Genomic DNA, 56,568 nt, shown 5'->3' with positions numbered 1-56,568 from the left:
CGGTGGTGGCGGCGAAGGGGCGGGTCGGAAGGCGAAGACGCTTCTTGGGAGCTCATGCAACACTCTCCTTGTCTCGGTAGCTGAACGCTCCAGTGATGGAACGTACCCACTTCAGAGACTTGCGGGCCGCCGGGGGGTTCCCCAGGCCGGGACGAGTCGCGCCTCGCCCCGGCAGTGGTGCTCCTCAGCCCTCGGAGCCGAGCCGGTCCTGGGTACGGGTCTCGAAGTCGCCGGCGTCGTGCCGCTCGTGCAGCTGCATCTCGGGCTCGCCGAAGGTGCGGTTGACCATGCGCCCGCGCTGCACCGCCGGCCGGCTATCGATCTCCTGTGCCCAGCGCAGCACGTGCCGGTACTCCTCCACCTGCAGGAACTCCCCCGCGTCATAGAGCCGCCCCAGCGCCAGCTGCCCATACCAGGGCCAGGTGGCGATATCGGCGATGCTGTAGGCGCCGCCCCCCAGGTAGCGGTTCTCGGCCAGGCGACGGTCCAGCACATCGAGCTGGCGCTTGACCTCCATAGCAAAGCGGTTGATGGGGTACTCGAACTTCTCCGGGGAATAGGCGTAGAAGTGGCCGAAGCCGCCGCCCAGGTAGGGAGCGCTGCCCACCTGCCAGAACAGCCAGCTGAGGGTCTCGGTGCGCTCGTCAGGGGCGTCCGGCAGGAATTCGCCGAACTGCTCGGCCAGGTAGAGCAGGATGGCGCCGGACTCGAAGACCCGCCGGGGCGGGTCGACGGTGTGGTCCATCAGCGCCGGGATCTTGGAATTGGGGTTGACCGCCACGAAGCCGCTGCCGAACTGGTCGCCGTCGCCAATGCGGATCAGCCAGGCGTCGTACTCGGCGCCGGCATGACCCAGCGCCAGCAGCTCCTCCAGCATCACCGTGACCTTGACCCCGTTGGGCGTGCCCATGGAGTAGAGCTGCAGCGGGTGCTTGCCCACCGGCAGCGCCTTGTCGTGGGTGGGCCCGGCGATGGGGCGGTTGATGCTGGCGAACTTGCCGCCGCTGGGCTGCTCCCACTTCCAGACCCGGGGCGGAACGTAGGCGTCGTGATCGCTCATGCTGGCTCCTCGCTGAGTAAAGGCACAGCGAGCACCATACCCCGAGGCGCCGGTCGCTTCGAGCCCGAACGCCACCCCCAACGCGAACAGCCGCCCGAGGGCGGCCGTTCTGGAAGGAGGCTCTGAACACGCTGGTACCGGCGGCCGGACTCGAACCGGCAAGAGGTTGCCCCCGGGAGATTTTGAATCTCCTGCGTCTACCAATTTCGCCACGCCGGCAACGCGAGATGCATTATACGTGGGCCCGGCGGCGGGTCAATCAGGGTCCTGACTTCAAGAAGCCAAGCCGGTATCCTAGGCGGCTTGCCCAGAACCACCGGATTCCGATACCGCATGCAGCGCGCCGACTTCCATTTCGAGCTCCCCGACGAGCTGATTGCCCGCTACCCCTCCGAGCAGCGCAGCGACTGCCGCCTGCTGTGCGTCGACGGCCCCTCCGGCGAGCTGGCCCACCGCCGCTTCCCGGATCTGCTCGAGCTGCTCGAGCCCGGCGACCTGCTGGTCTTCAACGACACCCGGGTGATCCCGGCGCGGCTGCACGGCCACAAGGCCAGCGGCGGCAAGGTGGAGATGCTCCTCGAGCGCCCGCTGGACGCCCACCGCGGCCTGGCCCACCTGCGCTCGAGCAAGTCGCCCAAGCCCGGCACCGAGCTGATCTTCGAGGGCGGCATCCGCGCCGTGGTGGAGGGGCGCCGCGATGCCCTCTTCGAGCTGCGCTTCCTGGGCGAGACGCCGCTGATCCAGCTCCTCGAGGCGCACGGCCATATGCCGCTGCCGCCCTATATCGACCGCGCCGACGAGAGCGCCGACCGCGAGCGCTACCAGACCGTCTACGCCCGCCGCGCCGGTGCCGTCGCCGCTCCCACCGCGGGGCTGCACTTCGACGAGCCGCTGCTCGAGGCCCTGGCCGAGAAGGGCGTGGAGCGCGCCTTCGTCACCCTGCACGTGGGCGCCGGCACCTTCCAGCCGGTGCGCGTGGACGATATCCGCGAGCACGTGATGCACAGCGAGTGGCTGGAGGTGGACGAGGCGACCTGCGCCAAGGTGCGCGCCGCCCGCGCCGCCGGCCGCCGGGTGATCGCCGTGGGCACCACCAGCGTGCGCTGTCTGGAGAGCGCCACCGATGAAAGCGGCAACATCGCCCCCTACCGCGGCGAGACCGATATCTTCATCTACCCGGGCTACGAGTGGCGCTGCGTGGACGCCCTGATCACCAACTTCCACCTGCCGGAGTCCACCCTGCTGATGCTGGTTTCCTCGTTTGCCGGCTTCGACACCACCATGGCGGCCTACCGCGAGGCGGTGGCCGAACGCTACGCCTTCTTCAGCTATGGCGACGCGATGTTTCTAACCCGCAAGAGCGCCGAGACCCCTCATGCGTAACAAATGCTTCATGACCTTCGAGCGCCTGGCCAGCGACGGCCGGGCGCGCCGCGGCCGCCTCACCTTTCCCCGCGGCACGGTGGAGACCCCCGCCTTCATGCCGGTGGGCACCTATGGCACCGTCAAGGGCATGACCCCGGTGTCGGTGGAAGAGATCGGCGCCGAGATCATCCTCGGCAACACCTTCCACCTCTGGCTGCGCCCGGGAGTGGAGGTGATCGAGGCCCACGGCGACCTGCACGACTTCGCCCAGTGGCACAAGCCGATCCTCACCGACTCCGGCGGCTTCCAGGTCTTCTCGCTCGGCGCCATGCGCAAGATCACCGAGCAGGGGGTACACTTCCGCTCGCCGGTGGACGGTGCCAAGGTCTTCATGGGGCCCGAGGAGTCCATGGCGGTGCAGCGTTCGCTGGGCTCCGACGTGGTGATGATCTTCGACGAATGCACCCCCTACCCGGCCACCGAGAAGGAGGCGCGCCTCTCCATGGAGCGCTCGCTGCGCTGGGCGCAGCGCTCCCGGGACGCCCACGGCGACTCCCCCTCGGCGCTGTTCGGCATCATCCAGGGCGGCATGTACCCCGAGCTGCGCGAGCAGTCGCTCAAGGGGCTGCTCGACATCGGCTTCGACGGCCTGGCCATCGGTGGCCTCTCGGTGGGCGAACCCAAGGAGGAGATGATCAAGATCCTGGACACCCTGCCCACCTGGATGCCGGAGGATAAGCCCCGCTACCTGATGGGCGTCGGCAAGCCCGAGGATCTGGTGGAGGGCGTGCGCCGCGGGGTCGACATGTTCGACTGCGTGATGCCCACCCGCAACGCGCGAAACGGCCACCTGTTCACCGCTGAGGGCACGGTGAAGATCCGCAACGCCAAGCACCGCTTTGATACCCGGCCGCTGGAGGAGGAGTGCGACTGCTACACCTGCCAGCACTTCTCCCGGGCCTACCTGCACCATCTGGACCGCTGCGGCGAGATGCTCGGCTCCATGCTCAACACCATCCACAATCTGCGCCATTACCAGCGCCTGATGGCCGGTTTGCGCGGTGCCATCGAAGCAGGTACATTGGCGAACTTCGTGGAAGGCTTCTATGCACGGCGCGGCCTGCCGGTGCCTCCCGCTCCGAATTGATCGCCGCCGGCGCCCCTGAAGGGCAGCGCCGGCGTGAGCTGCCCCGTCCAGACGGGCAGCCACCCCTTACTCATCCCGGCTCTTCATACCCACTGCATACCCACTGCTCATACCAACCAGGAGACACCCACCCATGCTGGATTTCTTCATCGCGCCGGCCTACGCCCAGGACGCCGCTGCCGGCAGCGGCATGGCCCAGATCGTCATGCTGCTCGGCTTCGTGCTGATTTTCTACTTCCTGCTGTGGCGCCCCCAGGCCAAGCGCGCCAAGCAGCACAAGCAGCTGATCGGAAGCCTCTCCAAGGGTGACGAGATCGTCATCGGCGGTGGCGTGCTGGGCCGCATCACCAAGGTGAGCGACGACAGCGAATTCCTGACCATGGAGATCGCCGAAGGCGTCCAGATCAACGTGCAGAAGAACGCCGTGGCCGCGGTGCTGCCCAAGGGCACCATCAAGGCCATCTGAGCCGTGCCCTTCCGGCCCCGCCCCTCGCGGCGGGGCCGCTTCTGATCGCCGCGGCACCCCCGCGGCGATCATGACGTTCTAGACGTCATCCTCCTAACGTCCGCAACGCACGTTGTCAGAAAACGTTGTCAGCAACCTGAGGTCAGGGCTCCCATGCTCAACCGTTACCCACTATGGAAGTATCTGCTGATACTGGTCGTCCTCGCCGCCGGCCTCATCTACTCGCTGCCCAATCTCTACCCCGAAGACCCGGCGGTGCAGATCAGCAGCGCCAGCGGCGACACCACCATCGACGACGGCGAGCTGGAGCGCATCCAACGCGCCCTGAGTGACGCCGGCATCACCATCAAGGCCGTCGAGCGCGACGCCAGCAGCGTACTGATCCGCCTCGCCAACGCCGACGAGCAGCTCCAGGCCCGTGATCGCATCGCCGCCATGCTCGACGACGACGTCGTGGTGGCACTGAACCTTGCCGAATCCACCCCCGCCTGGCTGCGGGCGCTCTCCGCCTCGCCCATGACCCTGGGCCTCGACCTGCGTGGCGGCGTGCACTTCCTGCTGGAAGTGGACATGGACGCCGCTGTGGCCCAGCGCCTCGAGGTCAACGCCAGCGCCATGCGCGAGCTGCTGCGCAGCGAGCGCATCCGCTATCGCGGCAGCGAGATCGAGGGACGCACCATCACGCTGACCTTCACCACCGAGGAGGACCGCGACGCGGCCCGCCGCCTGATCAGTCGTGAGTTCCGCGACTTCGACTACCAGAGCGTGGGCGACGGCCGCGGTGCGGCGCTGGTCATGACCCTCACCGACCAGGCGGTCAACGAGATCCAGGACTACGCGATCAACCAGAACCTCACCACCCTGCGCAACCGGGTCGACGAGCTGGGCGTGGCCGAACCCATGGTGCAGCGCCAGGGCCCCGACCGCATCGTGGTGGAGCTGCCCGGCGTGCAGGACACCGTGGCCGCCAAGCGGGTGGTGGGCGCCACCGCCAACCTGGAGTTCCGCCTCGAGGCGCGCCCGGACACCCCGGACGCCGAGACCGAGACCTTCGCGTTCCGCAACGATGAGTCCCGCACCGCCGACCTGATGCGCGACGTCATCATCACCGGCGACAGCGTCTCCAGCGCCAGCCGCAGCTTCGACGAAAACGGTCGCCCCCAGGTCAACATCAACCTGGACGGCACCGGCGGCACCCTGATGAACCGCGCCACCCGCACCAATATCGGCCGCAACATGGCGGTACTCTTCATCGAGCACAAGACCCGCGACCGCGTGGAGGTGGTCGACGGCGAGGAGATGATCGTCCGCGAGCCCTACACCGAGCGCGGCATCATCAGCCTGGCCACCATCCAGAGCGCGCTGGGCAACAGCTTCCGCATCACCGGGCTCGATTCGCCCACCGAGGCCGCCGAGCTCGCCCTGCTGCTGCGCTCCGGTTCGCTCGCCGCGCCGATCTACTTCGTGCAGGAGCGCACCATTGGCCCGAGCCTGGGCGCCGAGAACATCAAGCGCGGCGTGATGTCGGTGCAGGTCGGCCTGCTGCTGGTGGTACTCTTCATGCTGATCCGCTACAAGGTGTTCGGCATCATCGCCAACGTGGCACTAGCGCTGAACCTGACCCTGCTGATAGCGGCCATGTCGCTGCTCGGCGCCACCCTCACCCTGCCCGGCATCGCCGGCATCGTGCTGACCCTGGGGATGGCGGTGGACGCCAACGTGCTGATCTTCGAACGCATACGCGAGGAGCTGCGCGGCGGGCTCTCGGTCCAGCAGGCGATCCATGCCGGCTACGAGCGCGCCTTCACCTCCATCGTCGATGCTAATATCACCACCCTGCTGGTAGCGGTGATCCTGTTCTCGATCGGCACCGGCCCGGTCAAGGGCTTCGCGGTGACCCTGTCGCTGGGGATCATCACCTCGCTGTTCACCGCCCTGGCGGTGACCCGCGCCATGGTGAACCTCATCTACGGCGGCAAGCCGGTCAAGAAGCTCTGGATCTAAGAGGTGCTCATGAAAACCCTGATCAATCGACAGTTCGACTTCATGGGCCAGCGCCGGATCGCCTTCGCGATCTCCGGCCTGCTGATCCTGGCGTCGATCGTCTCGCTGCTGTTCCAGCAGCTCAACCTGGGGCTGGACTTCACCGGCGGCACCCTGGTAGAGGTGCGCTACGCCGTGGCGCCTTCGCTTGAGGCCGTGCGCCAGACCCTGGAGGCCGCCGAGTTCCGCGACGTCTCGGTGCAGACCTTCGGCGCCTCCACCGAGGTGCTGATCCGCCTACAGCAGGCCTTCGATGCCGAGGTGGGCGAGCGAGTGGTGGAGCTGCTGCGCTCCGGCGGCGACAGCGTCGAGCTGGTGCGCGCCGAGTTCGTCGGCGCCCAGGTGGGCGAGCAGCTGCGCGACCAGGCCGGCCTTGGGCTGCTCGTGGCGATGGGGGTGGTGATGCTCTACGTGGCCATCCGCTTCCAGTACAAGTTCGCCATCGGCGCCCTGCTGGCGCTGATGCACGACGTGATCATCGTGGTCGGCATCTTCTCGCTGTTCCAGCTCGACTTTGATCTCACCGTGTTGGCGGCACTGCTGGCGGTGATCGGCTACTCGCTCAACGACACCATCGTGGTCTACGACCGCATCCGCGAGACGATCCGCAAGTCACGCATCGATGACATGCCGGCGATCTTCAACGAGGCGATCAACATGACCCTGTCGCGCACCCTGGCGACGTCCGGTACCACCCTGCTGGTGCTGATGGCGCTGCTGCTGCTGGGCGGCGACATGATCCACCACTTCTCGATCGCCCTGATCATCGGCGTGGTGGTGGGGACCTTCTCCTCCATCTACGTGGCCGCGGCCCTGCTGCTGGCGGTGCACCTCCAGCGCGAGGACCTGATTCCGCCCAAGAAGGAGGACCTCGAGGCCGAGGAGGAGCTGCCTTAACAGCAGCGGCAAGCTGCAAGCTGCAAGCTGCAAGCTGCAAGCAAGAACCGGATCAACAACGACCCAACAGAAAACCCCCGTCGGCATTGCCGGCGGGGGTTTTCCTTGTCGCGTGAAACTTGTGGCTTGCCGCTTAGAAGTGCGGCTTGAGCTGCTGCACCAGGGCCTTGTAGAGGCGCGGGCCCGCCGCCATCAGCTGGCCTTCCACCTCGACTCGGGGCTGGCCGTCCGGAGTCCCCATCAGGGCACCGGTCTCCTTGAGCAGCAAGCTGCCGACGTGCATGTCCTGCTCCTCCAGGCCCAGCACGAAGGCGGCGTCGGCGCGGCCCGCGGCCAGCTCGGCCAGGTCCAGCAGGCCACTGCCCGTGGCGCGCTGCACCTCGATGACCGGGCCCAGCTGCTGCACCAGGGTCAGGTAGGCGGGCAGGTTACGCGAACGCAGCCAGGTCTCCGGCAGCCCCATGGCGATGCGGGTACCGCCCACGGCGCGGGTCTTGGGCACGCGGATGCGCTTGCCGTTGTGCTGGGCACCGCGGCCACGACTGACCAGATACTCGTCATCGCTGAAAGGGCAGATCACCACCGCGTGCTCCGGGCGGCCCTTGATCAGGCAGACGACCGACAGGGCGAAGCCGGAGGCGGCCACGCCGAGGTTGGAGTAGCCGTGAAAGGGTTCGATCTTCCACAGGGTGTCGTGGCCTTCCCCCTCACCGGCGCGGTGGGGAGTGAAGCGACCCACGACACCATGCTGGGGGTAGCCGCGGGAGAGCTGACGAACGATCAGCGACTCGGCGTTGCGGGCGGCGTCCTCGAGCAGGCGGTCGAGGTTGCTCTCTTCGTGGGCATTCTCGATACGCTCGCGAATGCGCAGGAACTGTTCGCCGGCGCTGCGCGCGGCGCGCAGCGCATATTGGACCATCGGATGCATGATCGGGCCTTGGGGAGTCGGTGGTGTTAAAGAACGGGGAGGTTCGTGAAAGCGTTCGGCTGGAACGGTCGGCGCGAATCCTAGCAGACGCGGCCCGATTGCGCCACGCCGGCGCGCGCCCGACCCGGCGGCAGAGGCGTTGCAACATGCTAGACTCTGTCGCCCAGATTCATCGGCCCGATTCATTTCTCCCCAGGGAACTCCCATGCTCGACCGTATCCGTATCGTCCTGATCGGCACCAGCCACCCCGGCAATATCGGCGGCACCGCCCGCGCCATGCACAACATGGGGCTGGCCGACCTGGCCCTGGTGGCGCCGCGCTGCGAGCCGGTCACCGCCGACAGCGTATCGCGGGCCTCCGGCGCCGATCACCTGGTCAACGGCGCCCGGGTGGTCGAGACCCTGGAGCAGGCGGTCGCCGACTGCACCCTGGTGGTGGGGGCGAGCGCCCGTTCGCGCACCCTGCCCTGGCCGATGATCACCCCCCGCGAGCTGGGCGGCCGACTGCCGGCGGAGCTGGCCGGCGACGGCGCTCGGGTCGCCCTGGTCTTCGGCCGCGAGGACAGCGGCCTGACCAACGCCGAGCTGCAGCGCTGCCACGCCCACGTGCACATCCCCACCAACCCCGACTTCAGCTCGCTGAACCTGGCCGCCGCCGTGCAGGTGCTCGCCTACGAGTGTCGCCTGGCCTGGCTGGCAGGCGAAGAGGCTCCCAGCGAGGAGCCCGGCCAGGCGCTGGCCACCCACGAGGAGCTGGAGCACTACTTCGCCCACCTCGAGCGCACCCTGGTCGCTATCGGCTTTCACGACCCGGCGACCCCGCGCCAGCTGATGGCCCGACTGCGCCGCTTCACCCTGCGGGCACGCCCCGAGCGCATGGAGCTCAACATCCTGCGCGGCATCCTCTCCGATACCGAGAAGCTGGCACCGCCCCGGGACGATACCTGAGGCGATTCCGGGATGACACCCGGGGCCGTGCCTTGAAGGGGGCCCACCGCGCCCCCACACTGAGACCATTGCCCGCGGCGGATGCCGCCCTGCCCCCCACCCCAAGGACCGCTGCATGTTTCAACGTCTGAGAGAGGACATCAACAGCGTTTTCGACCGCGACCCAGCGGCGCGCAACTTCCTGGAAGTGCTGACCAACTACCCGGGCCTGCACGCCCTGCTGCTCCACCGCCTCAGCCACTGGCTGTGGCGGAAGAACCTCAAGTGGCTGGCGCGCTCGCTCTCCACCTTCTCGCGCTGGCTCACCGGCATCGAGATCCATCCGGGCGCCAGGATCGGCCGGCGCTTCTTCATCGATCACGGCATGGGCGTGGTGATCGGCGAGACCGCCGAGGTGGGTGACGACGTCACCCTCTATCAGGGGGTGACCCTGGGCGGCACCAGTTGGAACAAGGGCAAGCGCCACCCGACCCTCGCGGATGGCGTGATCGTCGGGGCCGGGGCCAAGATTCTCGGTCCCTTCACCGTGGGCGCCGGCGCTAAGATCGGCTCCAACGCCGTGGTCACCAAGGAGGTGCCGGCCGGCGCCACCGTGGTGGGCATCCCCGGCAAGATCGTCAAGCGCATCGAGCCCGACGCCGCCGAGGTGCTGGAGGTGGACCCCGAACGCCGCGAGGCGATGCGCCGCAAGTTCGGCTTCGACGCCTACGGCATCAGCGAGGACATGCCCGACCCGGTGGCGCGCTCGATCCAGGCGATGCTCGACCACATGCACGCAGTGGACGAGCGCATCGAGCGCATGTGCCAGACCCTTCGCAAGGTGGATGCCAGCTACCGAGACGGCCGCCTGCCAGAGCTGCGCGACGAGGATTTCGCCGACGTCCTCGACGATGCCGACGCCTGCGCCATGCCAGAGAAGGCACCGGTCGCCAGGGAAGCGCCAGCAGCCGCCAAGGGCGACGACGGCCGCGGCACCAATGGTTGACCATGGCACTCGGTCTTTACCATAATGCTTGCCTGACCGCGTTCCGCAACGGAACGCCCGTTCACCGACCGCCGACCCGTTCGGCGCCGAGGTCGCCATGCGCCTGACCACCAAGGGACGCTACGCCGTTACCGCCATGCTGGACCTGGCCATGCACGCTCAGGCGGGGCCGATCTGCCTGGCCGATATCTCGAAGCGCCAGGAGATCTCGCTCTCCTACCTGGAGCAGCTGTTCGCGCGGCTACGGCGAGCCGAGCTGGTAGCCAGCGTGCGCGGCCCTGGCGGCGGCTACCTGCTGGCCAGGCCACCGGAGACCATCTCGGTGGCCCGGGTGATCGACGCGGTGGACGAATCGGTGGATGCCACCCGCTGCGGCGGGCTCTCCGACTGCCAGCAGGGCGACACTTGCCTGACCCACCACCTGTGGTGCGAGCTCTCCGAGCAGATTCACGGCTTCCTGGACGGCATCACCCTGGGACAACTCGCGGCCCGCCAGGAGGTCCAGCAGATCGCCGACCGCCAGCGCGAGCGCTTGGACGGCGGCGCCGTTTTCGCCTCGGCGCCCTGAAGGCACCCTGAAGGCGCCCCACCAAGCGACACGATACCCGAGTCTATGACCACACCCGTCTATCTCGACTACGCCGCCACCACCCCCGTCGACCCCCGTGTCGCCGAGCTGATGAGCCGCCACCTGACCCTCGAGGGCATCTTCGCCAACCCCGCCTCGCGCAGCCATATGCTGGGCTGGCAGGCGGAGCAGGCGGTGGAGAACGCCCGCCGCCAGGTGGCCGACCTGATCGGTGCCGACCCCCGCGAGATCGTCTGGACCAGCGGCGCCACCGAGGCCGACAACCTGGCGCTGATTGGCTACCTGCGCGCCAACCGCCACCGCGGCCGCCACCTGGTGACCTCCGTCATCGAGCACAAGGCGGTGGTGGATACCGCCCACGCCCTCGAAAGCGAGGGCTTCGAGGTGACCTGGCTCACCCCGGGGCAAGACGGCCGCGTCACGCCCGAGCAGCTGCACGAGGCGATGCGCGAGGACACCGTGCTGGTGTCGCTGATGGCGGTGAACAACGAGCTGGGCGTGATCCACGACCTGGCGGCACTTGCTGAGGTGGCCCACGCCGGCGGCGCGCTCTTCCACGTGGATGCCGCCCAGGCGGTGGGACGTCTGGACCTCAACGTCGAGCGGCTCGGCATCGACCTGATGTCGCTCTCCGGCCACAAGGCCTATGGCCCCAAGGGTATCGGCGCCCTCTACGTCCGACGCGACCCGGATATCCGCCTGGAGGCGCTGATTCACGGCGGCGGCCACGAGCGCGGCATGCGCTCCGGCACCCTGGCCACCCACCAGATTGTCGGCATGGGCGAGGCCTTCGCCCTGGCCGGCGCCGAGGGCGAGGCCGACCAAGCGCGCATCACCGCCCTGCGCGACCGGCTGCTGGCGGGCCTGGCGGATCTCGACGGCATCCACCGCAATACCGCGGTGGAGGTGGCGGTGCCCAACATCCTCAACCTGGCCTTCGAAGGCGTCGATGGCGAATCGCTGCTGATGGCGCTGCGCGACCTGGCCCTCTCCACCGGCTCCGCCTGCAACTCAGCGAGCGTGGAGCCGTCCTATGTCCTGAAGGCCATCGGCCTGCCGCGGTCGCTGGCGCTGGCCTCGCTGCGCTTCAGCTTCGGGCGCTTCACCAGCGAAGCCGATATCGACACGACGCTTTCCGCGCTGCGCCACGCCCTGACCGGGCTGCGCCGCCAGGCGATCTGAGCCATCATCTGCCAAACGGCATTCACCGCTTTCAGGAGAGAGACCCATGGCGCATTTGACCATCACCCCCGCCGCCGCTGACCAGATCCGCCGGGTGCTCGCCGAGCGCGGCGAGGGCCTCGGGCTGCGCGTCTCAGTCAAGCCCAGCGGCTGCTCCGGCTACAGCTACGTGCTCGACTTCGCCGACCAGGCCGCCGCCGACGACGTCTGCTTCGAGGAGCACGGCGTCCGGGTCTTCGTCGCCCCGGAGGCGCTGGAGATGCTCGACGGCAGCGAGGTGGACTACGTCAACGAGGGGCTCAACCGCTTCTTCCGCTTCAACAACCCCAACGTCAAGGACCAGTGCGGCTGCGGCGAGAGCTTTACGGTCTAAACCACAAGGTCGCCGGGTCAGCGCCTCGCAATCGGCGACGATTGTTCAACGCCGCCCCGGGGCGGTATAATCCGCGCCCAATCGGCGTCAGCCGCCGAGCTTCGTCAGATTCACCGCGCCGCCCACGCTCCGATCCGGGAGCCCACGGGCGGCGCGGCGCTATTCCTCCACTCCCTCATCCCCTACTGGAGACATGCCCATGGCTACCCAGCGCACCCTGTCCATCATCAAGCCCGACGCCGTTGCCAAGAACGCCATCGGCGAGATCATCACCCGCTTCGAGAAGGCCGGCCTCCAGGTCGTCGCCGCCAAGATGCTGCACCTGGACGACGACAAGGCCGGCGGCTTCTACGCCGAGCACAAGGAGCGCCCCTTCTTCAAGGATCTGGTCAGCTTCATGACCTCCGGCCCGGTGGTGGTCCAGGTGCTCGAGGGCGAGGACGCCGTCGCCAAGAACCGTGAGCTGATGGGGGCCACCAACCCCAAGGAAGCCGCGCCGGGCACCATCCGCGCCGACTTCGCCGAGACCATCGACGCCAACGCCGTCCACGGCTCCGACTCTCCCGAGTCCGCCGAGCGCGAGATCGCCTATTTCTTCGAGAGCAGCGAAATCTGCCCGCGTTGATCCAGACTTCGGGCGGGGGCCTAGCCCCCGCCTCCCCTGCTGTTCTCTACTCCCCACGACCCGCTGATCGCCATGACCGCTGATACCGCACCCCAGAAGACCAACCTGCTCGGTATGTCTCGCGAGGAGATGGAAGCCTTCTTCCTCTCCATCGGTGAGAAGAAGTTCCGCGCCGCCCAGGTGATGAAGTGGATTCACCACGAGGGCTGTGACGACTTCGCGGCCATGACCAACCTCTCCAAGGCGCTGCGCGCCAAGCTCACCGACGTTGCCGAGATCCGCGGCCCCGGCGTGGTCTACGAGGGCACCTCCAGCGACGGCACCCGCAAGTGGGTGCTGGAGGTCGAGGATGGCAGCTACGTCGAGACGGTGCTGATCCCCGCCGACAACGGCAAGCGCCGCACCCTGTGCGTCTCCTCCCAGGTGGGCTGCTCGCTGGACTGCAGCTTCTGCTCCACCGGCAAGCAGGGCTTCCAGCGCAACCTCACCGCCGCCGAGATCATCGGCCAGGTGTGGGTCGCCCAGCGCAGCGTGGGCCCGCGCAAGGACACCGCCAACCGCCCGGTCACCAACGTGGTGATGATGGGCATGGGCGAACCGCTGCTGAATTACGATAACGTCGTGCCGGCCATGAAGCTGATGCTCGACGACAACGGCTACGGCCTCTCCAAGCGCCGCGTCACCCTCTCCACCTCCGGGGTGGTGCCGATGCTCGACAGGCTCGGCGACGAGCTCGACGTGAGCCTGGCCATCTCGCTGCACGCCGCCAACGACGAGCTGCGCAGCGAGCTGGTGCCGCTCAACCGCAAGTACAACATTCGTGCCCTGCTGGACGCCTGCCACCGCTACCTGGCCAAGTGCGACGACACCCGCATGGTCACCGTCGAATACACGGTGATCAAGGACGTCAACGACCAGCAGCAGCATGCCCAGGAGCTTGCCGAACTGCTGCGCGAGCTGCCCTGCAAGATCAACCTGATCCCCTTCAACCCCTTCCCCCACTCCGGCTACGAGAAGCCCTCGCGCAACCAGGTCGTGCGCTTCCAGCAGTGGCTCTACGAACTGGGCTACACCGCACCGATCCGCACTACCCGCGGCGACGACATCGACGCCGCCTGCGGCCAGCTGGTGGGACGGGTCAAGGATCGTACCAAGCGCCACGAGCGCTATATCCAGTCGATCCAGATCGACGCCGACTGAGCGGGCAGGCCGCCTTGACTTCAACTGGTCACAACGCTTTGATGGTCAGGCTTTTGATCGCCCCCGCCTGCCCGCGGCCAGCCGCCGGAGGCCTCGTGTCGACCCTGGGGAGAACACCATGACGCGCCGCACTCGCCTGCCAGGAACCTCACGGCTACCCACCCTGGCCCTGCTGCTGGGCACCCTGTGGCTTGCCGGCTGTGCCACCCAGACCCAGGGGCTGGCCGGCAGCGAGCGTGATACCAGTCCCGCCGATGCCCACACCCAGCTGGGCGTGGCCTATCTGGAGCGCGACAACCTGCAGCGCGCCATGGGCGCCCTCGACCGCGCCCTGGCCATCGCCCCCAACGACCCGGAGGCGCTGCAGGCCATGGCCATGGTCTACCAGCGCCAGGGCGAGCGTCAGCTGGCCGATGAGACCTTCCGGCGTGCGCTCTCGGCGAATCGCGACTTCACCCGGGGGCACAACAACTACGCCGCCTTCCTCTATGACCAGGGCCGCATCCGCGAGGCCTGCGAACAGCTCGAGCTGGCCTCGAACGACGCCCAGTACCCGGCCCGGGCTCAGCTCTTCGCCAACCTGGGGCAGTGCCAGCGCGAGCTGGGCGACCTCGAGGCGGCCCGACAGAGCCTCGAGCGCGCCCAGGGCATCGACCCGCGCAATCCGCGCAGCTATTTCACCCGGGCCGAGCTCGAGTATGCCGCCGGCAACCACGAGCTCGCCCAGCAGCAGATCGACACCCTGATTCGCCTGGCAGGCCCGAACCCCGAGGCGCTGCGCCTGGCGCGTCAGATCGCCGAGGCCCGCGGCGACCGGGCCTCGGCGGCCTTCTATTCCGAACAACTGGACGGCCGCTCCGGCACGCCCTGACCCAAGACTCTAGACGAAGGATGCTCAGCCATGAGCGACACCCAGACACCGGACTCCGCGGATACCGCCCTCTCGGCCTCGCCGGGCGAACAGCTCAGGCAGGAGCGTGAGTCCCAGGGCCTCACGGTCACCGAGGTGGCCGGTGCGCTCAACCTGCGCCCGGCGGTGATTCGCGGGCTGGAAGAGGACAGCTACGAGGAGGTGCCGATCCCCACCTATCGGCGGGGCTATCTGCGTGCCTACGCCCATCTGCTGGGTATCGACGAGACGCCGGTGCTCTCGGCCTATCGCACCCGCTTCGGTAGCGAGGAGGCCGAGCGCCGCATCGCCCCGGTTCAGGTGACGCGCCCTCCCTCCCGCATCGGTGCCTGGCTGTTCCGGCTGGTCACCCTGCTGGTGATCGCCGGCCTGCTCGGCCTGACCCTGATGTGGTGGCAAAGCCGCGGCGGCAATGAGCCCCCCGGCATCGGCGACAGCAGCCCGGTGGCCGTGGACGGCCTGGACGGCACCACCACCACCATCGCCGAGCCCGAGCCCCCCGCGGTGACCGAGGCCCCGGCCACCGAGAGCCTCCCGCCGCTGCCCGAAGAGGGTGAGGGCCTGGGCCTGGTGGAAGACCCCGACGCCATCGCCGAGGCCCCTGCCGAGGTCGACGCCGACAGCGCCCTGGCGCTGGCCGATGCCGAGCCCGAGATGGTCGACGAGGCCGCCATCGATGAGGCCCCCGTGGAGGAGGAAGCCAGCGCCGCCGACCCGCGCCAGCTGGAGCTGACCTTCAACGAGCAGTCCTGGACCGAGATCTTCGATGCCAACAACCAGCGCATCTTCGTCGGCCTGCAGGAACCCGGCACCACGGCGAGCGTCGAAGGCGAACCGCCCTTCCGCCTGACCGTGGGCAACGCCACCGGCGTCGAGCTGATCTGGGCAGGCGAAGCCGTGGACCTCACGGCCCGCGCCGGCGCCAACAACGTCGCTCGTTTCACCCTGGGAGATTGACCGTCACCATGCACGCCCCATCCCCCATCGTTCGTCGCAAGTCACGCCAGATCCACGTCGGTAATGTGCCGGTCGGGGGTGATGCCCCCATCTCCGTGCAGAGCATGACCAACACCAACACCCTGGACGTGGCCGCCACCGTGGCGCAGATCCGCCGCCTCGAGGAGGCAGGCGCCGACATCGTGCGCGTCTCGGTGCCCGACATGGATGCCGCCGAGGCCTTCGGCAAGATCAAGCGTGAGGTGGCGGTGCCCCTCGTGGCCGACATCCACTTCGACTACAAGATCGCCCTGCGCGTGGCCGAGCTCGGCGTCGACTGCCTGCGCATCAACCCCGGCAATATCGGCAAGGAAGAGCGCGTGCGCGCCGTGGTCAGCGCCGCCCGGGACAACGGCATCCCGATCCGCATCGGCGTCAACGCCGGTTCGCTCGAGAAGGATCTGCAGAAGAAGTACGGCGAGCCCACCCCGGATGCGCTGGTCGAGTCCGCCATGCGCCATATCGACCACCTCGACCGCCTCGACTTTCAGGAGTACAAGGTCAGCGTCAAGGCCTCCGATGTGTTCATGGCGGTGGCCGCCTACCGCAAGCTGGCCGGCCTGATCGAGCAGCCGCTGCACCTAGGCATCACCGAGGCGGGCGGGCTGCGCTCGGGCACCGTCAAGTCCTCCATCGGCCTCGGCCTTTTGCTGATGGACGGCATCGGCGACACCATCCGGGTGTCGCTGGCCGCCGACCCGGTGGAGGAGATCAAGGTCGGCTTCGACATGCTCAAGAGCCTGCGCCTGCGCGCCAAGGGCATCAATTTCATCGCCTGCCCCAGCTGCTCGCGCCAGAACTTCGACGTCATCGGCACCATGAATGCCCTGGAGGAACGCCTCGAGGACATCAGGACACCGCTGGACGTCTCGGTGATCGGCTGCGTGGTCAACGGCCCCGGTGAGGCCAAGGAGAGCGATATCGGCCTCACCGGCGGTTCGCCGGCCAATCTCGTCTACATCGACGGCAAGCCGGCCTCGAAGCTGCGCAACGACCATCTGGTCGACGACCTCGAGCGGCTGATCCGCGACAAGGTGCGCGAGAAGGAGCAGGCCGAGCAGGACATGATCGCCCGCGGCTGATCCGCATCGCACCATCGCCACGGCGACCCATCAAGGAGCAAGCGTTGAGCAAGTCCCCAGTCAGCAATAAAGAGCCGAGCAAGAAGAAGATCCAGGCCATCCGCGGCATGAACGACCTGCTGCCGGAGCAGTCGCCGCTGTGGCAGTACTTCGAGGGCAAGGTGCGGGCACTGCTGGCCCGCTACGGCTACGCCGAGATCCGCACCCCCATCGTCGAGCAGACCGCCCTGTTCGCGCGCTCCATCGGCGAGGTCACCGACATCGTCGAGAAGGAGATGTACACCTTCGAGGATCGCAACGGCGACAGCCTGACCCTGCGTCCCGAGGGCACGGCGAGCTGCGTGCGTGCCGCCATGGAGCACGGCCTGCTGCACAACCAGACCCAGCGTCTCTGGTACCAGGGCCCGATGTTCCGCCACGAGCGCCCCCAGAAGGGCCGCTACCGGCAGTTCCATCAGGTGGGCGTGGAGGCCTTCGGCCTGGATGGTCCGGACATCGACGCAGAGGTGATCCTGCTCTCGGCACGGCTGTGGCGTGAGCTCGGCCTCATGGAACACGTCACTCTGGAGCTCAACTCCCTGGGCTCCTCGGAGGCGCGCGCCGCCTACCGCGACACCCTGGTGGCCTACTTCGAACGGCACCATGAGCAGCTCGACGAGGATTCCCGTCGGCGCCTCTCCAGCAACCCGCTGCGTATCCTGGATTCCAAGAACCCGGAGATGGCCGAGATGCTGGCCGGCGCGCCCAAGCTGATCGACCACCTGGATGACGATTCCCGCACCCACTTCGAGGCGCTCTGCGCCATGCTCGACGCCGCGGGCATCGCCTACGTGATCAACCCGCGGCTGGTGCGTGGTCTGGACTACTATGGCCGCACCGTCTTCGAGTGGACCACCACGGCGCTCGGCAGCCAGGGCACGGTGTGCGCCGGCGGCCGCTACGACGGCCTGGTGGAGCAGCTCGGCGGCAAACCGACCCCGGCGGTGGGCTTCGCCATGGGCATCGAGCGCCTGGTGCTGCTGCTCGAGACCCTGGAACTGGTGCCCGAGGCCGCCCGCGGCGAACTGGACCTCTACCTGCTGCCCATGGATGACACCGCCACCGCTGCCGCCCTGCTGCTGGGCGAGCGGCTGCGTGGCGAGCTGCCCGGCCTGCGCGCCCAGCTGCACTGCGGTGGCGGCAGCTTCAAGAGCCGCATCAAGAAGGCCGACAAGAGCGGCGCGCGGCTGGCGCTGCTGCTGGGCGAGGACGAGCTGGCCCATGGCACGGCGACCCTGAAGTTCCTGCGCGAGGAGCGCGAGCAGCAGAGCCTGGCCCAGGCGGCCCTGGCCGAGACCCTCACCGGGCTGCTGGGTACCCGGGACACCTGACCACCCGGGCGTCGGCCGCCGGCCGACGCCCCCTGGAGCCCGTTCCACTCGAGTCCGCTCGACTGGAATCGGCTCCATCAAGTACAAGGAGGCCGCCCGTGGCGGAGCTGAGAACCGAAGAAGAGCAGGTCGAGGCGCTCAAGCGCTGGTGGAAGGAGAACGGCATCTCGCTGATCGCCGGGGTGGCCATCGCCGCCGCCGGTGTCTTCGGCTGGAACGCCTGGCAGAACTATCAGGAGAATCAGGCCAGCGCCGCCTCGGCCCGCTACCAGCACCTGATCAACCTGACCGCCGGCTCCCAGCTCGACGACGCCAGCATCGCCGAGGCCCGGGAGCTGGTGGTCGAGATCACCGACAATCACGGCAAGACCCTCTACGCCGACCTGGCCCGGCTGATCGACGCCCGCCTGGCCGTGGCCCAGGAGAGCCCGGCCGAGGCCCGCGCCGCCCTGGAGGCGGTGATCGACGCCAGCGGCCGCGACTACGTCAAGGGCCTGGCGCGGCTGCGCCTGGCCCGCCTGCAGGTCGCCGACGGCGACGCCGAGGCGGCCCTGTCCACCCTGGAGGCCGGGGTGCCCGAGGCGCTGGCCGCCCAGCGCGCCGAGGTGCGCGGTGACGCCTATCACGCCCTGGGCCGCGAAAGCGACGCCGGCGCGGCATGGCGCGAGGCGCTGGACCTGGCCGAGGCGCGCGACCAGCCGCTCTACGGCGTGCAGCTCAAGCTCGACAACCTAGGCATTGACCACCAGGGGCTGGACTCATGAAACCGACCTTCCTGATCGCCGCCGTGGCCGGCCTGCTCGTGCTCACCGGCTGCGCTCGCAACCAGGTGGAGCCGCAGTATCCCCCCAAGGAGCTGGCAAGCTTCGAGGAGCGCGCCGAACTCGCCAGCGTCTGGAGCGAGCGGGTCGGCCGCGGGCTGGGGCGCGCCACCTACCCGATCGCCCCCTCCCGGGATGGCGACGCCCTGTTCGCCGCCGATGAGCGCGGCCGCTTGGCCGCCTTCGATGCCGACGACGGCGACCGCCGCTGGCAGGTGGAGCTCGAGGTCCCGGTCTCCAGCGCCCTGACCGCCGTGGCCGGCGATATCTACCTCGGCACCCGCAACGGCGAGGTGCTGGCCCTGAGCCAGCGCGACGGCAGCGTGCGCTGGCGCGCCCGGGTGCCCAGCGAGATCCTGGCCGCCCCGCAGCCCAACCAGCAGCTGCTGGTGGTGCAGAGCGTCGACGGCAGCGTCACCGCCCTGGATCGCGCCAGCGGCGAGGAGCGCTGGCGCTACAGCGCCAGTCGCCCGTCGCTGACCCTGCGCGGCACCGGCACCCCCACGGTGATCGACCCGGTGACCTTCGCCGGCTTCGCCAACGGCCGCCTGGTGACCCTGGACAACCGCAGCGGCCAGCCGCTGTGGGAGCGTCGCATCGCCGTGGCCCAGGGCCGCAGCGACATCGACCGCCTGGTGGACCTGGCCGGCCAGCCGGTGCTGACCCCGGACGGCCGCCTGTTCGTCTCCAGCTTCAACGGCCGCCTGGTCGCCCTGGAGGCCACCCGCGGCGAGCCGCTGTGGGCCATCGACTACTCCAGCTACCACACCCCGATCCTGGTCGGCGACTTCCTCTTCGCCGTCAACGAGGCGGGCCATATCCACGCCCTGGACGCCAACGACGGCCGCGAGATCTGGCGCAATACCGCCCTGGAAGGCCGCAGCATCACCGCCCCGGCCTTCGCCGACGGCAACCTGGTGTTCGGAGACTTCGAGGGCTATCTGCACCTGATCGACGCCCGCAGCGGTGACATCGTCGGCCGTGAACGAGTCGACCGCTCCGGCATCAGCGTGCGGCCCATCACCGAGGGCCGCCGCATCCACGTGCTGGCCAACGACGGCACCCTCAAGGCCCTGGACATTCGCCAATGACACCCGTGATCGCCCTGGTCGGCCGCCCCAACGTGGGCAAGTCGACCCTGTTCAACCGCCTGACCCGTTCCCGGGACGCCCTGGTGGCCGACTTCCCGGGGCTGACCCGGGACCGCAAGTACGGTAACGGCGTGCTCGGCGGCAAGACCTATACGGTGATCGATACCGGCGGCATCAGCGGCGACGAGGAAGGCATCGACGCCGCCATGGCCGAGCAGTCCCTCGTCGCCATCGACGAGGCGGACATCGTGCTCTTCCTGGTGGACGCCCGGGCCGGCCTCAACGTGGCCGACCAGGCCATCGCCAACCACCTGCGGGTCAACCAGAAGAAGACCTGGCTGGTCGTCAACAAGACGGACGGCCTCGACGAGCCGAGCGCCGTGGCCGAGTTCTGGGAGCTGGGGCTCGGCGAGCCGCGCCCCATCGCCGCCGCCCACGGCCGCAACGTCACCGCCCTGATCGACGAGGTGCTCTCCCCCTTCCCCGAGCGGGACGAGAGCATCCCGGTGGATACCGGCACCAAGGGCATCCGGATCGGCGTGATCGGCCGCCCCAACGTGGGCAAGTCGACCCTGGTCAACCGCCTGCTCGGCGAGGAGCGGGTGGTGGTCTATGACGAGGCGGGCACCACCCGCGACGCCATCGAGATCCCCTTCGAACGCCGCGGCAAGCCCTACGTGCTGATCGATACCGCCGGCGTCCGGCGGCGCAAGAACGTCCACGAGATCGCCGAGAAGTTCTCGATCATCAAGACCCTGGATGCGATCAAGGAGTGCCATGTCGCCATCATGGTGCTGGATGGCCGCAGCGGCCTGGTGGAGCAGGACCTGCACCTGCTCGACTACGTGCTGACCAGCGGTCGCGCCCTGGTGCTGGTGGTCAACAAGTGGGACGGCCTGGAGCACGAGGCCAAGGAGAAGATGCGCGCCGAGATCAAGCGCCGCCTGGGCTTCGCCGACTACGCCGACCTGCACTACATCTCGGCGCTGCACGGCACCGGCGTGGGCGACCTCTACCCCTCCATCGAGCGCGCCTTCGCCTCGGCCAACGCCCACTGGTCCACCAACCGCCTGACCACCATCCTCCAGGACGCGGTGGAATCCCACCAGCCGCCCATGGTGCATGGCCGGCGGATCAAGCTGCGCATGGCCCACCAGGGCGGCGCCAATCCGCCGATCATCGTGGTCCACGGCAACCAGACCGACTCGCTGCCCGAGGCCTACCGCCGCTACCTGACCAACACCTTCCGCAAGGTGCTCAAGGTGCGCGGCACGCCGATGCGCTTCGAGTTCCGCTCCGGCAAGAACCCCTTCGACCCCATGGCCGATGCCAGCGACCGCGAGAAGGCCAAGAAGCGCGAACTGGGCCGCACCAAGGAGGCGCGCAACAGCCGCCGCCGCTGAGCCCAGTCCACGTCAACGGCGTCCACTCCAACAGAGCCCGACCCGCCCCTGACACGACAGAAGGGGCGAGCCGGGCGCTGTCGCTTTTCGGTCACTTCCCGCAATCTTCTTGACAGGGAGGGCTGCCGGCTCTCTAATGCGCCGATTTTGCAGCGCAGCATAGTGCTTCCCCGACCCCGCCACCCCTACCGACGCTTTCCGACAGGAGGCACCCTCGATGATGCCCCGTCTCGTTTTCGCCCGTTTCCGGCGCTGGCGGCTGCTTGCCCCGCTGTGCCTCTCCGCCCTGCTCGCCGGCTGCCTGGCGCTGCCCCAGACCGGGCTCTTCGCCTTCCGCCTGGCGGTGACCTCGCTGGGGGTGGAGGAGGTGCGCGTCGGCCCCTACGCCGTGGATGCCCGCCTCGATACCAGCGATATCATGTCCCTGGCGCTCTCGAGCCTGGGCGCCGGCAGCCTGCCGGTGCAGGCGACCCTGGCCATGGGCCTTGGGCTGCCGGTGGGCATGCCGCCGGTGGAGATGTCGGGCTTCCGCTGGCGCCTGGACATGCCGGGCGTGGACCCGGTCAGCGGCAACTACGAGCAGGTCGTGACCCTGACCTCGGGTGACGACGCCAACCTGCGCCTGCCGGTGGCCTTCGACCTGCTGGCCGGCGGCCGCGAGGGGCTGGGCCCCATGGTGGAGCTGGCCAGCCAGCTGGCCCGCCAGGGCGAGCTGCCCGCCGGCAGCGAGCTTGCCATCACCCCGGGCGACCTGCGCGGCCTGGGCATGACCCTGCCCGCCGGCCTGCTCACCCCCACCATCCGCCTGGGCGTGGGCGAGGATGGCTCGCTGATTCCGCGGGGGTAATGACTGGGTGCTTCGCAGTTTGGGGAGGCTTGAGGTTACTGGTGGGAGATCGGCTCCGCCGAGCGAATGGCGCCGCAGGCGCCCTCGGCAGCGTTGCTTGCGTTAGCGTATGCCGCCCAGGAGCCCTTCGGTCTCCCTTCGCCGGGCGGAGCCCAGCTCCTACAGTGTGTCCTCAGCCTCAACCGAGATTCACGCTAGTCTGCCAAGAGCCATACCCTACTTCCCGTGCAGGCGCCGGCGGCCCACCCACTGGGTGGCGAACTGCCAGGCGCCGCGGCCGCTGCGCCCGCCGCGCAGGGTGGCGAAGCGGATCGCCTCGGCGCGGGCCTCGGCGTTCCAGTCCTCGTGGCTGCCCAGCTGGGTGACCCAGTGGCAGCAGGCCTCCAGGTAGACGTCCTGGTTGAAGGGGTGGAAGCCCAGCCACAGACCGAAGCGATCGGAGAGCGAGATCTTCTCCTCCACGGCGTCGCCATGGTGGAGCTCGTCGCCCACCAGCCGCGAGCCCTCGTTGTCGCTCATCGACTCCGGCAGCAGGTGGCGGCGGTTGGAGGTGGCATAGAGCAGCACGTTGGGCGGTGGGCCGGTCAAGGCGCCATCCAGCACGCTCTTCAGCGCCTTGTAGGCGTCGTCGTGCCCCTCGAAGGAGAGGTCGTCGCAGTAGACCACGAAGCGGTGGGGCTGGTGGCGCAGCTGCTCCACCAGCATCGGCAGCCCGGCGAGATCGTGGCGATCCACCTGCACCAGCCGCAGCCCGTCCGCGGCCAGGGAGTTGAGCAGCGCGCGGATCAGCGATGACTTGCCGCTGCCCCGGGAGCCCCACAGCAGGGCATGGTTGGCCGGCAGCCCTCGCAGGAAGGCGCGGGTGTTGTCCACGAGCGCCAGCTTCTGGCGCTCGATGCCCAGCAGGTCATCCAGGGAGAGGGCATCCCGGGGCGGCACCGGCAGCAGCCGGCCTCCCAGCACGTGGCGCTGCCACAGCGCGGCCACATCGCGGCTCCAGTCCACCTCCTGGGGCGGTGGCGGCAGCCAGTGCTCCACATGATCCAGCAGATTCAGCAGGCGACGCGTCAGCTCGGCATCCATGGTGGCTCCTTCTCCGTGTCATTCGGTTGACCTTGCAGGCATTCCGGGTATCTTGTGGCGAACCTTGTGGCGCCGTCCAGCGTCATACCGCACTGAGACGAACATGACTGGTCACAGGAGACCCCCATGCGCTGGTTCCACTTCCTCACCGTTGGCGTGCTCAGCCTCAGTCTGACCGCCTGTGCCACCTCTCCCACCGGTCGCCAGCAGCTCACCCTGGTCTCCGATGCCCAGCTCAACCAGATGGGCGCCCAGGCCTTCGAGCAGTACCAGCAGGACCTGCCCCAGGCCGGCGCCGCCGAGCAGCGCTATGCCCAGTGCATCGCCGACGCCATCGTCACTGCGCTGCCGGCGGAGCAGCAGCGCTCACAGAACTGGCAGATTCGCGTCTTCGAGTCGGAGCAGGCCAACGCCTTCGCCCTGCCGGGCGGCTACATGGGGATCAATACGGGCCTGCTGAACGTCGCCCGGACCCAGGAGCAGGTCGCGGCGGTCGTCGGCCACGAGATCGGCCACGTGCTGGCCCGTCACGCCAACGAGCGGGTCTCCACCCAGACCGCCACCCAGCTCGGCCTCTCCGTGCTCTCCTCGGCCTCCGGCATGCAGGGCCCGGGGGGCCAGCAGATGATGGGTGCCCTGGGCCTCGGCGCCCAGTACGGTGTGCTGCTGCCCTTCTCCCGGCGCCACGAGAGCGAGGCCGACGTGATCGGCCTGCGCCTGATGGCGGATGCCGGCTTCGACCCCCGCGAGAGCGTCACCCTGTGGGAGAACATGGAGGCCGCCGGCGGCGGCGCCCGCCCGCCCGCCTGGATGTCCACCCACCCCAGCCAGGGCCAGCGCATGGCCGGCTTGCAGGCCAACATGCCCGAGGCGGTGGCACGCTTCGAGCAGGCGCGACAGGCGGGACGCACGCCGAACTGCCCGCGCCCCTAGGCAACACTGATTCGTTGCTGCGCTCGAAACCCTACGGCTTGTTGGAAAGCGAATGCTGAGACTTGGACTGCTGCTGTTGATTGCCCCCATCCTGCTGCTGATGGGGGTCTACTTCTGGGAACTGTCGGACGTGCGCGAGTGCACCTACGCCGGCGGTTACTGGGACTACCTGGAGGGGGTGTGCCGCGACACGCCCCAACCCTTCGTCTCCTGGCTGCAGCGCTACCCGTGGCTGGTCAACGGCGGCATGCTGCTGTCGGTGATCGGCATGGGGCTGTGCATGGTGGGGCTATACGTAAAGAGACGCTGAGGGCGAGGTCGAGACTATAGCGACGCCCTGAGTGTCTCCAGCACCGGGGCAGTGTCGGGGCGCCTGCCGCGCCACTGGAAGAAGGACTCCGCAGCCTGCTCCACCAGCATGCCGAGGCCGTCGACGGGCCGGGCGCCGCGGGCCTCGGCCCAGCGCAGGAACACCGTGGGCTCGGCGCCGTACATCATGTCGTAGGCGGTAGCACCCTCTGAAAAGAGGTCGTCAGGCAGCGGCGGCAGGTCCCCGGCTAGGCTCGCGCTGGTGCCGTTGATCACCACATCGAAGGGACCGGCCACGGCATCGAAGCCGCCGCCCGTGATCGTGCCCAGCTCGCGGAAGTCGGCGGCCAGGGCGCGGGCCTTGGCCGCCGTGCGGTTGGCCACGACCAGGCTCGCCGGCCTCTCGGCCAGCAGCGGCTCCAGCACCCCGCGCACCGCGCCGCCGGCGCCCAGCACCAGGATGCGGGCGCCGGCCAGGGTCACGCCGTGGCGCACGAGGTCGCGCACCAGCCCCACCCCGTCGGTGGTATCGCCATAGGTCAGGCCGTTCTTTCCCAGCACCAGGGTGTTCACCGCCCCGGCGCGCCGGGCGCGCTGGCTCAGGGTGTCGCAGAGGCGAAAAGCCTCCTCCTTAAAGGGCACGGTGACGTTGGCGCCGCGCCCGCCCTCGGCGGTGAAGCGCCGCCAGGCACCGGCGAAGTCGTCCAGGGGCGCCTCGATGGCGGTGTACTCCATGGCCTGGCCGGTCTGGGCGGCGAAGGCAGCGTGGATGGCCGGCGACTTCGAATGGGCCACCGGGTGGCCGAAGACGCAGTAGCGGTCGGTCATGGTCACTCCTTGATCAGTCATCGAGACCCGCCTCGCCCAGCCAGTCCCGAGGGCGCAGGTACTCGTCGTAGAGCAGCGCCTCGGGGCTGCCGGGTTCCGGCGTCCAGGCATACTCCCAGCGCGCCAGGGGCGGCATCGACATCAGGATCGACTCGGTGCGCCCGCCGCTCTGCAGCCCGAACAGGGTGCCGCGGTCCCACACCAGGTTGAACTCCACGTAGCGGCCGCGGCGATAGAGCTGGAAGTCGCGCTCGCGCTCGCCCCAGGGGGTCTCGCGGCGGCGCCGCACGATGGGCAGGTAGGCCTCGAGGAAGGCGTCGCCCACGGCGCGCTGGAAGGCGAAGCACTGCGCAAAGCCCCCCTCGTTGAGGTCGTCGAAGAAGAGCCCGCCGACGCCGCGGGTCTCGTCGCGGTGCTTGAGATAGAAGTAGTCGTCGCACCACGCCTTGTAGCGCGGATAGGCGTCGTCGCCGAAGGGCGCGCACGCAGCACGGGCAACGCGGTGCCAGTGCACCACGTCCTCGAACACCGGGTAGTAGGGGGTCAGGTCGAAGCCGCCGCCGAACCACCAGACGGGCGCCTCCCCCGCCTTCTCGGCGATGAAGAAGCGCACGTTGCCGTGGCTGGTGGGCACGTGGGGGTTCTCGGGATGCAGCACCCAGGAGACCCCCACCGCGTGGAAGCTGCGGCCGGCCAGCTCCGGCCGGGCGGCCGTGGCCGAGGGGGGCAGGCGCTCGCCGAAGACGTGGGAGAAGTTGACCCCGCCCTTCTCGAACACCCGGCCGTGCTCGATCACCCGGGAGCGCCCGCCGCCCCCCTCGGGGCGTTCCCAGGCGTCCTCACGGAAGCCCGCGCCGCCATCCTCGGCGGCGAGGGCCGCACAGAGGCGCTCCTGAAGGTCGAGCAGGTAGGTCTTGACGTCGTCGAGTCGGGCGTGGGCCAAGGCGATCTCCTCGAGGCCGGGCGGGTGAATGTCGGGAATCAGGCGCGCATCAGCTGGCCGGTGACCAGATCGCGGATGGTGCTGGGCCGCTCGAGGCCGCCGAGCTCCCCCTCAACGATGGCATCGAGCCCATCGCCGAAGACCCCGCGGACCTCCTCGGCGCTCATGGCCGGCGGCTCGCTGGCAATGTTGGCCGAGGTGGAAACGATGGGCCCACCGAAGGCCTCGCACAGGGCCACCACCAGGGGATGGGCACTCACCCTCAGCGCCACCCTGTCGTGGCCGCCACGGACCAGACCATGGCTGCGGCCGTTGTCGGGCACCAGCCAGGTATTGGGTCCCGGCCAGCTGGCTGCCAGCGGCGAGTGGAGCTCCAGGGGCAGCCCCTCGAGCCAGGGGGCGAACTGGGCGATGCTGGCCGCCACCAGGATCACCCCCTTGGCGGGATCACGCTGCTTGAGGCGCAGCAGCCTCGCCAGGGCCTCGTCGTTGTCCGGATCGCAGCCGAGCCCCCACACGGCCTCGGTGGGATAGGCGATCACTCCACCACGGTGCAGGGCGACAACGGCATGGGCGATCTGACTGGCCTGGCTCATGGGAACTCCTCGGCGGTGGGCAGGCTGGGCTGATGAATGGCCGGGGATTCTATCACGCCCCCGAGAGGCGCACCCAGCCGCCGGCGGCGTGAGCCACCCGCCCCTCCAGTTCGAGTTCCAGTAGGCGCCGCTGGCACTCGGCGATGCCCAGTCCCGAGAGGCCCACCAGGGTATCCACCGGCGTCGGCTGGCCGCTCAGCCAGCGCAGCAGCGGCTCGCCGGACGCGGCGCCCTCCTCCGCCGGGAGCGGGTCTGCTGGCACCCGGGGGCTCGCGGCGGGCAGCCACTGGGTCAGCTCGGCGACGATATCGTCGACCTCGCGTACCAGCACGGCCCCGTCACGGATCAGCCGCAGGCAGCCCCGGGCCTGGGGGTTGTGGATGGAGCCCGGCAGCGCGAAGACCTCGCGGCCCTGCTCGGCGGCCAGGCGGGCGCTGACCAGGGAGCCGCTGCGCTCGGCCGCCTCTACCACCAGCACGCCGAAGGAGAGCCCGGTAACGATGCGGTTGCGCCGGGGAAAGAAGGCCGGCCGCGCCGGAGTGCCGGGCGGATGCTCGGAGAGCAGCAGGCCACCCGGCTCGCGCAGTCGCGCGTGCAACCGGTGGTGGCGCGGCGGGTAGACCACATCGACGCCGCAGCCGAGCACCGCGGCGCTGGCACCGCCGGCGTCCAGCGCCGCCTGCTGGGCGGCGGCGTCGATGCCCAGCGCCATGCCGCTGACCACGCACCAGCCGCGCCCGGCGAGCTCCCGGGCGAAGGCGGCGGCATTGGTCAGCCCCTCGCGGGTGGCCCGCCGGGCTCCCACCATGGCCAGGCGCGGCGGTTCGAGCGCGGCCAGGTCGCCCCAGGCCCACAGCAGGGGTGGCGGATCGGGGATCTCGGCGAGCAGGGTCGGCCAGCGAGGATGACCGGGGTGGAGCAGGTGACGATCGGGGGCCGCGGCGAGCCACGCCTCGGCCCGGTCGATCTCAACCGTCAGCGGGCTGCGCCCGGGATGGTCGAGCCACAGGCGCAGCGCCGTGGCGGCCTCCCGGGGCAGCAGCGCCAGCCAGCCATCGGGCCATGCGGTGGCCGTGGCCGCCAGTTCGGCCAGCCGCGCACCGCCCAGGCCCGGCAGCCTGGAGAGGGCCAGCCACTCGCGAGCGCCGGGCCGCTGGGCAGGCATGCGGCTGCCTCAGCGCAGGGTGGCGCCCAGGGCGCGCTCGGGGCTGTGCACGCGATCCCCCACCGAGAGCGAGCGGCTGGCCTTCATCACCAGGCCATAGCTCATCTTTTCGTAGGGCTGGAACACCATCACCAGGCCGGCGTCCTCACCGGGCAGGCGCAGCGACTCGCCGGTGCGCGGGTCGCTGACCAGCTCGCCGCGCTGCTCGACCATCAGCACGTGGCCGGGCTCGAGGCCGTCGCGACGCCCGCGGTCCAGCGCCACCACCTGCAGGCGGCCGATGAACTGCACGCCCCCCGGCACCGCGAGGATGGTGCCCTCCACCTCGCGCTCCGGGGCGCGGGGGGTGAACTCGGTGACCAGGTCGCGGACCTCCAGGGGCATCACGATATCGTTGTTGCGCACCTCCTGGCGCGAGGATGTCACCTCCAGCACCACGATCTCCTCCTCCTGGCGCTCGCGGCGAGCCTGGCCGACGCTCTCCAGCTCCAGGCCGAGCAGCTCGCCACTGGCGGGGTCCATGAAGCGCTCGCCGACACGGTAGAAGCCGACCCGACCGCTGCCCTCCACCTCCCCGCGGGCATAGAGGCGATCTCCTACGCCGCTCATCAGGCGCCGATCGTCGCCGCCGATCACGTAGGCCAGCTCGTCGAGGGCGTCGGGGTCGTCGACGATGCGGTGGTCGCGCAGGAAGTGGCGGATCGCCTCCAGCGGAATCGGCTCGATCGCCTCGCGGTGGGGGATGGTGCGCATCTCCGGAGAGAGCCGCACCTGGCCCTGGCCGCGCTCCAGCCCCAGGCAGGGACGCCCGTTGCAGTCATAGAGGTAGATGACGTCGCCCGGGTAGATCAGGTGGGGGTTGCGGATCTGCGGGTTGACCTGCCACACCTCGGGCCACTGCCAGGGGTGCTGGAGAAAGCGCCCGGAGATGTCCCACAGGGTATCGCCACGCACCACCGTGTAGCGGTCCGGGGCATCGCCGCGCAGGCCATCGTCCCAGGAGAGCCCCTGGGCCAGAGCCTTGCCGGCCAGCCCCCCCAGCGCCAGCGCCACGCCGAGCACCAGCGCCGCCCTGCCTGGCCAGCGGCGCCGCACCTTGCCCTCTTTCGTCTGTTTCATCCCTGCTCTCCCCGCGTCGTTTGCCTGGCCCTGACGCGCTCTCATCGAACCCGGCCGGCATGCTATAGTCTTAGGTTATCGACGTGATGCGCATTCGGCGGTTTCTCCACCGAACGCACCCCTCTAGAATAGTGTCATTCTGTAAATGACAGCATAACGGTGAAACCAACGCCATGGCCAAATTACCGATCCTCGAATTCCCCGACGAGCGGCTGCGCACCAGGGCGGCGCCGGTGGAGACGGTCGACGACGAGGTCCGTCAACTGGTCGACGACATGCTCGAGACCATGTACGACGCCCGCGGCATCGGGCTGGCTGCGACCCAGGTGAACGTCCACCGCCGGGTGATCGTGATGGATGTCAGCGACGCCCAGGACAAGCCGCTGGTGCTGATCAATCCCGAGGTCACCCCGATCGGCGATGAACGGGACCTCATGAGCGAGGGCTGTCTGTCGATTCCCGAGTACTACGCCGAGGTGCCCCGCGCGCTCAAGGTGCACCTCAAGGCACTGGACCGCGACGGCAAGCCCTACGAGCTCGAGGCCGACGGTCTGCTGGCCCATTGCATCCAGCACGAACACGACCACCTCGAGGGGGTGCTGTTCGTCGACTACCTCTCGCCGCTCAAGCGCGACCGGGTGATGAAGAAGATGCAGAAGCGCCACAAGCTGATGCAGCCCGCCTGATTCCTCCGCGAGCTCCCCCCGGAAGGCCGACGCCATGGCGTCGGCCTTCGTCGTTTGCAGCCGGCTCCGTTATCATTGAGGTCATCCACTCCCCGGCCAGGCACGAACCATGTCCCGACCCCACGACTCTCACTCCCTCAGCGTCATCTTCGCCGGCACGCCCGACTTCGCCGCCGAGAGTCTGCAGGCGCTGCTGGACAGCCGCCATCGCGTCATCGCCGTCTACACCCAGCCGGACCGCCCCGCGGGCCGCGGCCGCAAGCTGACGCCAAGCCCGGTCAAGCGTCTCGCCCTCGAGCATGGGCTGCCGGTCCATCAGCCGGAGACCCTCAGGGCCCCCGAGGCCCAGGCCGAGCTCGCCGCCCTGGACGCCGACCTCATGGTGGTGGTGGCCTACGGGCTGATCCTGCCCGGGGAGGTGCTGGAGATCCCGCGGCTGGGCTGCCTCAACGTCCACGCCTCGCTGCTGCCCCGCTGGCGCGGTGCGGCCCCCATCCAGCGCGCCATCGAGGCCGGCGACGCCGAGAGCGGCGTGACCATCATGCAGATGGACGAGGGCCTCGACACCGGTGCCATGCTGCGGGTGCGGCGCACCCCGATCACCGCCACCACCACCGGCGGCGAGCTGCATGACACCCTGGCCGCGCTGGGCGGCGAGGCCATCGTCGAGGCGCTGGACGCCCTGGCAGGCCCGGGCCTTGCGGCCACGCCCCAGCCCGAAGCCGGCGTCACCTATGCCGCCAAGCTCTCCAAGGCCGAGGCCGAACTCGACTTCCGCGAGCCGGCCGCGGCCCTGGCCGCCCGGGTCCGCGCCTTCAACCCCTGGCCGGTGGCCTGGTGCGCCTTCGACGGCGACCGCCTGCGCCTGCTGATAGCCGAGGCGACCGGGCTCAGCGAAGGCGAGGCGCCCGCCGCGCCGGGCACCCTGCTCGACCACGACGGCGAGGCGCTGCGCATCGCCTGTGGCCCCGCGGGCGACCAGGTGCTGCGAGTGACCCAGGCCCAGCTGCCCGGCGGCAAGGCGCTGCCGGTGAGTGAGCTGCTGCGCGCCCGGGCCGATCGTTTCACGCCTGGCCTGTGCCTGGGCCACCACGATGAGGAGGCCTCCGCATGAGCCAGCCCCCCGAGCAGCGGCCCCGCGAACAGCGCCAGCGCAAGCGCGGACTGGAGAACGACGGCGGCCTGGCGGTACGCGCCGCTGCGGCCCGCGCCCTGGTGCCGGTGATCACCGGCAAGGGGTCGCTCAGCGGCCTCGACGACCACCAGGTGGTGGCCCGTGATCGCGCCCTGTTCAAGGCGCTCTGCTACGGCGCCTGCCGCACCCTGCCGCGTCTCGAGGCGCTGGCCGCCAAGCTGCTGGTCAAGTCCTTCAAGGTGCGCGATGCCGACGTCCAGGCGCTGCTGCTGCTGGGCATCCACCAGCAGCTCTACCTGCGCATCCCGGCCCACGCCGCGGTGGGCGAGACCGCCGGGGCGGCCCGCCTGCTTGGCAAGGAGTGGGCCACCCGGGTGCTCAATGGCTGCCTGCGCCGCCTGCAGCGCGAGGCCGCCGAGCTCCAGGCCGAGGTGGACCGCGACCCGGCGGTGGCGATGCTCCACCCCAAGTGGCTGCTCAAGGCACTGCGCCAGGCCTGGCCCGATGACTGGCGCGCCATCTGCGACGCCAATAACGCCCCAGGGCCCATGACGCTGCGTGTCAACCGCCGCCACGGCGACCGCGAGGCCTACCTGGACCGGCTGGCCGCGGCCGGCATCCAGGCGAGGCTCTGCCTGCACGCCCCGGACGGCATCACCCTGGAGACGCCCTGCGACGTCCAGCTGCTGCCGGGCTTCGCCGAGGGCCTCGTCAGCGTCCAGGACGAGGCCGCCCAGCTCACCAGCGTGCTGCTCGGCCCGGCCCTGGCGCCGCGTCCCGGCGCCCGGGTACTGGACGCCTGCTGCGCCCCGGGGGGCAAGACCAGCCACCTGCTGGAGCTGTTCGACATCGAGATGCATGCGGTGGACAGCGACGCCGAACGCCTGGCTCGGGTCGAGGACGCCCTGGGCCGGCTCGGCCTGGAGGCGCGCCTGGCCCACGGCGATGCCACCGCCCGCGACTGGTGGGACGGCGCGCCCTTCGATGCCATCCTGCTCGACGCCCCCTGCTCCGGCAGCGGCGTGATCCGTCGCCACCCCGACATCAAGCGTCTGCGCCGCCCCAGCGACATTCCGGCCCTGGCCGCCCTGCAGACCCGCCTGCTCGACAACCTCTGGCCGCTGCTGCGCGAAGGCGGCACCCTGCTCTACGCCACCTGTTCGGTGCTGCCGGAGGAGAACAGCGACCAGATCGCCGCCTTCCTCTCGCGCACCCCGGACGCGGAGATCACTACCCCCGGTGACGTGGCCTGGGGACGACCGGCGGGGGCCGGGCGCCAGCTGCTGCCGGAGATCGACAGCCACGACGGCTTCTTCTATGCCAGACTGAAGAAACGGCCGCAGTGAGCGGCCGACCACCACCCGCGCAGGAGGCATCATGAGCACCCATACCTACAAGCATATCGAGCTGACCGGTTCCTCCGAGGAGGGCATTCAGCAGGCCATCGAGAGCGCCATCGCCAAGGCCGGCGAGACCCTGCACGGCATGCGCTGGTTCGAGGTCATCGATACCCGCGGCCATCTGGAAAACGGCCGCGTGGCCCACTGGCAGGTCACCATCAAGGTCGGCTTCACCCTCGACTGATGGCGTGCTGTTCTTCTCCCCGCGGCTGGTTTAGGCTTGCCGCCATCCTGTTGCGGCGCACAAGAGGCGCCGCGCTCGCTGCCAGCGGACATCAGACTCCATGAAGATCATCATCCTCGGCGCCGGCCAGGTCGGCGGCACCCTGGCCGAACACCTGGCCCGGGAGGAGAACGACATCACCGTGGTGGACACCGACGGTGACAAGCTGCGCGAGCTGCACACCAAGCTCGACATCCGCACCGTGGTGGGGCCCGGCTCCTACCCCATGGTGCTGCGCCAGGCGGGCTGCGAGGACGCCGACATGCTGATCGCGGTGACCAGCCAGGACGAGGTCAACATGATCGCCTGCCAGGTCGCCCACACCCTCTTTCGCACCCCCACCAAGATCGCCCGGGTGCGCGCCACCGCCTACCTGACCCGCAAGGGGCTCTTCGCCCACGAGGCGGTGCCCATCGACGTGCTGATCAGCCCCGAGCAGGTGGTCACCGACCATATCCGCCGGCTGATCGAGCACCCCGGCGCCCTGCAGGTGCTGGAGTTCGCCGGCGGCCTGGTCCAGCTCGTCGCGGTCAAGGCGATCTACGGCGGCCCCCTGGTGGGTCAGGATCTCGCCTTCCTGCGCCGCCACATGCCCAGCGTGGATACCCGGGTCGCGGCCATCTACCGCCGCAACCGGCCGATCATCCCGCGCGGCGACACCGTGATCGAGGCCGACGACGAGGTCTTCTTCATCGCCGCCCGCCGCGACATCCGCGCGGTGATGAGCGAACTGCGCCGCCTCGACCGCGACTTCCGCCGGGTGGTGATCGCTGGCGGCGGCAACATCGGCGAGCGCCTCGCCGAGCACCTGGAGCACAGCCACCAGGTGAAGATCATCGAGCACAACCTGGAGCGCTGCACGGTGCTCTCCGAACGCCTCGACCGCACCGTGGTGCTGCACGGCAGCGCCACCAGCAAGCGGCTGCTGGAGGAGGAGAACATCGAGGAGTGCGACATCTTCTGTGCGCTGACCAACGACGACGAGGTCAACATCATGTCGTCGATGCTGGCCAAGCGCATGGGCGCCAAGAAGGTGCTGACGCTGATCAACAACGCCGCCTACGTGGACCTGGTCCAGGGCGGCGAGATCGACATCGCCATCTCGCCCCAGCAGGCCACCATCGGCAGCCTGCTGACCCACGTGCGACGCGGCGATTTCGTCAACGTCCACTCCCTGCGCCGCGGCGCGGCGGAGGCCATCGAGGCGATCGCCCACGGCGATACCCAGTCCTCGAAGGTGGTGGGCCGTGCCATCGGCGAGATCGAGCTGCCCCGGGGCACCACCATCGGCGCCATTGTGCGCGGCAAGGAGGTGCTGATCGCCCACGACGACGTGGTGGTGGAGTCCGGCGACCACCTGATCCTGTTCGTGATCGACAAGCGCCGCATCCGCGACGTGGAGCGGCTGTTCCAGGTCGGCCTGACCTTCTTCTGACGGGGAGTCATCGATGAGCCTGCGCATGATCCTGCGCATCCTGGGGCTGCTGCTGATGCTCTTCAGCCTGACCATGATGCCGCCGATCCTGATCTCGCTGCTGTTCGGCGACGGCCAGTGGGACGCCTTCGCGGTGGCCATCGCCATCACCGTGGCCACCGGCGCGCTGATGTACCTGCCCAACCGCCGCGCCCGCAAGGAGCTACGCACCCGCGATGGTTTCCTGATCGCCGCCCTGTTCTGGAGCGTGCTGGCGCTGTTCGGCTCGCTGCCGCTGATGCTCACCGGCGACTCGGCGCTCTCCATCACCGATGCGGTCTTCGAGTCCTTCTCGGGGCTGACCACCACCGGGGCCACGGTGATCACCGGCATCGAGACCCTGCCTGAGTCGATCCGCTACTACCGCCAGCAGCTGCAGTGGCTGGGCGGCATGGGGATCGTGGTACTGGCCGTGGCGATCCTGCCGACGCTCGGCGTCGGCGGCATGGCCCTCTACCGCACCGAGATCCCGGGGCCTCTCAAGGACTCCAAGCTCACCCCGCGCATCACCGAGACCGCCAAGGCGCTGTGGTACATCTACGCCGCCCTGACCGTCACCTGCATGCTGGCCTACATGGCCGCCGGCATGAACTGGTTCGACGCCCTGGGCCATAGCTTCTCCACCGTGGCCATCGGCGGCTTCTCCACCTACGACGGCAGCATCGGCCACTTCGACAGCGCCGTGATCGAGATGATCTGCATGTTCTTCCTGATCGTCTCCGCGGTGAGCTTCAGTCTGCACTTCGTGGCCTGGCGCCAGCGCAGCGTGACCCACTACTTCCAGGACCCCGAGGCGCGCTTCCTGCTGCTCTTCCTGCTGGGCCTGGCGGTGATCACCGTGGTCTCCCTGTGGCTCACCGAGACCTACGGCACCGAGCGGGGCCTGCGCCACGGCATCTTCCAGGTGGTCTCGGTGGCCACCACCGCCGGCTTCGGCGTAGCCGACTTCTCGGCCTGGCCGGGGGCGCTGCCCTTCCTGCTCTTCATGGCCGCCTTCGTCGGCGGCTGCTCCGGCTCCACCGGCGGCGGCATGAAGGTGATCCGCATCATCCTGATCCTCAAGCAGGGGATGCGCGAGGTGATGCGCCTGATCCACCCCAACGCGGTGATCGCCGTGAAGGTGGGCAAGGTGAGCGTGCCGGACGGCATCGCCCAGGCGGTATGGGGCTTCTTCTCGGTCTACGTGATGCTCTTCTTCCTGATGCTGGTGGGGGTGATGGCCACCGGCGTCGACCAGGTCACCGCCTGGTCCACCGTCGCCTCGGCCCTCAACAACCTGGGCCCGGCACTCGGCGAGGCCTCCGGCCACTACGGCGACCTGCCGACCCTGGCCAAGTGGATCCTGGTGGTCGCCATGCTGCTCGGCCGCCTGGAGATCTTCACCGTGCTGGTGCTGTTTACCCCCGCCTTCTGGCGGCGCTGAGGCGGATTTGGCCGGCACGGGTCCATCGTGGATAATCGACGCCTCACCCTTTCAGATCGAGCCTCCATGACCGACCCTCAGGACACTGCGATCCAGCCCGGCGCGGACCTCGCCACCAGCGGGCCCCGCCGCGTCATCCAGCTCGGCGAGACCCGCTACACCCTGCTGGGCACCGCCCACGTCTCCGCCGAGAGCGCCGATGACGTGCGCGCCCTGATCCGCTCCGGCGAATTCGACGCCGTGGCCATCGAGCTGTGCGACTCTCGCCACCACAGCCTCGACAACCCCGACGCCCTGAACAACCAGGACCTGTTCGAGATCTTCCGCCAGGGCAAGGCGGGCATGGTCGCGGCGAGCCTGGCGCTGGGCGCCTTCCAGCAGCGCGTGGCCGAACAGTCGGGCATCGAACCCGGTGCCGAGATGCGCGCCGCCCTGGAAGAGAGCCGCCAGGCCGAACTGCCGCTGCTGCTGATCGACCGCGACGTGGGCGTCACTCTCAAGCGCATCTACCACAACGTCCCCTGGTGGCAGCGCTTCTCGCTGTTCTCGGGGCTGCTGGGCAGCGTGCTGTCGCGCCAGGACGTCTCCGCCGAGGAGATCGAGCGACTCAAGGAGGGCGATGTCCTGGAGTCCACCTTCAGCGAGTTCGCCGCCGAGTCCGAGACCCTCTACACGCCGCTGATCAGCGAGCGCGACCGCTACATGGTGCTGCGCCTGGCGGAAGAGGCCCCGCCGGGGCGCTACCGGAATGTGCTGGTGGTGATCGGTGCCGGCCACCTGAAGGGCATGGCCGAGGAGTTCGAGACGCCGCTGCCCGAGGCGCCCACGGCGGAGCGCGAGGCGCTGGAGGAGACCCCGCCGCCTTCGAAGCTGTGGCGAGCGCTACCCTGGCTGGTCACCGTCCTGGTGCTGACCGGCTTCGCCATCGGCTTCTCGCGCAATACCGAGCTGGGCTGGCAGCTCGTCGGCGAGTGGTTCCTGATCAACGGCGTGCTCTCGGCGGCGGCCACCCTGGTGGCCCTGGCGCATCCGCTGACCGTGGCGGCCACCTTCTTCGCCGCCCCGCTCACCTCGCTCAACCCCACCATCGGAGCCGGCTTCGTGGCCGCCGGGGTCGAGCTCTACCTGCGCAAGCCCAAGGTGCGCGACTTCTCGACATTGCGCCACGACGTCACCGAGCTGAAGGGCTGGTGGCGCAACCGCGTCTCGCGCACCCTGCTGGTCTTCATGCTGGCCACCCTGGGCTCCGCCGCCGGCACCTGGGTCGCGGGCTTCCGTATCGCCGGCGCCCTGTTCGGCAGCTCGCCTTGATCACGCCAGGAGCCCCTAAGGCCCGGGGCTGACCTGGCGACAAGCCTGCGAGGAGGCGCTGTGAATACCTCCATGTACGCTACCGACGCCATCCATGGCGTAGGACCTCCTCTACGGCTTGTCCCCAGCGCCCCTAGCTTTGCGTTATAGCGCTATCCCTTTCGCTCCAGCAGCCGCCGCATCGCCGCCGTCGGCGCTTCGATCTTCTCGAAGCGCCGGCTGGCGGCGTAGCTCTCGTTGAAGGCGTCGAAGTAGTCGTCCAGGGCCTGGGCGGCCGAGTCGTCGCCCCCCTGGAGCAGCAGTTCGGCGGCCACCTCGGCGGTACACAGATGGGCCGCGGAGGCCGGCTTGCGCAGCCGGTAGCGGGTCAGCCGCTCGCTGTGCAGCGGCAGCACCGGCAGCCGGTCGAGGTAGGGGCTCTTGCGGAAGATGCGCCGCGCCTGGCGCCAGGTGCCGTCCAGCAGCACGTAGACCGGCGTACGCCCGGCGGCCTTGGCCTCGGCCACGGCATCGATGCCCACCACCCGCTCGGCGTAGTCCGGCTGGTCGTCGGGGAAGATCACGAAGGGGGCGTAGCGGGGGTCCTCCAGCAGCGCCAGCAGCCGCGCGTCCGGCGCGGTGCGATACCAGGTGAAGACCTCGGTGTCCGGCAGCACGTCGCGGATCAGCCGCCCGGTGTTGGTGGGCTTGTGGTGCTCCATGGGGTGGGTCAGCAGCCACACCCGCGCCTCGCTCTCGGCCCTCACCGCATAGGGACAGAGGCAGTTGAGCTCGGGCAGGTGGCAGCCCGGGCAGCGCGCAACGAAGCTGCCCCGGGCCTTGAACTCGCGCCGCGGCGGCCGCGGATGACCGGTGGCGGGGTCATGGGAAAGCCCGGTTCCGGGGTCATGGGAAAGCCCGGTTCCGGGGTCATGGGAAAGCGCCCCGTCCAGAGGACGCTCGGCACAGGTGTCAGGGCTGTCGTGCTGCATGGCGGCTACCGCATGGAAAGAGGCGCCGCATTCTAGCACCTCCGCCGGCGCCCTTCAGGAGGCCAGCAGCGTCTCCGGCACCCAGAGCCGCCCCTCTCGCTTCCAGTGGCGCACCAGCGCCGGCACTCCCTTCCCGGCGGGCTGGCTGAGCCGGGTCACCCCGGGCGGCGCCAGCGCCTCGGCCTCGGGGTCCACCAGCACGCAGGGGGCGTCGTAGGGCGCGTACTGCAGCAGCGAGGCCGCCGGCATCACGGCAAGCGAGGTGCCCACCACCAGCAGCAGGTCCGCCTCGCTGACCAGCTCGCAGGCCTCACCGAAGTGGGGCACCTCCTCGCCGAACCAGACCACGTCGGGCCGCAGCTGGCTGCCCTTGTCGCAGATGTCGCCCAGTTCGATGCCGCCCCGGGGCAGCGGATAGTGCATGCGGCGGTCCACCGTGGAGCGCGCCTTGAGAAGCTCGCCGTGCAGGTGCAGCACGTGGCGGGAGCCGGCCCGCTCATGCAGGTCGTCGATATTCTGGGTGATGATGCTGACCCGGAAGCCCTGCTTCTCCAGCGCCGCCAGCGCCTTGTGAGCGGCATTGGGGCGCGCCTGGCGCACCTGCTCGCGGCGCGCATTGTAGAACGCCAGCACCCGGGCCGGGTCCCGCCGCCAGGCACCGGGCGTTGCCACCTCCTCCACCGGATGATCCGCCCAGAGGCCATCCTCGGCGCGGAAGGTCTGGATACCGCTCTCGGCACTGATCCCCGCTCCGGTGAACACCACCAGATGCGGCGCGCGCTGTTCTGCCATCGACTCTCTCCGCTCGGGGCATCTGAACTACCTGGGCTGAAAATACCACCTGCGGCCGGCTCAGGACCACACGAGGGCTTCGTCGGCGAGGTCGAGTCCCGGCTCGGCGTGACGGTGGAGTTCTTCCCGGTGGGCAACCGCACCACCGCCATCAACGCACTGCGCTTCGAACAGGTCGATATCGTGCTGGCCGGCCCCTCCGAGTACGTGCTGATGGCCGAACGGGCCGAGGGCACCAGGCCGATCACCGCCATCGTGCGCCCCGAGTACTACTCGGTGTTCATCGCGCCCACCGACAGCGGCATCGAGAGCCTCGAGGACCTCAAGGGCAAGCACGTGGCCATGAAGGACCACGGCTCCACCACCGGGCACATCATGCCCAGCTACATGCTGAGCCAGGCCGGCCTGGACATCGACCGCGACCTGCGCATCTCGCTGCTGGACGGCGCCCGCATGCAGGCCCTGGCCTCCGGCGAGGTGGATGCCGTCGGCACCGGCGTGCGCGACTTTGCCCCCTTCGCTGCCCAGCACGGCGAGGAGAACTACCGCATCATCGAGCGCGGTCAGGACATGCCGGGTGACCCCATGGTGGCCGGCCCGCACATCTCCGCCGAGTGCATCAGCGAGATGCAGGAGGCCTTCATGAACGATCCGGACGGCCTGCTGCAGGCGATCCTCGCTCCGGGCGAGCGCGACAAGTACCTGGGCGCCGAGATGGTGCTGGTGGACGACAGCGCCTACGACATGGTGCGCGAATCCTACGCCCTGCTGGGCCTCTCCGACTGATGGAGCATCCATGCAGCTAAGCATCGACAACCTCACCAAGGTCTATCCGGACGGGACCCGCGCCCTCGACGGGCTGTCGTTCGACGTCAGCCCCGGCGAAGGCGTGGTCATCCTCGGCCATAACGGCTGCGGCAAGTCGACGCTGATGAAGTGCCTGACCGGCCTGGAGCGCCCCACCTCGGGGCGCCTCAGCCTGGCCGGCGTCGACCTCACCTCGGCATCGCGTCGCGAGCTACGGCCCCTGCGCCAGCGCATCGGCTGTGTCTTCCAGAAGTTCAACATGGTCGGCAACCTCTCGGTGCTGCAGAACGTGCTGTTCGGCCTGATGGGGCGCCGCGGCATCCTCGCCAGCCATGCCCTGACCGCCAGCCGGCAGTCACGCCAGGCGGCCATGGAGGCCCTGGAGCGGGTCGGCCTCGCCCACCTGGCGGCGCGCCGCACCGACACCCTCACCGGGGGCCAGCAGCAGCGCGTGGCCATCGCCCGCATGCTGATGCAGGACGCTGAGATCGTGCTGGCCGACGAGCCGGTGGCCAGCCTCGACCCCCGCGCGGGCCGCGAGGTGATGGAACTGCTCTGGTCGGTGGTGCGCGAGCGGAAAATGACCGTGCTCTGCGTGCTGCACCAGATCGAGCTCGCCCGGGAGTACGGCGAGCGGCTGATCGGCCTGCACGGCGGCCAGCTGGCCTTCGACCGCCCCGTCCGGCAGGTCAGCGATCTGGACCTGACCGAGCTCTATCAGACCCAACCGACCCTGGAGACCGAACCGGATGAACCAAGCGTCGTCCCGACACAGCGCCCCGCCCAGGCTTGAACGCCCCTCCCCCATCGCCTTTATCCTGCTGCTGGCCTTCGCGGCCTTCTTCATCAGCGGCTTCTCCAGCGCCAACATCCACTCGGATCGTCTGCTGCGCGGAGTGATGAACCTCGGCACCTTCTTCGGCGAGGCCCTGCCGCCAGACTTCGGCCGCTGGGACGTGATCGCCATGGCCATGCTGGAGACCTTCCAGATGGCCATCGTCGGCGTGGTGTTCGGGGTGATCCTGAGCCTGCCCATGGCGCTGCTCTGCGCCCGTAACACCAGCCCGCACCCGGTGGTCAGGGTGATCGCCCGCAATGTCGTCGCCACCCTGCGCACCGTGCCGGACCTGGTGTGGGCGCTGATCTTCGTGGTCGCCGTGGTGCTGGGCCTCGTCGGCGCCGGTGGCATCGGCGTGGAACTCTCCGCCGCCATGAGTTTGTTCCGCTACGATCAGGCCCTCACCGTGATCCTCGCCATCCTGGTGGTGGTGATCGGCGTGGAGCAGGTCAGCGCCTGGATTCGCAAGCGGGTGATCTGACGCCGCTCGCCAAGCCCACCTCCTCAGGCCGCCTTCGGGCGGTCTTTTTCATGGCTGATTACCCGGACCTTCCGGCCTGGTTACTCGATGCAGGCAACCAAAAAGGCCGGCGGGATATCCCGGCCGGCAAGCATCGAATCAGTGCGAGACATACGGTGATGAAAGAGAATCTTCAGCGACTCTCCTGCCGACCCTCACCGCCTGATGGCGGCGAATATCGGCAGGGTCATGCAGAGTCAAAAGTGAAGGGCTCGCTTAAAAGTCATAGCGGATACCTACAGTGTAGAGCAGGCTGTCGTCGATATTCTCGCCGCTGGCATCCTCGTCGAAGATCTCGGCATAGACGCGCATCGGGCTGAAGCGATAGTCGACGCCGATGGCCCAGGGGTTGCTGCTGCTGATGTCGCCCACGTAGCTGACGTCGTAGACGTCGGCGTAGAGGTTGCCCTGGCCGTAGTTGAAGGTGGCGCCCAGGCCGAAGATCTCCTTGATGGCGGATGCAGAAGCACCGTCGTTGACCGACCCCAGCTCTTCATACATGACACGAGCGGAGACATTGGGCAGGAACTGGTACTGGGCGGAGACGCCCCAGATATCCTCGCCGGCGGCGTTGTTGCTGCCACCGTCGTAGCGGGCGCCCCGGTCGGAGACATCCTTCGACTGGTTATAGCCCGCCGCCAGGTAAAGGCCTTCCCAAGTATAGGTCACCGCCGCCGCGGCGCCCTGATCGAGAACCTCGCCGCCGACTTCACCGACCAGACCGGCATCGAGGTCAACGTCTTCCAGAGCACCACCGGCCAGGTGATGGCACGCCTGGAGTCCGAACAGGCCAATCCGTTGGCCGACGTGGTGATCTCCGCCTCCTGGGACAGTGCCGAATCGCTCCACGCGGATGGCCTCCTGCACGAGTACCTCTCGCCCAACGCCGAGACGGTGCCCGACTTCCTCAAGACCGACCACTACGTGGCCCAGGGAGTCTCGGCCCTGGCCCTGGTGTGGAACCGCAACAGCGACGTGCCCGCCCCCGCCGACTGGAGCGACCTCACCGATGCCGCCTACCGCGACCAGGTAACCATGCCCGACCCGGCCCAGTCCGGCGCCGCCTTCGAGCTGATCACCGGCCTGCTCACTGCCCTGGGCGAGGAGGCCACCTGGGCGCTGATGGAAGCGCTCGCCGACAACGGCATGATCGTGCCCGGCCCCAACGCCCGCGCCCTCAACCCGGTGCTGCAGGGGGCGAAATCCGTGGTCTTCGGCGCGGTGGACTATATCTCCCTGGGCCAGCAGGCCGAGGGCGAGGCCATCGAGGTGATCTTCCCCGAGAGCGGCACCGTGATCGCGCCGCGGCCGATGATGATCCTCGCCTCCACCGCCATGCCCGAGGAGGCCGAGCGGTTCATCGATTTCGTGCTCTCCGAGCAGGGCCAGGCGAGGGTCGCCGAGCGCTATCTGATGCCGGCCCGCACCGACATCGAGGCGCTGCGCCCGACCCTCGAGGAGCTGACCCTGATCGAGGTGGACAGCGAGGCGATGAACGCCCAGCGCGAGGAGATCCTCACCCGCTTCCACGAGGCCACGGGTAGCTGATGCTGGCCGCCATCGCGTCTCGTCTGCCCCGGATCACCGGGGCAGGCGTCGTCATGCTGCTGACGGCGGCGGCACTGCTGATACTGGTGGGGCTGCCGCTGCTCTACGTGGTGCTGCAGGCGATCTTCCCCGGCTGGTCCCGAGGGGAACTCGCCGGCGCCTTCGGCCTCTTCGTGCCGCTGCTCTCCGACCCGGCGCTGCTGGGACTCCTCGGCAATACCCTGCGCCTGGGCGTCGCCGTGGTGGTAGTCTGCGCCCTGCTGGCCATCCCCCTGGGGGCACTTCGCGCCCTGGCCCGGGTACCCGGCGGCGGCGCCTGGGACCTGATCTTCCTGATCCCCTTCATGATCCCGCCCTATATCGCCGCCCTCTCCTGGATGCTGACCCTGCAACCGCGTGGCTACGCCGAGCAGCTGACCGGGCTCTCGGCCAGCGGCTTTCTCTTCTCCTTCTCGGGCATCGTCTTCGTGATGGTGCTCAACGTCTTCCCGGTGGTCTATTTCGCGGTGTCGCGCACCATGATGAGCGTCGGCGGTCGCTACGCCTCGGCCGCCCGAGTCAGCGGTGCCGGCGCCTGGCGCGCCTTCTGGCGCATCACTCTACCGCTCTCCACGCCGGGCATCGCCGCCAGCCTGCTGCTGGTGTTCGCGCTCACCATCGAGGAGTTCGGCACGCCGGCCACCCTGGGTGCCCAGGCGGGCTACAAGGTGCTGGTCACCGGCATCCACGAGCGCTTCTCCGACTGGCCCATCGATATCCCGGGGGCGGCGGTGCTCTCGCTGCTGCTGATGATGCTGGCCATGGCCGCCTTCTACCTGCAGCACTGGCTGGTGACGCGACGCTCCTTCGTCAGCCAGACAGGCAAGCCGGCGGCGGTGGAGCGTATCGAGCTGGGCCCCTGGCGCTGGCCGGTGCTGGCGCTGTTCGGGCTGGTAGGGCTGGTCTCGGTGGGCGTGCCGCTACTCGCCGTGCTGGCCACCGCCTTTACCGGCACCCTCTCCGGCGGCCTGACCCCGGAAAACCTCTCGCTGCGCCACTTCGAGGCGCTCTTCGCCAACCGCGGCGGCGCCCTGCAGGCGCTCTCCACCAGCCTCGGGCTTGCCATCGGAGCGGCACTGCTCACCGGAGTGCTGGGCGCCCTGGTGGGCTATCTGGTGGTGCGCGCCCGCCTGCGCGGCAAGGGAGTGCTCGACCTGCTCTCGCTGCTGCCCAACACCATGCCCGGCATCGTGGTGGCGGTGGGGCTGATCCTGGCCTGGAACCAGAGCTGGTGGCCGATCCAGGTCTACAACACCGGCGCCATGCTGCTGCTCGCCTATGCCTGCCTGCTGCTGCCCTATCCGGTGCGCTACGCCTCGGCGGCCTTCCGCCAGATGGGCGAGAGCCTGGAGGCCGCGGCCCGGGTGTGCGGCGCCGGCTTCTTCACCGCCTTCCGGCGCATCCTGCTGCCGGCCCTGGCGCCCAGCCTGATCGTCTCCATGCTGCTGGTCTTCGCCATCGCCTCCCGGGAGCTCGTCGCCTCGCTGATGGTGGCGCCCGCCGGCATACGCACGGTCTCGACCTTCGTCTTCGGCCAGTTCGAGCAGGGCTCCCCCGGCGTCGGCATGGCCATGAGCGCCGTGGCGATCTTCACCACCACGGCACTGCTGGTCGCGCTGACGGTCTTCAGCCGCAAGCGGCTACCGATCGCGGGTTGGCCCTCGATGCCGTCACACCTGGCAGGCGTGGCGGCGGCGATCGATAAACAGCGTATTACCCGCCCGGCGCTTGGCCTGGGCCTTCAGCTCGGAAAGCTCGGCCGCCAGCTGGGCGGGCCTGAGCCCCTCCCCGGCATGAACCGGACGGGCCGCCAGCGATAGGCTGACCAGCGGGTAAAAGACCGTCTCGCCGCGGCGGTTCTCGCACGTAAGCCCACCCGCCGCGCAGTGTTCTGGCTGATAGAAGTCCGGGACCAGCGCCGCAAAGTCAGCAAGCACCTGCTCACAGCTGGCGCGCCAGCGTGGGCCGCCGAGCAGCAGCATGAAGTCGTCGCCGCCGATATGGCCAAGGAAGTCCTCGGCCTCGCTCAGGTGCGATAGCAACAGCCTCGAGAGCGCCTGGATCAGCCGGTCTCCCTCGGCATAGCCGTAGCAGTCGTTGAAGGCCTTGAAGTTGTCGAGATCGGCATAGACGGCCACGAACCCCCGCCCCTGCATGAGCCGCTCGGCCAGGTCCTCCTGGATCAGGATATTGCCAGGCAGGCCGGTGAGCGGGTTGGCATTGCGCGCCTGCCGCACCTGGATGGCCGTGATCTCCCGCAGCAGATCGATGATATTGCCCATGCCCAGGTACCCCCCCTCGGCATCGACGATCACGAAGTCCTCCTGCTGCAGGCCGCTCACGTCGGTAATCCGCTGGCTCAGGAGATCCAGAGAGGTATCCCGGCTCACGCAGAGTACCCGGCGGTCGGCGACGTCCCTGACCCGTTTGCGGGCATACAGGGCATGACTGTAGGGGTTGGTGAAGAGCGTCAGGAACTCCTGGCGACGCACGACCGCCACGGGGCGGCTTGAAGCGACCACCGCCACGCAGCGCAGCCCGGGCTCAGCACGGAAACGCTCCGCCAGCGCAGCCACCGGCAGCTCTGGTGTTACCGGCGGCACGGCGGCCAGCAGGGCACTGGCGGTCTGCCGAGGCGCCGAGGCCGGAAGATCGTGTAGCGGCAGCAAGGCACTCACCTCTCGAGCCGGCTCGGCGCTCGGGCGAGCAAAATAATACCCCTGCATCAGCGCCAGGCTGCGGTCCAGCTCCCAAAGGCAGCGCTGCTCCGCCGCTGTCTCGACCCCTTCCACGATCAGCTCGCAGCCCAGGTTTCTCGCCACGTCCAGCAGGGAGCGCAGGAACTCGCGCTTGTCGGGCTGAATATCGATGCCGGACACGAAGTGACGATCCAGCTTGACCATGTCAGGGCGTAGCTCGGCCCAGTGGCGCAGGCTTGAGTGGCCGGCGCCCAGGTCATCCAGGGCCACCCGAAAGCCCATATCGCGATAGTGCCGCATGGCCTGGCGCATGGCCTGGTAGTCCAGGATGGGGTCGTGCTCGGTCAGCTCGATGACCACGCGCTCGGGCGCCAGCCCGGCCCCCTCGAGGAAGCCTAGCGTCAGCCCCTCGCGGAAGTCCCGTTCCAGCAGGGTGGCCGGCATGACGTTGAGGAACAGCTTGCCCTCGAGGCCCAGCGCCACGAAGCGTTCGATGGCGATACGCCGACAGAGCAGGTCCAGCTCCACCAGCCGACCCGCCTGCATGGCGGCCTCGAAAAGCCGCTGGGGGGCATGCAACAAGGTGCCGGACGGCCCCCGTATCAGCGCCTCGTAGCCATGAATATCGCGCCGCGCGACGTCCACGATGGGCTGAAAGTGGGGCGTCAACCCCTCATCGGCAATGACCTCGTACAGCAGATGTCGCTCGTTCGGCATTTTCCCATATCACCTGTTGAGAAACGCTGATGATGCGACAAACGGATGGCAGTCATGTGACACCCGAGCTCGACTTGATGGGGGACTAACAGTCTGTCGCCCAAGCCGCGAGGGCACCGACAGCATCACCGGCTGGGATGCCCCCTCCTCCCGCTGGCCTACCTGGCCTCTAGCGCTGCCGGGCAGATCGGCGCATTCGGGTCGTTACCGCCGGCCGAGAGCACGAAGGCCTGGCGCAGGCGCACGGTCACCTCGGCCCCCTCCTCCAGGCAGAGGGCGCTGTCGGTGCGGGCGCGAATGACGCTGTTGCCGACCCGCACGTGGTAGTCCCAGGCATCGCCCAGGTAGGCGCGCAGCTTGACCACGCCCTGGGCGGCATCCGCTGCTGCCTGCTCCTCCTTTGGCGTCAGGCGCACATGCTCCGGGCGCACCGCCAGGCTGGCGGCGCCCTCGCGAGGCGTGTCCCGGTTCACGGCCAGGCGGGCGCGGGCCTCGAAGTCCTCCCCCCAGGCCACGCTCACCCCATCGTGGTCGCGCGACAGGACGCGGCACGGCAGGTAGGAGACGCTGCCGATGAAATCGAGCACGAAGCGCGTGGCCGGCCGGGTGTAGATCTCGCTGGGCGAGCCCACCTGGTGCAGGCGCCCGCCGGACATCACACCGATGCGATCCGACATGGCCAGGGCCTCGTCCTGGTCGTGGGTCACGTAGAGAATCGGCAGGCCGGTGTCGCGCTGCACCTGCTTGAGCTCGGCGCGCATGGACTCGCGCAGCTTGGCGTCCAGGTTGGAGAGCGGCTCGTCGAGCAGCAACAGGCGGGGCTCGATCACCAGGGCGCGACCCAGCGCCACCCGCTGCTGCTGGCCACCGGAGAGCTGGCTCGGCATGCGCGCGCCCAGCGCCCCCATGCCCAGCATGTCGAGCACCCGCTGCACGCGGCGACGAATCTCGTCTCGCGGACGGCGCCGCACCTTCAAGGGGTAGGCGATGTTGTCGAAGATCGTCATGTGCGGCCAGATCGCATAGCTCTGGAACACCATGCCGATGGGGCGCTTGTTGGCCGGCAGGTCGCGGCGTCGCGCGGCGTCAAAGACGGTGCTGCCGGCCATCTCGATACGCCCCTTCTGGGCGCTCTCCAGGCCGGCAACGCTGCGCAGGGTGGTGGTCTTGCCGCAGCCGCTGGGGCCGATCAGCGAGAAGAACTCGTTGCGCCGAATGGTCAGCGACAGGTTGTAGACGGCCATTACCTCGCCGTAGCGCTTGGTCAGGCCGTCCAGAGTAAGGATCGCGGTCATGATCGAGAGGTCCCCGCAGCGCGCTCGCGGCGCCGCGCTTCGAGTTTAGTGAGCCACTGAGTGAGCAGATAGAGCAGCAGGATCACCGGCAGGGTGAGCACCGCCAGAGCCGCGGCACGGCCGGTGAAGCCGGAGTCCTGCATCAGGAAGATCCAGACGCCGATGGTCTCGGCGCCGGTGGTCCAGATCAGCACCGATACCGTCAGCTCGTTGAACGCCGAGATGAAGATCAGCACCCAGCCGGCCAGCATGCCGGGGCGCAGCAGCGGCAGGGTGATATCGCGGATCGCGCGGAAGCGCCCCGCCCCCGAGGTCCAGGCGGCCTCCTCCAGGGAGTCATGGATCTGCTGCAGGGTGTTGCGCGTGCTCTGCAGGCCGAAGGCCATGTAGCGCATCACATAGCCCGCCAGCAGGATCCACAGGGTGCCGTAGAGGGTCGGGCCGAAGGCGGGATTGCTCCAGGCCAGGATCATGGCCACGCCGATCACCGAGCCCGGCAGCGCGAAGGGTACCGTGGCGATACCGTCCAGGAGCCCGGCGCCGCGCTGGCGCGCCTTGACGTTCAGGTAGGCGATCATCGAGGCCACCAGCACGATCAGGGTCGCCGCCGCGGGCGCCAGGATCAGGCTGTTGACGATACCCCGCCGCGCCCCCGACTGGTTGAGCACCGCCGTGTAGTGGCGCAGCGTGACGTTGTCGAGACTCAGATCCGCCCCCCAGAAGCGCAGAAGCGACGTCAGCACCAGGGCAAATACCGGCATCAGCACGATCACTACCAGGGAGAGATAAAGTCCCAGCAGCACCCAGGGGCGCGCCCGGCCGAGCCGGATCACGTTGGGGGTCACCGACTTGCCGGCGATCACCGCGTACTGGCCGCGGCTGCCCTCCAGGCGCCGAAAGGCCACCAGGCAGACGATGGCCACCAGCACCAGCAGCACCGACATGGCGGTGGCCAGCGGCATGTTGGGGATCGTCAGGGCCTCATAGATGCGGGTAGTCAGCACGTAGAACTGGGCGCGCATGCCCAGCACCGCCGGAATGCCGAAGTTGTCGATGGAGGAGACGAAGGCCAGCAGCGCCCCGCCCAGGATGGCGGGCCTCACCAGCGGCAGGGTGATGTCGCGCATGATGCGCGCCGGCCCCACCCCCGAGGTGCGCGCGGCCTCTTCCAGGCTGCTGTCCATGCGGGCCAGGGCGCCGGAGACGGTGATGAAGACGAAGGGGTAGTTGGTCACCGCCAGCACGAAGATGATGCCGCCGGGGGAGTAGATGTTCCAGGGCGGGGCAGCGCCGAACAGCTCCCGCCACCACTGGGTGAAGAGTCCCACCGGACCGGCCAGCTGCACCCAGCCGATGGCCGAGAAGAGCGGGGGAATGGCGAAGGGCAGCACCAGCAGCACGCTGAGCAGGCCCTTGTGGGGCACGTCGGTGCGTTGCACGACGAAGGCCGCCAGGGTGCCGATCACGACCGAGAGCCCCGTGGCGATCACCGAGACCCAGAGGGTATTCCACAGCGCCACGTAGTTGGCCGGACGCAGGAAGACGGCGACGTAGTTGCCGAGCGACCAGCTGCCGTCGACGATCAGGCTGCGCCACAGCACCTGGTAGAGCGGGTAGACGATGGCCACGGCCACGAACAGGGTCAGCAGCAGCATCAGGAGGCGCTGGGCCGTGAACCACTCGCCAAGCAGCAAGGCGGCGTGGGGCCGCAGCAACTGCTGCCCACGCCGAGGTCGAAAAGCGCTCATCGGAAGTTTCCACTACCCGGCAGCCGCGCTGCCGGGTATTCAGGTTGGCTCAATAAGGGCCGAGTCGGCAGCGACCGAATCAGTAGAGGTCGGAGAAGCGCTCGCGCAGCGCATCGCCATGCTCGGCCATCCAGTCGAAGTCGATCGCCAGGGCGTTGATCTCGTCCGGGGAGGGCAGTCCTTCCGGCGGCGCCACGTCGGTGCGCACCGGCATGAAGAACTTGTCGACCAGCACCTGCTGGCCTTCGGTAGAGAGGATAAAGTCCAGGAAGGCGCGGGCGGCCTCGTCGTTCTCGGACTCGGCGGTGACTGCCAGCGGGCTCGGCAGGGCCAGCACGCCATCCTCGGGGAAGCTGAAGGCCACCGGGGCGCCTTCGGCCGCCTGGCCGGCCATGATGTAGTCGATGCCCTTGATCACGGCGAACTCGCCGCTGACCACGCCACGGGTCACGTCGCCGGTGCCGCGCACCACCTGCATGCCGGCCTCTCGGGCGCGCTCGTACCACTCGAAGCCGAGCTCATCGCTCTGGGTGAAGGCGCCCAGCAGGTTGAAATTGGTACCGCTGTGCAGGGGGCTGGCCGAGGCGGCCTGGTCGCCCCACTCCAGGAACGCCTCCCAGGTGGCGGGCACCTGATCCTCGCTGACCAGGTTGGTGTTGTAGCCGATGCCCATGTGGTGCACCCGGCCGGCGAAGAACATGTCGTCCTCGTCGCGCAGGTCCGCCGGGATGGCCTCCTTGTGGGGGCTGTCGTGGGCGGCCAGCCAGCCGGCCTCCTTGAGGTTCATGAACAGCGCCGGGTTGGCCGCCCAGATCACGTCGGCGCGCAGCCGGCCGGCCTCGATCTCGGAGAAGATGCGCTGTTCCAGCTCCACGCTGCCGGAGTAGAGCAGATCCACGCTGACCTCGGGGAACTGGGCCTCGAAGGCCTCGACGATGGGCTCGACCACGTCAAGCTGCATGGAGGTGTAGAAGTTGAGCGTGCCGGACGGCGCCGCCCAGGCGCTGGTGCTCAGAGCAGTGAGAGTGGCAAGGGCGGCAAGCTGGCGAATCGGCTTCATTTGGGATGGCTCCACTAAGATGAATGCCAATCACGCTAAAGCGCCGAGCTGACAGTGCCGTGACATCAAGATGACGACTCGACGACACCCTGAGGCATCGTCACCCCGCCTGCCTTCTGCTCTCCCCCTACTCCTCAGTCAGCGGCGGCAGCGCCATGACCTTCTCCCGGAGTGCCAACTTCTCCATCTCCAGCGTTTCACGCCAGGCAATCACGGCGGCCGCGGTTTCTGGCGCACTCTCACTCGCCAGGAAGGCCTCGAGCCAGGCCTCTCGGGTGCAGAGATCCTGGAAGTCGCCCAGCAGGGTCTGGCGGCGCTTCAGCCCCTTGAGGAAGCGGCGGTGGCGCTTCGGCGCAAGCTCGGCCAGATAGCGAATGCGCTTTACCGTCTTGCGCAGGTCGTGAAAGGCCTCGTCGGGGGCCTCGGGAGAGAGCGCGGCAAGCTCACGGTCATGGCCAGCAACGCGCTCGGCCAACACCGACTCGATACGCTTCGACGAGAGCTGGTCCAGGGTCTGCCGAAACGCCTTGCCGCCGAGAAAGCCCTGCCAGGACTGCATCTCCCCGGCATAGCCAGGGTCGCGAAGCGCCCGGCATAGCGCCTCGTGCTGCTCACGGCGTCGGGCATGCAGCCAGCGCTGCAGGGCGCGGCGAACAGATGAAGGGAGCGATGGCGGGGTGTTTTCCAGACTTTCCAGGAAGACATCGAGATCGCGCAGGTCGCTGGTCGCCTGGGCACGTCGCTTGAGGTGCTTCAGCTGCCTCTTCAGACCCGGGATCTTGCCGCTTCCGGCTTGTCGTGCCGTGGCCTGCACGGATTCAACGATCGCCCGGCTGCGGCGCAGGTTGACCCGATACTGATGCAGGAACTCAGGATCGACGCCGGCCATCACGCCGGGCTCCAGCGCCCGCACCAACTGGTAGAGGTGATCGAGCTGCCCCTGCAGGCGGGTGGAGAAGTCGGCATCGCCCAGGTCGGGCGGTGCGGGAGCCCGACGCTGAAACAGCGCATGGCTTGCCGTATCGGGCACCAGGCTGGCCGCTAGCCGGGCGCAGCGGGGGGTGAGCGCCGGCCAGGGAGCCCCCGGCAGCTCAAGGTGCAGCAGACCACCGGTGGGAAGCGCATCCGGCGCATCGCGACACAGCCAGCGCGCCAGCTCCAGCAGGGCGGGATTATGACCGATCAGCAGCACCCTCTCGGCGCTGCGCGGCAGGCGCCGCAAACAGTCGACCAGCGCCTGGCCGTCGAAGGTGTAGAGAGCATCATGGCATGCTGCCCTGCGGCACAGGTCGAGGTCGGGCAGGCACGCATCAATGGCCTCCAAGGTTTCTCGCGTGCGCTGCGCGCTGCTGAGATGAATATCGCCCTCAAGGGCGCCCCATCGCATCAGGGGGACCGCCATGGCGGCGGCCTGGCGCTGGCCGCGTCGGCGCAGCGGTCGCTGGTGGTCACTCATGCTGCCGCTGGCCTGCCGGGTCTTGGCGTGGCGCATCAGGAAGAGATGCCTCATCGAAATGCTCCTGTTCAGCTGGAGGCGGCGGTGTCGGGTCAAGGATAGGCCAAAAGCGCCGCCCTCTATCCTGCATTCTACGCCTTGCCCTCACCACGAGCCGCCTGCGGCCGGTTGCCCGAGCACGAGTCACCCGGGCGTCATATAGCGAGGTGATGATGCTTCATGGTGGAAGATTCTCGTGACGAACAGGCAAGGCTCGGGGGAGGCTGAAATGAATAAGGTCGATGTCGTGGCATCGTTGGGACAGGAGCAGCTGCTGCGACCCGCCAGGATCACGGCCGCCCTGAGGGCCAATGATCGGCTGAAGGTGTATCTCTCGTTGCTGCAGGCGGCCCGAGCTCATGCCGACGACCCCGCCGCCCCGCCACTCGACCTGTCTGGCGAGCTGGCCGCTGTCCGCATCGGTTCGCCCTGGCTCAAGGACCTGCCCGCTTCGGCCTTTCGCACCGGAAGGCTGGTGAATATCCCGGAGCTGCCTCGCCTCGCTGCCCTGCTGCGAGAGGATCTCCTGATCATGGCCCGCCCGTTCATCGAATCGGCCGACCACGTGGCGCTCAGCGCAAGAACGGTCCACTGGAGCGACTGGCTGGCATCACTCGGTGACGATACTCTCGATGACCATCAGCTGCAGGCGTTGACCAGCGGCAAACGCGCCAACGGAGACAGCTTCCACATCCTGGTCATGGATCTGCACAAGGCGCTCAACCGCATGGCCGCCGAGCTGTCGGATGACACCATCGGCGGGGCCCATGTGTGGGGGTTGGCGGAGCAGGACCGTCCCCGCGTCGCCGCCTTCATGCGCGGCCTCAATCGCACCCGCCGCCTGAAACTGGACCATCCGGGGCTCGACACGGCGGCCACCCGCGACGGCGATCGTCTGCTGCTGCAGAACGACATCGGCACCAATGATGCCCATGTCCTGGTGATCCAGCTCGAGGGGCTGCGTATCACCCTCACCTACTCCGACCTGCACCGCCAGCGCTTCGGCTTCTTCCGGCACCTGCTGGGCGAGATCGGCGCCCAGTGGTCGACGCCCGAGGCGCTAACCGCCAGCGGCCTGAATGACGGCAAGGCCTTCTTCGTGGGCACCGCCACCTTCGACTGCGAGGACGAAGGGAGCCTGCAGGATGCCCTGGCAGGCATCGGAGCGCGCATCGTCTTCCTGATCGACTGGAACCGCGCCCGCAAGCGTCTCATGCAGTTCGTCGGCAAGGCCTCTGCGGTGGCCATCCTTACCGAGACCGCGCGCCGAGAAACGGGCCACATGGCCTGGCTGGTCGCCGGCGGTGAGCGCCTGATCTTCGGCGCCATGCAGGCCCTGGGCAGTGACTACTTCCATATTGGCGACCGCCTCGACCAGGTGCTGGGCGCCGTGCCGGCCCAGGAGTTCCTGATCGAGGCCCTGACACTGGCCAGCGAATCAACACAGCAGGGGCACAGCGCTGCGCTGATCGCCGATGAGACCCGACTACTGCTGGTCCGCCACCTGCAGCGGCGTCGAGATGAATTCGACCTGCTGGGTGAACACGCCGCCTACTGCCACGCCCTGGCCGAAGGGCTGCACGACGCCCTCGCCCACGGTCACCACCTCAAGGACAAGGCGGCCGACAGGCTGGCGGAGCGTGCCAAGGAGTGGGAGCACCAGGCCGACCAGATGGTAATGCGTTCGCGCGCCCGAGCCGAGCTGCAGCCTCGCTGGCGTCCCTTCACCCGCTTGATCGAGCGCGCCGACGATGTGGCCGACTATCTGGAGGAGGCCGCCTTCCTGCTCTCCCTCATCGCCGAGGGCGGACACAAGGGCTGGGAGGGAGAGGTGCAGCAGGTGATGCAGCGACTTGCCAACGAGGTGCTGAACGCCACTCAGGATCACGTCAAGGCTCTGGCCATCGCGGGCACCCTCGACGAGCAGAGCACGGCCGAGGACCATGCAGAGTTCGTGGCCGCCCTGTGGCGCGTGCTTAATGCCGAACGACGCTGTGACGTGCTGCTGCGTGACGTTCGCCGGGCGCTGATGCGCCACGCTGGCGATGCGGTCACGCACAGCCTGGGCACAGAGTTTGCGCTCGCCCTCGAGCGCGCCACCGATGCTCTGCTGGCAACCGGTTTCGGCCTGCGCAAGCTGGCCTTTAGCCGAATGGGAGGAGAGCGGTGAGCCGGTTCAGCGTCGCGGGAGTCTCGAGCACCAATGCACGGCAGGTCTACGTGATCGGCGACGGGTCGCCACTGCCTGCCGATGCCTCGCGGGAAATACTCGGCGCCAAGGCCTGGAACCTGGCGAAGATGGCCGCCCTTGACCTGCCGGTTCCGCCCGCCTTCGTCATTGGCACCGGTTGGTGTCAGCAGCCGGAGGCGGTGAACCCCCATTGGCCAACGGCCCTGCAGCGGCTCGAGGCATTGACGGGGCTGAGTTTCGGCGACAGCCGCCGTCCTCTCCTGCTCTCGGTCCGCTCCGGCGCGGCGGTCTCCATGCCGGGCATGATGGAGTCGCTGCTCAATATCGGGCTGACCGAGGCGACGCTGCCCGGCATGGTGAGGCTGACCGGGCATCCACGCCTGGCCTGGGACGCCTACCGGCGCCTGATTGCCGCCTACGGCGAGGTGGTTGCCGGCATTCCGGCCGCCCACTTCGAAGCCGACCTGGATGACATCCGTCAGGGAGATGACGAGCGTGAACTCGATTTCGCCGCGCTGCGCGAGGTCGCCAACCGCCACCTCTCGACCTATGTTCGCGAAGCCGGCGAACCCTTTCCCCAGGATGCTCATGTGCAGCTCCGCGAGGCCATTGCCGCCGTGTTCGCCTCCTGGCAAAGCGCCAAGGCCCGCGCCTACCGGGAACTGCACGGCATTCCGCACGACATCGGTACCGCCGTCACGGTACAGCGCATGATGTTCGGCAATGCCGGCGGGCTTTCCGGGGCCGGCGTGGGCTTTACCCGCAACCCCAGCAGCGGTGAGCCCTGCCCCTGGGTAGACTTCCTGTTCAACGCCCAGGGCGAAGACGTTGTCAGCGGCAGGCGGAGCGCCCGGGGCCATGACGAACTTGCCCTGGTCATCCCGAACCTCTGGGAAACCCTCAAACGGATCTGTTCGCAGCTCGAATCGGCATTTGGTGACATGCAGGACTTCGAGTTCACCATCGAGAGCGGCCGGCTTCATCTGCTCCAGACCCGCAGCGGCAAGCGCACCCCCCAGGCGGCGGCACGCATTGCCCTGGACCTGCTCGATCAAGGCATCATCGACTCCGCCACTGCCCTGGCACGCACCCGTCACCTGAACGCCTCGGCTCTGACCCTGCGCAGCGTGGCAAGCACCGATGGTCGCCGCCTCTCTCCCCTGGCGCATGCGGCGAACGCTGCAAATGGCGTGGCATGCGGCGAAATCGTCATGGATGAAGCCCGGGCAAGAGCACGCAAGGCGGCAGGGGTTCCCACGATCCTGGTGAAGCGCGACGCTGAAACTCACGACATCGCGGCCATAGAGCTCGCGGCAGGTCTGCTGACCCAGCGCGGCGCCCGCACCTCCCATGCCGCGGTGGTGGCGCGCCAGCTGGGCAAGGTCTGCCTGGTGGGCTGTGAAACGCTAAGCCTGGATGAGGCGTCACGCACCCTGACCCTTGGCGACCACCGGCTCAAGGAGGGCGATACTCTGACCCTGGATGGCAATCAGGGCCTCATCTACCTCGGCGAGACACGCATCGAGGAGCGGGTGCCACCAGAGCTGATGGCACGGCTCGACAGGCTAAGGGCGAACTGCCGCTGAGCGAGTGCGAATCATCATCAGCGTTGCCAGGGCAGCCAGCAGCAGCCCGGAAGTCAGCCACAGTGCCCCCGCGCCCCACGCCGACAGCATCATGCCGAACAGCCAGGGTGACAGCGCCTGGGCCACCCGCGCCGGGGCAATGAGCCAGCCCTGGCGCGCCCCGTACCCCCGAGCACCGAAGAGCGTCAGCGGCAGGGTGCCGGCCGCAATGGTCAACAAGCCGTTGCCGGCACCGTGAAGGATCGCAAAGCCGGCCGCCGGCATACCGAGGGCCACCAGCAGCGCCGCCCCCAGTGGGTGCAGGCAGGTGGCCACCCTGGCCGCCACCAGCGGATGGGCCTGACGCATCAATGCGAACTCCGCGAAGCGTGCCCCGACCTGAGCCGGGCCGACCAGCGCGGCGGCCGCCACGGCCGTGGCCAGGGAAATCCCGGTCTCCTGAAGCAGCCCTGGCAGATGGGCCGCCATCGCCGTCGAGACGAACCAGCCGGCCGCGAACACATAGGCCAGCCCTGCCATCGTCCAGCGCCTGGCAGTCGCCGACTCCCCCGCCTCGGCATCCTCAGGCGGAGCGCTCGACACCGCCTGACGCTCCTCTTCATTCGGCAGACAGCGATGCAGCGGCAGGCAGACCAGCAGCTGTACGGCAGCCCATATCAGACAGGCCTCTCGCCAGCCGAAAACGTCGTTCAGCCAGGCGGTCATCGGCCAGCCAAGCGTGCTGGCAAATCCTGCCATCAGCGTCACACCGGTGATCGCCCGCCGCGCATCGCGACCAAAGACGCGCGTCAGGGTGGCGAAGGCGGCATCGTAGAGCCCCATCGCCATGCCAGCGCCCATGATGGCCCAGCCCAGCACCAGCCCGGTGGCGCCCTGGGCCAGTCCCAGCAGCACCAGACCAGCGGCCAGCGTCAGGCTGGAGAGGCTCAGCATCTTGCGCCCCCCGAAGCGATCGATGCGCTGCCCCACCCAGGGACCGCAGGCAGCCGTGATCAGCAGCGACAGCGAAAAGGCCGCGAACACCCAGTGTCTCTTCATGCCGAGCTCTGCGGCCATCGGCGTGGCCAGGATAGCAGGCAGGTAGTAGCTCGACGCCCAGGCCAGGGTCTGGGTCACGCCCAGCAGCATGGTCAGTCGGACCGACGAACCTACGATGGCCATCAGCCCCCCGTTCCCTCATGAGCAACGGTGTGTGGCGCAGCGGACACCCAGTCGGGTAGACCGGGCGATTGCTCGTCCCGGCCCCCCTCAGATCCGGGCGTGCGCAATTAACGCACCCGGCTCCTCAATCATCAGGTTCGCTGA

General features: G+C 68.8%; 53 protein-coding genes, 1 tRNA gene and 1 pseudogene (1 of these 55 only partly in view). 36 read left to right on the top strand and 19 right to left on the bottom strand.

All coding sequences use genetic code 11. The annotated features are described in order from the left end of the window. The 3 genes from DER72_RS02385 to DER72_RS02375 form a co-directional block, all read right to left on the bottom strand. Positions 1–56 carry the 5' end (the start) of an alternative oxidase gene (locus DER72_RS02385; protein WP_110068414.1) on the bottom strand. It extends 589 nt beyond the left edge of the window, so only the first 56 of its 645 coding nucleotides appear in the window; it begins with the start codon at positions 54–56; the stop codon falls past the left edge of the window. Between the two features lie 128 nt (positions 57–184). Next, a complete protein-coding gene (gene yghU / locus DER72_RS02380) occupies positions 185–1,060 on the bottom strand; it encodes a glutathione-dependent disulfide-bond oxidoreductase (protein ID WP_110068413.1) in 876 nt (291 codons plus the stop codon). Positions 1,061–1,192: 132 nt separating this feature from the next. Then, a tRNA-Leu gene (locus tag DER72_RS02375) sits at positions 1,193–1,279 on the bottom strand. Between the two features lie 114 nt (positions 1,280–1,393). Here DER72_RS02375 and queA point away from each other — a divergent pair. From queA to secF, 5 genes are all read left to right on the top strand, one after another. Beyond that, positions 1,394–2,443, top strand: coding sequence for a tRNA preQ1(34) S-adenosylmethionine ribosyltransferase-isomerase QueA (gene queA / locus DER72_RS02370; RefSeq protein WP_110068412.1), 1,050 nt, complete (start codon positions 1,394–1,396; stop codon positions 2,441–2,443). Further along, positions 2,436–3,572, top strand: coding sequence for a tRNA guanosine(34) transglycosylase Tgt (tgt, locus tag DER72_RS02365; RefSeq protein WP_110068411.1), 1,137 nt, complete (start codon positions 2,436–2,438; stop codon positions 3,570–3,572). The genes queA and tgt overlap by 8 nt, the downstream gene beginning before the upstream one ends. Positions 3,573–3,705: 133 nt before the next feature. Further along, positions 3,706–4,038 carry a preprotein translocase subunit YajC gene (gene yajC, locus DER72_RS02360; RefSeq protein WP_110068410.1) on the top strand — a complete coding sequence of 111 codons (333 nt, stop codon included), beginning with the start codon at positions 3,706–3,708 and terminating at the stop codon, positions 4,036–4,038. Positions 4,039–4,191: 153 nt separating this feature from the next. Then, positions 4,192–6,042 (top strand): protein translocase subunit SecD, encoded by a 1,851-nt coding sequence (gene secD, locus DER72_RS02355; protein ID WP_110068409.1) that lies wholly within the window; start codon positions 4,192–4,194, stop codon positions 6,040–6,042. Positions 6,043–6,051: 9 nt separating this feature from the next. Beyond that, positions 6,052–6,978 carry a protein translocase subunit SecF gene (secF, locus tag DER72_RS02350; protein WP_110068408.1) on the top strand — a complete coding sequence of 309 codons (927 nt, stop codon included), beginning with the start codon at positions 6,052–6,054 and terminating at the stop codon, positions 6,976–6,978. 133 nt (positions 6,979–7,111) lie between these two features. Here secF and DER72_RS02345 read toward each other — a convergent pair whose 3' ends face one another. Continuing rightward, positions 7,112–7,906 carry an inositol monophosphatase family protein gene (locus DER72_RS02345; RefSeq protein ID WP_110068407.1) on the bottom strand — a complete coding sequence of 265 codons (795 nt, stop codon included), beginning with the start codon at positions 7,904–7,906 and terminating at the stop codon, positions 7,112–7,114. Positions 7,907–8,111: 205 nt separating this feature from the next. Here DER72_RS02345 and trmJ point away from each other — a divergent pair, with 205 nt between their 5' ends. From trmJ to DER72_RS02270, 15 genes are all read left to right on the top strand, one after another. Then, positions 8,112–8,855, top strand: a complete 744-nt coding sequence (gene trmJ / locus DER72_RS02340; RefSeq protein ID WP_110068406.1) for a tRNA (cytosine(32)/uridine(32)-2'-O)-methyltransferase TrmJ — start codon at positions 8,112–8,114, stop codon at positions 8,853–8,855. 115 nt (positions 8,856–8,970) lie between these two features. Continuing rightward, positions 8,971–9,840, top strand: a complete 870-nt coding sequence (gene cysE / locus DER72_RS02335; RefSeq protein ID WP_258306156.1) for a serine O-acetyltransferase — start codon at positions 8,971–8,973, stop codon at positions 9,838–9,840. 97 nt (positions 9,841–9,937) lie between these two features. Next, positions 9,938–10,408 (top strand): Fe-S cluster assembly transcriptional regulator IscR, encoded by a 471-nt coding sequence (iscR, locus tag DER72_RS02330; RefSeq protein ID WP_110068405.1) that lies wholly within the window; start codon positions 9,938–9,940, stop codon positions 10,406–10,408. Between the two features lie 45 nt (positions 10,409–10,453). Further along, positions 10,454–11,611, top strand: a complete 1,158-nt coding sequence (locus DER72_RS02325; RefSeq protein ID WP_110068404.1) for an IscS subfamily cysteine desulfurase — start codon at positions 10,454–10,456, stop codon at positions 11,609–11,611. A gap of 46 nt (positions 11,612–11,657) precedes the next feature. Beyond that, complete coding sequence (locus DER72_RS02320) at positions 11,658–11,984, top strand: iron-sulfur cluster assembly accessory protein (RefSeq protein ID WP_110068403.1); 327 nt, start codon at positions 11,658–11,660, stop codon at positions 11,982–11,984. A 199-nt stretch (positions 11,985–12,183) separates the two neighbouring features. Then, complete coding sequence (ndk, locus tag DER72_RS02315) at positions 12,184–12,609, top strand: nucleoside-diphosphate kinase (protein ID WP_110068402.1); 426 nt, start codon at positions 12,184–12,186, stop codon at positions 12,607–12,609. A 72-nt stretch (positions 12,610–12,681) separates the two neighbouring features. Further along, entirely contained in the window at positions 12,682–13,809 is a 1,128-nt protein-coding gene (rlmN, locus tag DER72_RS02310) for a 23S rRNA (adenine(2503)-C(2))-methyltransferase RlmN (RefSeq protein WP_110068401.1), read from the top strand. 118 nt (positions 13,810–13,927) lie between these two features. Beyond that, complete coding sequence (gene pilW, locus DER72_RS02305) at positions 13,928–14,680, top strand: type IV pilus biogenesis/stability protein PilW (protein WP_110068400.1); 753 nt, start codon at positions 13,928–13,930, stop codon at positions 14,678–14,680. A 30-nt stretch (positions 14,681–14,710) separates the two neighbouring features. Then, a complete protein-coding gene (locus tag DER72_RS02300) occupies positions 14,711–15,676 on the top strand; it encodes a RodZ domain-containing protein (RefSeq protein WP_110068399.1) in 966 nt (321 codons plus the stop codon). Positions 15,677–15,684: 8 nt separating this feature from the next. Further along, the gene (gene ispG, locus DER72_RS02295) at positions 15,685–16,797 is read left to right on the top strand and encodes a flavodoxin-dependent (E)-4-hydroxy-3-methylbut-2-enyl-diphosphate synthase (RefSeq protein ID WP_110068398.1); all 1,113 of its coding nucleotides are present in this window, start codon (positions 15,685–15,687) and stop codon (positions 16,795–16,797) included. A gap of 44 nt (positions 16,798–16,841) precedes the next feature. Then, a complete protein-coding gene (gene hisS, locus DER72_RS02290; RefSeq protein WP_258306155.1) occupies positions 16,842–18,167 on the top strand; it encodes a histidine--tRNA ligase in 1,326 nt (441 codons plus the stop codon). 98 nt (positions 18,168–18,265) lie between these two features. Further along, positions 18,266–18,931: a tetratricopeptide repeat protein gene (locus tag DER72_RS02285; protein WP_110068397.1), complete on the top strand. Its 666-nt coding sequence runs from the start codon at positions 18,266–18,268 to the stop codon at positions 18,929–18,931. Beyond that, positions 18,928–20,079: an outer membrane protein assembly factor BamB gene (gene bamB, locus DER72_RS02280; RefSeq protein ID WP_110068396.1), complete on the top strand. Its 1,152-nt coding sequence runs from the start codon at positions 18,928–18,930 to the stop codon at positions 20,077–20,079. The genes DER72_RS02285 and bamB overlap by 4 nt, the downstream gene beginning before the upstream one ends. Next, on the top strand, positions 20,076–21,482 hold the full coding sequence (der, locus tag DER72_RS02275) for a ribosome biogenesis GTPase Der (protein ID WP_110068395.1): 1,407 nt from the start codon (positions 20,076–20,078) through the stop codon (positions 21,480–21,482). The genes bamB and der overlap by 4 nt, the downstream gene beginning before the upstream one ends. Positions 21,483–21,699: 217 nt before the next feature. Continuing rightward, positions 21,700–22,329, top strand: a complete 630-nt coding sequence (locus DER72_RS02270; RefSeq protein WP_258306154.1) for a hypothetical protein — start codon at positions 21,700–21,702, stop codon at positions 22,327–22,329. Positions 22,330–22,545: 216 nt separating this feature from the next. Here the strand turns inward: DER72_RS02270 and DER72_RS02265 are convergent, their stop codons facing one another. After that, positions 22,546–23,412 carry an ATP-binding protein gene (locus tag DER72_RS02265; RefSeq protein WP_110068394.1) on the bottom strand — a complete coding sequence of 289 codons (867 nt, stop codon included), beginning with the start codon at positions 23,410–23,412 and terminating at the stop codon, positions 22,546–22,548. A gap of 126 nt (positions 23,413–23,538) precedes the next feature. Here DER72_RS02265 and DER72_RS02260 point away from each other — a divergent pair, with 126 nt between their 5' ends. After that, complete coding sequence (locus DER72_RS02260; RefSeq protein ID WP_110068393.1) at positions 23,539–24,345, top strand: M48 family metallopeptidase; 807 nt, start codon at positions 23,539–23,541, stop codon at positions 24,343–24,345. A gap of 52 nt (positions 24,346–24,397) precedes the next feature. Continuing rightward, positions 24,398–24,655, top strand: coding sequence for a hypothetical protein (locus tag DER72_RS02255; protein WP_110068392.1), 258 nt, complete (start codon positions 24,398–24,400; stop codon positions 24,653–24,655). 14 nt (positions 24,656–24,669) lie between these two features. On the opposite strand, the gene aroE is transcribed toward DER72_RS02255, so the two are convergent. From aroE to DER72_RS02230, 5 genes are read right to left on the bottom strand one after another with little or no spacing between them, the layout of a single operon-like run. Continuing rightward, positions 24,670–25,482 (bottom strand): shikimate dehydrogenase, encoded by an 813-nt coding sequence (aroE, locus tag DER72_RS02250; RefSeq protein WP_110068391.1) that lies wholly within the window; start codon positions 25,480–25,482, stop codon positions 24,670–24,672. Positions 25,483–25,495: 13 nt separating this feature from the next. Continuing rightward, entirely contained in the window at positions 25,496–26,425 is a 930-nt protein-coding gene (gene hemF / locus DER72_RS02245) for an oxygen-dependent coproporphyrinogen oxidase (protein WP_110068390.1), read from the bottom strand. A gap of 38 nt (positions 26,426–26,463) precedes the next feature. Next, positions 26,464–27,021: an L-threonylcarbamoyladenylate synthase gene (locus DER72_RS02240; protein WP_110068389.1), complete on the bottom strand. Its 558-nt coding sequence runs from the start codon at positions 27,019–27,021 to the stop codon at positions 26,464–26,466. 52 nt (positions 27,022–27,073) lie between these two features. Beyond that, a complete protein-coding gene (gene dprA / locus DER72_RS02235) occupies positions 27,074–28,186 on the bottom strand; it encodes a DNA-processing protein DprA (protein ID WP_110068388.1) in 1,113 nt (370 codons plus the stop codon). Positions 28,187–28,195: 9 nt separating this feature from the next. Further along, positions 28,196–29,305 (bottom strand): LysM peptidoglycan-binding domain-containing protein, encoded by a 1,110-nt coding sequence (locus DER72_RS02230; protein WP_110068387.1) that lies wholly within the window; start codon positions 29,303–29,305, stop codon positions 28,196–28,198. Positions 29,306–29,478: 173 nt separating this feature from the next. On the opposite strand from DER72_RS02230, the gene def reads away from it, so the two are divergent. The 7 genes from def to DER72_RS02195 all read left to right on the top strand — a co-directional run bounded on the left by def (position 29,479) and on the right by DER72_RS02195 (position 36,957). Then, positions 29,479–29,991: a peptide deformylase gene (gene def, locus DER72_RS02225; RefSeq protein ID WP_110068386.1), complete on the top strand. Its 513-nt coding sequence runs from the start codon at positions 29,479–29,481 to the stop codon at positions 29,989–29,991. 109 nt (positions 29,992–30,100) lie between these two features. Then, positions 30,101–31,105 (top strand): methionyl-tRNA formyltransferase, encoded by a 1,005-nt coding sequence (fmt, locus tag DER72_RS02220; RefSeq protein ID WP_110068385.1) that lies wholly within the window; start codon positions 30,101–30,103, stop codon positions 31,103–31,105. Next, positions 31,102–32,472 carry a 16S rRNA (cytosine(967)-C(5))-methyltransferase RsmB gene (rsmB, locus tag DER72_RS02215; protein ID WP_110068384.1) on the top strand — a complete coding sequence of 457 codons (1,371 nt, stop codon included), beginning with the start codon at positions 31,102–31,104 and terminating at the stop codon, positions 32,470–32,472. Before fmt ends, rsmB begins: the two co-directional genes overlap by 4 nt. Positions 32,473–32,503: 31 nt before the next feature. After that, a complete protein-coding gene (locus DER72_RS02210; protein ID WP_110068383.1) occupies positions 32,504–32,710 on the top strand; it encodes a dodecin in 207 nt (68 codons plus the stop codon). 100 nt (positions 32,711–32,810) lie between these two features. After that, positions 32,811–34,184, top strand: coding sequence for a Trk system potassium transporter TrkA (gene trkA, locus DER72_RS02205; protein ID WP_110068382.1), 1,374 nt, complete (start codon positions 32,811–32,813; stop codon positions 34,182–34,184). A 13-nt stretch (positions 34,185–34,197) separates the two neighbouring features. Further along, a complete protein-coding gene (locus DER72_RS02200) occupies positions 34,198–35,646 on the top strand; it encodes a TrkH family potassium uptake protein (RefSeq protein ID WP_110068381.1) in 1,449 nt (482 codons plus the stop codon). A 66-nt stretch (positions 35,647–35,712) separates the two neighbouring features. Continuing rightward, on the top strand, positions 35,713–36,957 hold the full coding sequence (locus DER72_RS02195; protein ID WP_110068380.1) for a TraB/GumN family protein: 1,245 nt from the start codon (positions 35,713–35,715) through the stop codon (positions 36,955–36,957). Between the two features lie 152 nt (positions 36,958–37,109). Here DER72_RS02195 and DER72_RS02190 read toward each other — a convergent pair whose 3' ends face one another. Continuing rightward, the gene (locus DER72_RS02190) at positions 37,110–37,928 is read right to left on the bottom strand and encodes a tRNA-uridine aminocarboxypropyltransferase (protein ID WP_110068379.1); all 819 of its coding nucleotides are present in this window, start codon (positions 37,926–37,928) and stop codon (positions 37,110–37,112) included. A gap of 54 nt (positions 37,929–37,982) precedes the next feature. Then, positions 37,983–38,720 carry an NAD-dependent deacylase gene (locus DER72_RS02185; RefSeq protein WP_110068575.1) on the bottom strand — a complete coding sequence of 246 codons (738 nt, stop codon included), beginning with the start codon at positions 38,718–38,720 and terminating at the stop codon, positions 37,983–37,985. Here DER72_RS02185 and DER72_RS02180 point away from each other — a divergent pair. The 3 genes from DER72_RS02180 to DER72_RS02170 are packed head-to-tail and all read left to right on the top strand — an operon-like array spanning position 38,613 to position 40,846. After that, positions 38,613–39,506: a phosphate/phosphite/phosphonate ABC transporter substrate-binding protein gene (locus tag DER72_RS02180; protein WP_146209029.1), complete on the top strand. Its 894-nt coding sequence runs from the start codon at positions 38,613–38,615 to the stop codon at positions 39,504–39,506. The two genes, DER72_RS02185 and DER72_RS02180, sit on opposite strands and share 108 nt — an antisense overlap. Before the next feature lie 10 nt (positions 39,507–39,516). Continuing rightward, the gene (gene phnC, locus DER72_RS02175) at positions 39,517–40,320 is read left to right on the top strand and encodes a phosphonate ABC transporter ATP-binding protein (RefSeq protein ID WP_110068377.1); all 804 of its coding nucleotides are present in this window, start codon (positions 39,517–39,519) and stop codon (positions 40,318–40,320) included. Continuing rightward, the gene (locus tag DER72_RS02170; RefSeq protein WP_110068376.1) at positions 40,277–40,846 is read left to right on the top strand and encodes an ABC transporter permease; all 570 of its coding nucleotides are present in this window, start codon (positions 40,277–40,279) and stop codon (positions 40,844–40,846) included. The genes phnC and DER72_RS02170 overlap by 44 nt, the downstream gene beginning before the upstream one ends. A 255-nt stretch (positions 40,847–41,101) precedes the next feature. Here DER72_RS02170 and DER72_RS02165 read toward each other — a convergent pair whose 3' ends face one another. Further along, entirely contained in the window at positions 41,102–41,605 is a 504-nt protein-coding gene (locus DER72_RS02165; protein ID WP_110068574.1) for a porin, read from the bottom strand. Between DER72_RS02165 and DER72_RS02160 the strand changes: the two genes are divergently transcribed. Continuing rightward, positions 41,498–42,433 carry an ABC transporter substrate-binding protein gene (locus tag DER72_RS02160; protein ID WP_110068375.1) on the top strand — a complete coding sequence of 312 codons (936 nt, stop codon included), beginning with the start codon at positions 41,498–41,500 and terminating at the stop codon, positions 42,431–42,433. The genes DER72_RS02165 and DER72_RS02160 overlap by 108 nt on opposite strands. After that, positions 42,433–44,079 (top strand): annotated as a pseudogene (locus DER72_RS02155) (ABC transporter permease); the annotation flags it as partial. The gene DER72_RS02160 and the pseudogene DER72_RS02155, both read left to right, overlap by 1 nt. A gap of 63 nt (positions 44,080–44,142) precedes the next feature. Here DER72_RS02155 and DER72_RS02150 read toward each other — a convergent pair. The 5 genes from DER72_RS02150 to DER72_RS02130 form a co-directional block, all read right to left on the bottom strand. Then, a complete protein-coding gene (locus DER72_RS02150; protein WP_110068374.1) occupies positions 44,143–45,888 on the bottom strand; it encodes a GGDEF domain-containing protein in 1,746 nt (581 codons plus the stop codon). A 158-nt stretch (positions 45,889–46,046) separates the two neighbouring features. Then, positions 46,047–47,183, bottom strand: coding sequence for an ABC transporter ATP-binding protein (locus DER72_RS02145; RefSeq protein WP_110068373.1), 1,137 nt, complete (start codon positions 47,181–47,183; stop codon positions 46,047–46,049). Beyond that, positions 47,180–48,931, bottom strand: a complete 1,752-nt coding sequence (locus DER72_RS02140) for an iron ABC transporter permease (protein WP_110068372.1) — start codon at positions 48,929–48,931, stop codon at positions 47,180–47,182. The genes DER72_RS02145 and DER72_RS02140 overlap by 4 nt, the downstream gene beginning before the upstream one ends. Before the next feature lie 79 nt (positions 48,932–49,010). Beyond that, positions 49,011–49,991 (bottom strand): extracellular solute-binding protein, encoded by a 981-nt coding sequence (locus DER72_RS02135; protein WP_110068371.1) that lies wholly within the window; start codon positions 49,989–49,991, stop codon positions 49,011–49,013. A gap of 127 nt (positions 49,992–50,118) precedes the next feature. Then, a complete protein-coding gene (locus DER72_RS02130) occupies positions 50,119–51,501 on the bottom strand; it encodes a CHAD domain-containing protein (RefSeq protein WP_110068370.1) in 1,383 nt (460 codons plus the stop codon). Positions 51,502–51,715: 214 nt separating this feature from the next. Here DER72_RS02130 and DER72_RS02125 point away from each other — a divergent pair, with 214 nt between their 5' ends. Beyond that, the gene (locus DER72_RS02125; protein WP_110068369.1) at positions 51,716–53,656 is read left to right on the top strand and encodes a DUF47 family protein; all 1,941 of its coding nucleotides are present in this window, start codon (positions 51,716–51,718) and stop codon (positions 53,654–53,656) included. Further along, positions 53,653–55,263 carry a PEP/pyruvate-binding domain-containing protein gene (locus DER72_RS02120; RefSeq protein WP_219983220.1) on the top strand — a complete coding sequence of 537 codons (1,611 nt, stop codon included), beginning with the start codon at positions 53,653–53,655 and terminating at the stop codon, positions 55,261–55,263. Before DER72_RS02125 ends, DER72_RS02120 begins: the two co-directional genes overlap by 4 nt. Here the strand turns inward: DER72_RS02120 and DER72_RS02115 are convergent. Then, positions 55,243–56,424: an MFS transporter gene (locus DER72_RS02115; protein ID WP_110068368.1), complete on the bottom strand. Its 1,182-nt coding sequence runs from the start codon at positions 56,422–56,424 to the stop codon at positions 55,243–55,245. The genes DER72_RS02120 and DER72_RS02115 overlap by 21 nt on opposite strands. Positions 56,425–56,568: the final 144 nt, after the last annotated feature.

Source organism: Halomonas sp. A11-A (assembly GCF_003182195.1).
Lineage (GTDB): Bacteria > Pseudomonadota > Gammaproteobacteria > Pseudomonadales > Halomonadaceae > Halomonas > Halomonas alkalicola.
This window is presented reverse-complemented; position numbering and strand designations above follow the sequence as displayed.

Coding starts and splice junctions, on each gene's coding strand:
- yghU (WP_110068413.1), bottom strand. CDS start 1,060: ATGAGCGATCACGACGCCTACGTTCCGCCCCGGGTCTGGAAGTGGGAG.
- queA (WP_110068412.1), top strand. CDS start 1,394: ATGCAGCGCGCCGACTTCCATTTCGAGCTCCCCGACGAGCTGATTGCC.
- tgt (WP_110068411.1), top strand. CDS start 2,436: ATGCGTAACAAATGCTTCATGACCTTCGAGCGCCTGGCCAGCGACGGC.
- yajC (WP_110068410.1), top strand. CDS start 3,706: ATGCTGGATTTCTTCATCGCGCCGGCCTACGCCCAGGACGCCGCTGCC.
- secD (WP_110068409.1), top strand. CDS start 4,192: ATGCTCAACCGTTACCCACTATGGAAGTATCTGCTGATACTGGTCGTC.
- secF (WP_110068408.1), top strand. CDS start 6,052: ATGAAAACCCTGATCAATCGACAGTTCGACTTCATGGGCCAGCGCCGG.
- DER72_RS02345 (WP_110068407.1), bottom strand. CDS start 7,906: ATGCATCCGATGGTCCAATATGCGCTGCGCGCCGCGCGCAGCGCCGGC.
- trmJ (WP_110068406.1), top strand. CDS start 8,112: ATGCTCGACCGTATCCGTATCGTCCTGATCGGCACCAGCCACCCCGGC.
- cysE (WP_258306156.1), top strand. CDS start 8,971: ATGTTTCAACGTCTGAGAGAGGACATCAACAGCGTTTTCGACCGCGAC.
- iscR (WP_110068405.1), top strand. CDS start 9,938: ATGCGCCTGACCACCAAGGGACGCTACGCCGTTACCGCCATGCTGGAC.
- DER72_RS02325 (WP_110068404.1), top strand. CDS start 10,454: ATGACCACACCCGTCTATCTCGACTACGCCGCCACCACCCCCGTCGAC.
- DER72_RS02320 (WP_110068403.1), top strand. CDS start 11,658: ATGGCGCATTTGACCATCACCCCCGCCGCCGCTGACCAGATCCGCCGG.
- ndk (WP_110068402.1), top strand. CDS start 12,184: ATGGCTACCCAGCGCACCCTGTCCATCATCAAGCCCGACGCCGTTGCC.
- rlmN (WP_110068401.1), top strand. CDS start 12,682: ATGACCGCTGATACCGCACCCCAGAAGACCAACCTGCTCGGTATGTCT.
- pilW (WP_110068400.1), top strand. CDS start 13,928: ATGACGCGCCGCACTCGCCTGCCAGGAACCTCACGGCTACCCACCCTG.
- DER72_RS02300 (WP_110068399.1), top strand. CDS start 14,711: ATGAGCGACACCCAGACACCGGACTCCGCGGATACCGCCCTCTCGGCC.
- ispG (WP_110068398.1), top strand. CDS start 15,685: ATGCACGCCCCATCCCCCATCGTTCGTCGCAAGTCACGCCAGATCCAC.
- bamB (WP_110068396.1), top strand. CDS start 18,928: ATGAAACCGACCTTCCTGATCGCCGCCGTGGCCGGCCTGCTCGTGCTC.
- der (WP_110068395.1), top strand. CDS start 20,076: ATGACACCCGTGATCGCCCTGGTCGGCCGCCCCAACGTGGGCAAGTCG.
- DER72_RS02270 (WP_258306154.1), top strand. CDS start 21,700: ATGATGCCCCGTCTCGTTTTCGCCCGTTTCCGGCGCTGGCGGCTGCTT.
- DER72_RS02265 (WP_110068394.1), bottom strand. CDS start 23,412: ATGGATGCCGAGCTGACGCGTCGCCTGCTGAATCTGCTGGATCATGTG.
- DER72_RS02260 (WP_110068393.1), top strand. CDS start 23,539: ATGCGCTGGTTCCACTTCCTCACCGTTGGCGTGCTCAGCCTCAGTCTG.
- DER72_RS02255 (WP_110068392.1), top strand. CDS start 24,398: ATGCTGAGACTTGGACTGCTGCTGTTGATTGCCCCCATCCTGCTGCTG.
- aroE (WP_110068391.1), bottom strand. CDS start 25,482: ATGACCGACCGCTACTGCGTCTTCGGCCACCCGGTGGCCCATTCGAAG.
- DER72_RS02240 (WP_110068389.1), bottom strand. CDS start 27,021: ATGAGCCAGGCCAGTCAGATCGCCCATGCCGTTGTCGCCCTGCACCGT.
- dprA (WP_110068388.1), bottom strand. CDS start 28,186: ATGCCTGCCCAGCGGCCCGGCGCTCGCGAGTGGCTGGCCCTCTCCAGG.
- DER72_RS02230 (WP_110068387.1), bottom strand. CDS start 29,305: ATGAAACAGACGAAAGAGGGCAAGGTGCGGCGCCGCTGGCCAGGCAGG.
- def (WP_110068386.1), top strand. CDS start 29,479: ATGGCCAAATTACCGATCCTCGAATTCCCCGACGAGCGGCTGCGCACC.
- fmt (WP_110068385.1), top strand. CDS start 30,101: ATGTCCCGACCCCACGACTCTCACTCCCTCAGCGTCATCTTCGCCGGC.
- rsmB (WP_110068384.1), top strand. CDS start 31,102: ATGAGCCAGCCCCCCGAGCAGCGGCCCCGCGAACAGCGCCAGCGCAAG.
- DER72_RS02210 (WP_110068383.1), top strand. CDS start 32,504: ATGAGCACCCATACCTACAAGCATATCGAGCTGACCGGTTCCTCCGAG.
- trkA (WP_110068382.1), top strand. CDS start 32,811: ATGAAGATCATCATCCTCGGCGCCGGCCAGGTCGGCGGCACCCTGGCC.
- DER72_RS02200 (WP_110068381.1), top strand. CDS start 34,198: ATGAGCCTGCGCATGATCCTGCGCATCCTGGGGCTGCTGCTGATGCTC.
- DER72_RS02195 (WP_110068380.1), top strand. CDS start 35,713: ATGACCGACCCTCAGGACACTGCGATCCAGCCCGGCGCGGACCTCGCC.
- DER72_RS02190 (WP_110068379.1), bottom strand. CDS start 37,928: ATGCAGCACGACAGCCCTGACACCTGTGCCGAGCGTCCTCTGGACGGG.
- DER72_RS02180 (WP_146209029.1), top strand. CDS start 38,613: ATGATCCGCCCAGAGGCCATCCTCGGCGCGGAAGGTCTGGATACCGCT.
- DER72_RS02185 (WP_110068575.1), bottom strand. CDS start 38,720: ATGGCAGAACAGCGCGCGCCGCATCTGGTGGTGTTCACCGGAGCGGGG.
- phnC (WP_110068377.1), top strand. CDS start 39,517: ATGCAGCTAAGCATCGACAACCTCACCAAGGTCTATCCGGACGGGACC.
- DER72_RS02170 (WP_110068376.1), top strand. CDS start 40,277: ATGAACCAAGCGTCGTCCCGACACAGCGCCCCGCCCAGGCTTGAACGC.
- DER72_RS02150 (WP_110068374.1), bottom strand. CDS start 45,888: ATGCCGAACGAGCGACATCTGCTGTACGAGGTCATTGCCGATGAGGGG.
- DER72_RS02145 (WP_110068373.1), bottom strand. CDS start 47,183: ATGACCGCGATCCTTACTCTGGACGGCCTGACCAAGCGCTACGGCGAG.
- DER72_RS02140 (WP_110068372.1), bottom strand. CDS start 48,931: ATGAGCGCTTTTCGACCTCGGCGTGGGCAGCAGTTGCTGCGGCCCCAC.
- DER72_RS02135 (WP_110068371.1), bottom strand. CDS start 49,991: ATGAAGCCGATTCGCCAGCTTGCCGCCCTTGCCACTCTCACTGCTCTG.
- DER72_RS02130 (WP_110068370.1), bottom strand. CDS start 51,501: ATGAGGCATCTCTTCCTGATGCGCCACGCCAAGACCCGGCAGGCCAGC.
- DER72_RS02125 (WP_110068369.1), top strand. CDS start 51,716: ATGAATAAGGTCGATGTCGTGGCATCGTTGGGACAGGAGCAGCTGCTG.
- DER72_RS02115 (WP_110068368.1), bottom strand. CDS start 56,424: ATGGCCATCGTAGGTTCGTCGGTCCGACTGACCATGCTGCTGGGCGTG.